The following is a 54,477-nucleotide window of genomic DNA, read 5'->3' as shown; positions in this document are numbered from 1 at the left end:
GCGCGCGATCGCCGCCCGCTGCCGCTGGCCGCCGGACAGCGAGCGCGACTTCTGCTCGGCGGTAGTGCCGGCGAGGCGAACCGAGCCCAGCAGGTCGCCGACGCGGGCTCTCACCTCGCTGCGGCGCAGGCCGGCGAGCCGGCGCAGCGGGCGGCCGAGGATGCGGCCGATCCGCTGGCGCGGGTTGAGCGTGCGATCCGGCGACTGGAAGACCATCTGCACGTCGCGGCGTTCGGCAAGGTTTCTCTTCTCGACGCGCGGCGCGACCGTCCTGCCGAACAGCTCGACCGATCCGGCATTGGGCATCTGCAGGCCGGTGACGATGCGTGCCAGGGTCGACTTGCCCGAACCGGACTCACCTATCAGCCCGAAGGTTTCGCCCTGGCCGATGTCGAGATCGATGCCGTGCAGCACTGGCTGGCTGCCGAAGACATGGCTGATGCCTTTGCAGGCGATCGCGATCCGGCGTTCTTTTGGCAAGCCGGCGTCTTCGCCTTGCGCTGTGGGGTGCGCTGGCATGCCGTCCTCCGCCAGTCTTCCGTCCCGCTTGGTGTAGTTGAGCGCCGGGATCGAGGCGATGAGCGCCTTGGTGTAGGCGTGAGAGGGGTTGTCGAAGACATCGCCCGCAACGCCGCTTTCGACCACGGTTCCCGCCTGCATCACCGCCACCCGGTCGCAGGAGCGGCGGATCATGTTGATGTCGTGGCTGATCAGCAGGATGCTGGTTTTGTGATCCTTGCGCAGGTCGGAGAGGATGGCGATGATCTCGGACTGGACGCTGGCGTCGAGCGCCGTCGTCGGCTCATCCAGCACCAGCAGCGACGGGTCGAGCGCAATCGCGATGGCGATGTTGGCGCGCTGCTGCATGCCGCCGGAGAGTTCGTGCGGATAGAGATCCAGCACACGCTCCGGATGGCTGACGCGGACCCGGCCGAGCAGTTCGGCCGCACGCTCGCGCGCCTCGTCGAGGCGAACCGGGCGGTGCCGCATGATCGTCTCGGTGATCTGCCGGCCGATCGTCATGCTTGGATTGAGCGCCGCGCCCGGATGCTGGTAGACGGCCGCGATTTGATTTCCCCTGAGCCGGCGGAGCTGCTCGGCGGAAAGGTCGCGGATTTCGCGGCCCTGGAATTCAAGCGCTGAGGCCGCGATACGGGCGTTCTTCGGCAGATAACGCAGGATGGCGAGCGCCACAGAGCTTTTGCCCGATCCTGACTCGCCGACCAGGCCGAGCGCCTCGCCTTGGCCTATGTGCAGCGACACGCCGCTGACGGCGGGATGTGATCCCTTGCGCCCGTCATAGGCGACGGACAGCTGGTCTACGTTCAGAACCGAGGAGGACATGGGGACTTGAAACCACTTTCTTCCAGCGCCGCCATCGAGGGCAATCGCTTCCGCTTTCGGAGTGCATTATCTCTATAAAATTACTCGGATTAAGCCGAAGCGCAATCTACCTTTCATGCCTCAGGAGAGATTGTCGCCGTCTGCCGAGGCAGCGCGACGGTCTCCGGAGCAGATCTGGAAGGAGGCCGTCATGGCTCGAGACCACATGATCCTCAGCGCATTCTTCTTCAACCCGCAGGGCGATCACCGGATGTCGTGGCGCCATCCCAGGGCGCCGGAACGGGAGGTGCTGGACTTCGAATTCTACCGCGATCTCGTGCAGGCGGCCGAGCGCGCCAGGATCGACACCATCTTCGTCGCCGACCACGTTTCGATTTGGGATTCGGTCAAGAGCGGCGTCGCCCACTACGCCAATGCGCGCCTCGAACCGCTGACGCTGCTCTCGGCGCTGGCGGGCGTGACCAAGCATATCGGCCTGATCACCACGGCATCGAGTTCCTACAGCGAGCCCTACAATGTGGCGCGCATGTTCGCCTCGCTCGACCACATCAGCAAGGGCAGGGCGTCGTGGAACGTCGTCACCTCGGCGATGGACGAGGAGGCGCGCAATTTCGGCCGCGACGGCAATATCGAACATGCGTTCCGCTACGAGCGTGCGGCCGAATTCCTCGATATCGTCAAAGCGCTGTGGGACAGCTGGGAAGACGAGGCGCTGCTGATCGACAAGGCGTCGGGCTATTTCGCCGACCCCGACAAGGTCCACCCCGTCGACCACAAGGGCAAGCATTTCAAGGTGCGCGGGCCGCTCAACGTCTCGCGGCCGCCGCAAGGCCATCCGCTGATCGTCCAGGCCGGATCCTCCGAAGACGGCAAGAACTTCGCCACCGCACAGGCCGATGCGCACTTCGCCATCTACAGCACCAAGGAGGATGGCATCAAATACCGTCAGGATATCAACGAGCGGCTGGCCCGCCACGGCAGGCGGCCGGAGAGCTTCAAGATCCTGCCCGGCATCCTGCCTGTTGTCGCCGCCTCCGAAGCAGAAGGCCGGGAAAAGCAGGAATACCTGCAGACCTTGCTGCCGGATCAGGTCGGCATCGACCTTCTGTCCAGCTGGAGCGGGTTGGACCTGTCGCTGTTCCCGCCGGACGGGCCATTGCCGCCGCTGCCGGACGAGAGCACGTTCAACGGCGGACGCACGTCGCTCAACCGGGTCAAGCAATGGGCGAAGCAGAATCTCAGCCTGCGCGAGATCGCCCGCAAACTCGCCAACAGCGGTTCGGTGCCGACCGTCGCCGGCACGCCGGTACAGATCGCCGACCAGTTGCAGGACTGGTTCGTTTCCGGTGCCGCCGACGGCTTCAACCTGATGTTCCCACTGCTGCCCGAGGACTGGGTGAATTTCGCCGAACAGGTGGTTCCGGAGCTGCAGCGGCGCGGCGTGTTCCCGACCGAATACGCGCCGGGAACGTTGCGCGACCGCTTCGGCCTGGCGCGACCAGCCAATCGCTTCGCCGAACAACGCGACAATGCGCGCGCGGTGTCCTGACGTCAGGCCGGGAGAACGATCATGACCGTTGCACCAAGATTGCAGCCCCGCGAAGCCACCGCGCCGCAGCTCGTCAATGTCCTGCACAGCCCCAAGCGCGTGCGCGTCAAGTTCGGCGGCCGCACCATCGCCGACAGCCGCAACGTGCTCGTGCTGCGCTCCAACCATTTCCTGCCGATCTATTTCTTCCCGCCGTCAGCGGTCGACCCGTCGGTGCTGAGACCCTCACTGCATCGCGAACCGCACCCGGTCGGTGGCGAAACCGCCTATTGGGATATCGACAGCGGTGACAGGCGCAGCGCCAACGCGGCCTGGGCGTTCGTGTCGCCACCGGATGAAAACCTGGCGCCTCTGGCCGGCCGCATCGCCTTCACCTGGAAAGCCGTCGACCAATGGTTCGAGGAGGAAGAGGAAGTCTTCGTCCACGCCCGCGATCCCTACGCACGCATCGATGTGCTGCAGAGCTCCAGCCATGTGCAGGTCTGGTTCGACGGCGAGCCGATCGCCGACAGCCACCGCCCGGTTCTGCTGTTCGAGACGCATCTGCCAACGCGTTTTTATCTGCCCGCGGAAGACATCCGGCTGGAGCGGCTGACGGCGTCCGTCACAACGACGCGATGTCCTTACAAGGGCATCGCCTCCTATTGGTCCGGCCTGCTGAGCGACGGCTCGGTGCGCCCTGACATCGCCTGGAGCTACCGGGATCCCATAGAGGAAATACCCAAGATCAAGGGCCTCATCGCCTTCTATCCGCAGGCCGTCGACCGCATCCATCTCGACGGCGAACCCGTCGCATAGGTTTTCAATCTTCATTTCAGAGCAGGGGTTTGACATGACCAAACGCAGAGATATCGACGCAGTTCGCAACCTGTCGGGGGACATCTGGAATGTCGCCGTCGATGAATATCAGGGCGGCTTTCTCAAACGCCGCGATCTCCTGAAATATGCAGCACTGCTCGGCTTGACCGGCTTTGCCGCCTCGCAGGGGCTTGGAGGTGCGCGCGCCGCGGCCGCTGCCGGCGGCACGGTTCGCGTCGGGCTCGGCCAGCCGACCAAGGCGATCGATCCGGTTTCGGTCACCGATCCGGCCAGCATCGGGGTGATCAGCCAGGTCGGCGAGTATCTGATCCTCGACGATCCGAAGGATGGTCTGCAGCCGAAGCTGGCTCTGTCCTGGGAAGCAAACGAGACGGCCAGTCGCTGGACCTTCAAATTGCGGCCAGGGGTGAAATTCCACGATGGCCGCGCGGTCACCGCTAGGGATGTTGTGGCGAGCTTCGAGCGGCTGGTCGATCCGGCCAGCGGCTCGTCGGCGCTGTCCGCCTACAAGGGCATCCTGTCCAAGGGCGGCGCCAAGCTGGTCGACGACGAAACCGTCGCCTTCGACCTCGATGGCCCAAACAGCAACTTCCCCTTCTATGTCTCCTCAGACGTCTACAACGCCGTCATCCTGCCGGCCGACTATGCCGGCGATTTCGAGAAGAATTTCAACGGCACGGGTCCGTTCAAGCTAAAATCCTTTCGTCCCAAGCAAGGCGCCAGCTTCGTTCGCAATGAAGACTACTGGGGCGACAAGGCGCTGCCCGACCGGGTCGAGATCAAGTTTTTCGACGACGAGCAGGCGCAGGTGCTGGCGCTGCAGGCCGGCCAGCTCGACGTCATCCCGAGCACGACGCGCCTGGAGCTGGCGATCGAGGGCAATCCCAATTTCAAGCTGCTGAGCGTGCAGGCAAGCTCGCATGACCAGGTGCATCTCAGAACCGACCAGGCGCCGTTCACCGACAAGCGCATCCGCCGCGCGCTGGCGCTCACCATCGACCGCGAGGCGGTGGTCAAGGGCCTGCTGAAGGGCCGCGCCATCGTCGGCAACGACACCCCGTTCGCGCCGATCTTCCCATCGGCGGATCCGTCGGTGCCGCAGCGCAAGCAGGACATTGCGGAAGCCAAGCGGCTGCTCGGCGAGGCGGGTGTGCCGAACGGCTTCGAGGTGACGCTGACCACCGAGCGCGCCTATGACATTCCCGACTATGCGGTGATCATCCAGAACTTCGCCAAAAAGGCCGGCATCGACGTCAAGCTCAATGTCCTGCCACAGGACGCCTATTACGGCTCGGCCACCTTCGGCAGCTCGCCCTGGCTGGATTCGGTGCTCGGCATCACCGACTACGGCCATCGCGGCACGCCCGACATCTTCCTCAACGCCACGCTGAAGAGTTCGGGAGCTTGGAACGCGGCGCATTTCAACAACCCGGCCTATGATGCGCTGCTGCTCGACTACTCTAAGGCGCGTGATCTGCAGGCACAGCGCCTCGTTGCCGGCAAGATCCAGACCTTGCTGCTTGACGAGACGCCGGCGATCATCAGCTACTTCTCGCAATACAGCCGGATCGTCAGCTCGAAGGTCGAGGGCGTGCGCTTCACCGCGATCTCGCATCTGCTGCTCGACCGCGTTTCCTTCGTCCAGGCATGATCGCGACATGCTGACCGGTCGCATTCTGTCAGCGCGTCTGGGCACACTTGTCCTCACGCTGTGGCTGGTCAGCATCCTGGTGTTCTTCGCCGGGCAGGTCCTGCCCGGCGATGTCGGCCGTGTGATGCTCGGGCCTTTTGCCGATGCGCAGGCGGTGGCGGAACTGAACAAGCGGCTGGGCGCCGATCAGCCGGTTCTCGTCCAGTACTGGCTCTGGTTCAGCAAGGCCGTCACCGGTGACTTCGGCACCTCGCTGTCGATGCGCGGGCCGGTGGCGCCCTTCGTGCTGGAAAGCCTCAAGCGCTCCGCCGCCCTTGCCGGCATTATTCTGATTTTTCTCATTCCGCTTGGCGTTGGTGCCGGCGTCGTTGCCGGTCTCAATGCGGGCCGCTTGATCGACCGGCTGATCGTGATGGCAGGCGTCTCCTTCGGCATTGTGCCTGATTTCGTTTCTGGCCTGATGCTGCTCATCGTTTTCGGCCTGTGGCTGAACTGGTTCCCGATCTCCGGTGTTGCGCCCGATGGCGCGGGCTTCTGGACGCATGGCTATTATCTGATCCTGCCGGCGCTGCCGCTGGTGCTGAACCTTGCCGGCTACATCGCCCGGATGACGCGGGCAGGGGTGATCGAGGCAATGGCCGCCGATTATACGCGCACCGCCGTCCTGAAAGGGCTCGAGCGGCGCGAGATCATCTTTCGGCACGTGCTGCGCAACGCGCTGACGCCGACCATCGCGGTGCTGGCGACGCAGACCGGCTACATGCTTGGCGGGCTGGTGGTGATCGAGGCGCTGTTCGGCATCCAGGGGCTTGGCAATCTGGTTCTGAATGCGGCCAAGGCACGCGATTTCCCGATGCTCGAGGCCGGGGTGCTGGTGATGGCGGCAATCTTCGTGCTGTCGGCGGCGGCCGGCGACCTCGTACTGGCGCTGCTCGATCCGCGGCAACGCCGCCGGACCTCGCCATGACAGATCTGGCGGAGTTTCCCGCACCACCGCGCTCCGTGGCCGGCTTTCCGGCAGTGCGCCGGATACGCAGTGCTTTCGCCGGATTGCCGCCGTCGGTCGTGGTCGGATCGCTGCTGCTTCTGTTCTGGGTCGTGTGCGCCATAGCAGGCAACCTCTTCGTTCCCTACGATCCCTATGCCGAGGATTTCCTGGCGATGCTGACGCCGCCCGACGCGCTGCACTGGTTCGGGACCGATCAGCTCGGCCGCGACGTGCTGTCCCGCATAGTCGTCGGATCGCGCGACATCCTGCTGGTTGCGCCGCTGGCGACGCTGGCCGGTGTCGCCGCCGGCAGCATCATCGGGTTGGTGCTCGGCTATTTCGACGGCCTGGTCGATGCCATCGGCGCGCGGCTGCTCGATACGCTGATGGCGTTTCCGTTCATCGTTCTCGTCACCATGACGCTGGTGGCCATCGGCCCGTCCAATCTAACGGTCATCCTGGTGATCGGCATCGCCTACGCGCCGCTGGTGGCGCGCACCGTCCGCGCCGCCGTGCGCGAGCAGAAGGAGCGCGACTATGTCAGCGCTGCGCGGCTTGGCGGCGAGGGCCCGCTCGCCATCATGTTTCTGGAGATACTGCCCAACATCAGGGAAACGATCTTGATCGAGCTGGTCACAAGGCTGGGCTACGCGTTCTTCTCGATCGCGACGCTGAGCTTTCTCGGCCTCGGCATTCAGCCGCCATCGGCCGATTGGGGGCTGGCCGTCGCCGACGGCTATGGTTTCCTGACCGGCGGCAAATGGTGGGTCGTCGTCTTCAATTCCGCGGCAATCGTCTCGCTGGTGATGGCAACCAATCTGATCGCACAAGGCATCGGCGCCTTCGAGAATAGCGATGCATGAGCCTTGATCGGGCGTGTCGAAAAATCTCTTTTGCATTGAAGCCTGACGCGCATCCTTATATCGCATGGCTATGAAGAAAATCGGTTTCCTGTCATTCGGGCACTGGACGCCCTCGTCGCAATCGCAAGTGCGCTCGGCTTCGGACGCGCTTTTGCAATCCATCGAGCTGGCGATCGCCGCCGAGCAACTGGGGGCGGATGGCGCCTATTTCCGCGTGCATCATTTCGCCCGCCAGCTCGCGTCGCCGTTCCCGTTGCTGGCAGCCGTCGGCGCCAAGACCAGCCGCATCGAGATCGGCACCGCCGTCATCGACATGCGCTACGAGAACCCGCTCTACATGGCCGAGGATGCGGGCGCTGCCGACATCATCGCCGGCGGCCGCCTGCAGCTTGGCATCAGCCGTGGCTCGCCCGAGCAGGTGATCGATGGCTGGCGCCATTTCGGCTACGCGCCGCCGGAAGGCCAGAGCGACGCCGACATGGCGCGGCATCACGCCGAGGTCTTCCTCGAGACGCTGCGGGGCGAGGGGTTCGCCCAACCCAATCCGCGGCCGATGTTCCCCAATCCGCCCGGCCTCTTGCGCCTCGAGCCGCATTCGGAGGGTTTGCGCGAGCGGATCTGGTGGGGTGCGGCCACCAACGCCACGTCGGAATGGGCGGCCAAGCTCGGCATGAACCTGCAGAGTTCGACGCTCAAATTCGACGAGAGCGGCAAGCCGTTCCATATCCAGCAGGCCGAGCAGATCCGCATCTATCGCGAGGCCTGGAAAGCGGCCGGTCACAGTCGCGAGCCGCGCGTCTCGGTCAGCCGCAGCATCTTTGCGCTGGTCGACGATCGCGACCGTGCCTATTTCGGCCACGGCAATGAGAGCCGCGACCAGATCGGCTTCATCGAGGAGAACACCAAGGCGATCTTCGGGCGCAGCTACGCGGCCGAGCCGGATGTGCTGATCAAGGAATTGGCGCAGGACGAGGCGATCGCCGAGGCCGACACGCTGCTGCTCACCGTTCCGAACCAACTTGGCGTCGACTACAATGCGCATGTCATCGAGGCGATCCTGACCCATGTCGCGCCGGCGCTTGGCTGGCGCTGACGCCGGATCGATCAGGGCGGAGTTCCAGGGAGGTACACAATGCCAAAGAAGGCCTTGATCGCCTGGGGCGGCTGGGAGGGCCACACGCCGGAGCAGAGCGCGAATATCGTTCGCACCTTGCTTGAGCGAAACGGCTTCGACGTCACGCTCGGCCAAGGCACCGCGATTTTCGCCGATCCGGAGCTTGCTTCCTTCGATCTCATCGTGCCCGTCATCACGATGTCGACGATCGAAAAGGCCGAGTTGCAGAACCTGACGCTTGCCGTTCGCGGGGGAAGCGGGCTCGGCGGTTTCCACGGCACTATGGGCGACAGTTTTCGCAACGAGCCCGACTATCAGTTCATGACCGGCGGCCAATGGGTGGCGCATCCCGGCAACATCATCGACTATACTGTCGCGATCACCCGGCCGGACGATCCGATCACAAAAGGCATCAGCGATTTCGCCTACCGGTCGGAGCAATATTACATGCATGTCGACCCAAGCAATGAGGTGCTGGCGACCACCACCTTTACCGACGCGCATTTCCGGGCATCGGCGGCGTTGTCATGCCGGTCGTCTGGAAACGGCGCTATGGAGCGGGGAAGGTTTTCTACAGTTCCCTTGGTCACACGGCGGATGAGTTCGCGGTGCCGGAAATGGCGCTGATGGTGGAGCGGGGTTTGCTTTGGGCGGCGCGGGGGTAGCCTCTGTCAGTCACCAATTGCGAAAGGCGAGCGGCGAACTGCGGAGGCAGCGAGGTCTGAATTCCTGCAATGGCTAGAAAGTCGGCCGCTGTCGAACTACCATCCGGTGAACAGCAAAGGGGGGTGGAATGGATCATCAGCGGACAGTATTCTTGGTCGGAGGGGGCACGGGCGGAGACGAGGAAGCCGTGTTTACGCTGCATGTAGAGGGCGCCGTCTGCAGCCTGACATGCGGCTACCGGGACAAGGTGATCAGGGCCGAAGAGGAAGATTTTTTCGAAGCTCTGTTCCAGATCCGTCAGGGGCTCGAAGCCGATGGTTTGCTGCCCTTCTGCTACGGGGCGAGTGCCAATGTTTATCCCGAAAATACCGTGATGGAGAAGAGTCGCGGATTGATGGCCTGCAAGGTGACGATGGGGCGATTTCCCCAAGAGACGGATCTGGTCGACATATTTGACGATGGCGTCGACGTGGTTCCGGTTTTCGTCCACATTCAGCAGGAATTTTGGGAAGAATGGCTGGCCTCTCTGCCCTCCTAGTGCCCAGCACTCATTTTATCCCGCCGGTGACCGCAAAGGCGCCAGCGGTGCGCCCATCCTCCAGCCGCACCACCGCCGTCACGATCGAACCGTAGGAGCCACGCCAGACGCTGTGGAAGCGCTGATGCTCGGCGGCCGGAATGAGGGCATGCCCGCTGAGGCGCGCACCGCTTCGCTGCAGCACGACGACCTCTCCGTTGACATGCACCTGGATGTTGGCCGTTTCGGCGGCCTCGCCGGGCAGTTCGAGCGTGATGACGATCTCGTCCTGATCGCCGGAAGGCCGCGTCTCGGCGGCAAGCGTGATCGCGAACGCTGGCACCTTGCTGTCGCCGGCTCGGGCAGGACGGCCTGAAAACACATCGTCGTCAAGTTCCGGCGTGCGCGGCGGGCAGGTGCGGCGCTGCGTGGAGCGTTCGAAGTCGCCGGCCATGCGCAGCAGTCTCTCATCGTCATAGGCCTTGCCGGCAAAGGTGAGGCCGACCGGCATGCCGATATCGGCCATGGTTCCCATCGGCACGGTGACGGTGGGGATGCCGAAATGGCGCCAGACCAGATTGCCGTTGGCGACCCAGGTGCCATTGCGCCAGGCAAGGTCGGCGGACATCTCATCAATATCGGCATCGGCCGGCCCGACATCGGCGGCGGCAGGCAGCACCACGGCGTCGATGCCTTGCGCGTCCAGCCAGTCCTCGAAATCGATCCGCCTTGTCGCTTCCAGTCCCTTCAGTCCCTCTTCCAGCGTTGGAATGTCCACGAAGGGCGTGACGCCGGACCATGCCCGCTCGACATATTCCCTCAGGTCGAAGCCGCCTTCATAGCGATCGGGCAGCGTGCCGGGCGGCTGCGGGAAGATCTTTGGGCCGTCGACCGAAACGAGATCGGGCAAGGCCGGGTCGACATTGGCGCGCAAAAAGTCGTCCCAGCCCCAGATGCAGAGATCCCAGAGTTCGCGCTCGGCGAACTCCTGGGGCATCAGCCCGCGCTCGACCATGGTGCGAGCACCCGGGCGGTCGCGCTCATAGTTGGAAACGACGGGAAAATCGACCTCGACCACCTCGGCGCCAAGCCGCGTGAGATCGGCCGCGGCCCGCTCCCACAGGGCAAGCACCGAGGCGCGGGTTTCGATCGGCGCATCGGCCTCGCTGTCGCGGCCGATATACATTCTGGGCACGCCCAGGCGCTTGCCTTTCAACGATCCCGCCAGTGCGAGATCGGTATAGCGGGGCGGCCGCATATCGGAGCTTTTCGGCAGCTTGACCCAGGGCTGCGCGCGCCAGAAATCGCCTCGCGTCTCGGGATCGTCGGCGACGATGATGTCAAGCAATTCGAGCATGTCGGGCATTGTCCGCGCGTGCGGCACCACGACATCCATGGTCGGCACCAGGGGCCAGTTGCCGCGCACCGAAATGACGCCGCGCGACGGCGTGTAGGCGACCAGCGCATTGTTGGTGGCCGGCGCGCGGCCGGACGACCAGGTCTCCTCGCCAAGCCCGAAGGCGCAGAAGCTGGCCGCCGTCGCCGTGCCGGAGCCATTGGACGAGCCCGACGCGAAGGCGGCGGTCAGATAGTCGCCATTGTAGGGGCTCTCGGCGCGACCGTAGACGCCGCGCTGCATGCCGCCATTGGCCATTGGCGGCATGTTGGTCAGCCCGATCAGCACGGCGCCGCCGGCGCGCAGCCGGGCAATGGTGAAGGCGTCCTCATTGGCGATGAGATGCTCGAAGGCGGGCGAACCGGCCGCCACCGTCAGGCCTGACACCTTGTAGCTGTCCTTGGCGGTGTAGGGGATGCCGTCGAGCGGTCCGAGCACGGCGCCGTTGCGGCGGCGCCGGTCGGAGGCTGCCGCCTCCTCGAACATATCAGGATTGAGCACTGGGACGGCATTGAGGCTGATGCCGTGGCGGTCGAAATGCCCGATGCGCCTGAGATAAGCCCCGACCAGTTCGACGCTGGTGACGGTGCCGTCATCAAGCGCGCGGCGCAGTTGGTCGATCGTCGCTTCGACGAGATGAAGGCTGGCATCGGTCATCACAGGTTCCACATTTCCACGCACCATGGATGAGCGAGGCAGCTGGCTTCGGCAAGAGCCTATCGCGGTCTGCTCCGGAACTTTTGTCCGGCTGGCGGTTTTGGATGTATGGTGTGATTCCGGAATGGCCAGGAGGGTATTGGCATGACCACCAAATGCGTTGCGATCCTAGCTCTCGCTGTCGCCATGGGCTCAAGCGCTTGCGCCCCGGCTTTCGCTGGCGACCGGCACCACGACCGCCGGGTCCAATCCGAACGCTACGTTCCCGCCGAAGGCGATCTCATCGACATCCTGTTCGGCGGCCCGCGCTACTACGATCAGCAGTTGGTGACGACGGCGGCCGGCGCGTGCTCCTACCATCGCGTCGGACCCGACGCGAATGCGGTGAACAAGATCAACGATCATCACTGTGGGAAGTAGGCGGCAGGCAGCGCCTCAGCGCCCGTCACTCTCCTTCATCCGCTCGATGATCTCGGCCATCAGCGCCAGGTCGCGGCGTGAATCGGCGAGGTCGGTCAGAGGCTTTGTGCCTTCGGTGATGTGGCGGTGGAAAATCTCGAGTTCATTCGAGAAAGCATCGCCGTAGAGAGGCCCGAAGGTTTTCGTCACCGGGCCGAGCGGGCCGGCATCGGTGACCTCCAGCCGCGTCGGCAGGCTTCGGATGTAGGGCGTGTCGTAGAGAATGCGCACACGCCTGGTGTTCGAGCGCACCTCGATCATGGCGTCGAACAGGCCGAGATCGTCGACCACCGCGTCGTAGAGACAAGCGAAATGGCCGTAGTCGAAGGTGACTGATGTGTTGGCGCCGCCATTGGTGCGGTGCGCGGCCAGCACGCGCGCCGGCTCGCCGATCAGCCCGCGCATCGCCGAAATGTGATGCGAGGAAAGTGCCGTCAGCCCGCGATAGGCGCGCACCAGATCGGCCGGCGCGTCGGCGCCGACCACCTCGCGGATCAGCGCGTCGCGTTCGCTTGCGCCACGCGCCAGCAGGGTAGGGTCTATGTCGTTGGGATAGAGGACGTTCTGGCTCTTCTTGAGAAAGTGCCGGCCTTCCGAGATCAGGTCGAAGATTCGGACATGGGTGATGTCGGCGTATGCCGGCAGTTCGTCCCTGGCCGCCAGATAGGCCGGCGCGTAGCGGCGCATATAGCCGACGAACAGGGTCTTGTCGTAGCCCGGCATCAGCGCCAGCAGATCGTCGATTTCGCGCACCGTCAGGCAGGCGGGCTTTTCCAGCAGGATATGCTTGTTGGCTGCAATCGCCGCCCGCACGAAGCGGCTGTGGGTGTCGTCGGACGACAGCACGAACACCGCGTCGATGTCGGGCGAACTAATCAGCGCCTCGGCCGTGTCGAAGGCCTTTGCCGTCGTAAATTCAGAGGTGACGAGTGACACCAGGCTGGGCGACACGTCGTACACGCCCGCGATCACCCAGCGGTCGCGCTGATCGCCCAGCACAGGCAGATGGATCGACTGCGCGACCTCTCCAAGACCTATCAGTCCGACACGAATTGGTGCCACAGGCGAACTCCCTTTGATTTCAAGTCTGATGCTGCAGGACTATGCCGCGCCGGTTACCAGCGCGACGAGCTCGTTTCCGGACGTTTCGGAAGCGCGCACGGTCGCCGCCATCTTTCCCGCCCGCATCACCCAGATCTGGTCGGACAGGCGGCGGACCTGATCGAAATTGTGGCTGACCAGGATGACTGAGACCGACTGCTCGCGCAGACGCCGGATCAGAGCCTCGACATTGGCGGTCTCCTGCACGCCGAGTGCTGCCGTCGGTTCGTCCATCACCACCAGCTTGGCGCCGGAGCCGACAGCGCGGCAGATCGAGATCGCCTGCCGCTGGCCGCCCGACAAGCGCCGCACACGCTGGTTGATCGACGGCACGTTGATCGACAGCCGCGACAGCATGGAACGGGCCTCGCGCTTCATCGCCTTGCGATCGAGGAAAGCGAACGGCCCGATGCGGCGCACGATCTCGCGGTTGAGGAACAGGTTCTGCGCGACCGTCAATTCGTCGATCAGCGCCAGGTTCTGGTGCACGGTCTCGATGCCGGCCTTGCGTGCCTCGTCGGGGTTGGCGAAGGGCCGCGCCCGGCCGTCGAAGAACAAATTGCCGGTGTCCGGCTGATGCACGCCGACCAGGCTGCGGATCAGCGTCGACTTGCCGGCGCCATTGTCGCCGATGACGGCGGTGACCTCGCCGCGACGGGCCTGGAAGGCGACGTCGGTGAAGGCGCGGATGCCGCCGAAATGCTTGCTCAGCCCTTCGCAGGCGATGATCGCCTCAGCGGCGGGGATGTGATGGGGCGCGCTCATTTCTGATACCGCATGATCAGGGCCGCCAGCACCACGATGGCGCCCACGGCAAGCGGTTGGTAGAAGGCCGAGACGTTGAGCAAGGTCAGGCCGTTGACGAGTGCTGTGAGCATCAGCGCGCCGATCGCCGGTCCCAGAATGCTGGCGCGGCCGCCGAACAGGCTGACGCCGCCCAGCACCACCGCCGCCACCGAGTTCAAGAGCAGGCTGGTGTTGATCTGCGGTTCGGCCGAGCCGATGCGGGCGACCAGAAGAATGGCCGCGATGCCGGCGCAGAAGCCCGAGATTGTATAGGCGGCGATCTTGACCCGGTTGGTGCGGATGCCCAGCGCGCCGGCACTTTCGGTCTGGCCGCCGGTCGCCAGCAGATGCACGCCGAAGCGTGTGTGGTAGAGTGCGATATGCGCGACGATGACGGCTGCGATTGCTACCCAGACCGGATAACCGAACGGTCCGAGCGAGCCGGAAGCGAGCCTGAGCAGGAAGGTCGAGCCGACCATGGTCGGTTCGCCGCCCGACAGGATGAGGCCAAGGCCGGTGATGCCTGACAGCGTGCCGAGCGTCACCACGAAGTCGGGGATCTTGCCTGCGGTGATGATCAGCCCGTTGAGGAAACCGACGGCGCTGGTGGCGAGAACCGCGAGCCCGCAGGCGACGAAGATGCCGTAGCCGGCGGCGTTGACGAGGCCGAGGATGATGGCGCCGAGCATGACGGCTGCCGCCAGCGACAGGTCGATGCCCGAGGTGGCGATGACGAAGGTCTGGCCGATCGACAGCACCACCAGGATCGCCGCCGCCAACAGCAGCGCCTGCAGATTGGCGACGCTGAGAAAGACCGGCTGGGCGATGCCGAAGACGATGACGAGGCCGACCAGGCCGACGACGGATGCCCAGTCGGCCCAGAAGGACGGATCGAGGAGGAGAGCCGCCAGGGAGGGACGGCTCTCCTCAGCACCCGCCGAATGGGCGGCGGGTGCGTTGTCTGCTGGTGTGCTCACTTCAGCATCTCGCGGAAGGGATCGGGATAGTCGCCGCCGGGCCGCGGGAAGTTCTTCAGCGAGGCTTCGGCATTGTCCTTGTTGATCAACAGCACCGGCGCCGGCACGTTGGCCGGCAGTTCCTTGCCCTTGGCGGCCACTGCACAGGCCTCGAGGCCCATGGCGCCGACAACATAGGGATATTGGGCGACGGTGGCGGTGAGTTCGCCTGCCGCAATCGACTTGAGCGCGTCGACGATGCCGTCGAGGCCGATCACCTTGACGTCCTTGCCCGAGGTCCGCACGGCGCGCTCGACGCCGAGCGCCATGATGTCGTTGGCGGCGAAGAAGCCGGCGAGATCCGGGTGCGCGGCGAGAATATCGGTGGCGGCGGTCAGCGCCTTTTCGCGATCCCAGTCGGCGCTGACCATCACCACGATGTCGAGTTTGCCTTCCACCGCCTGCTTGAAGCCCTTGATGCGGGCGTTGGAGCCGACATCGCCGATGATGCCGGCGACCAGCGCGACCTTGGAGCCCTTCGGCACCAGCTTCAGCATCTCTTCGCCGGCCAGCGCGCCGGCGGCGACATTGTCGGTGCCGATATAGGTCGAGACGGCAAAGCCGGCGGCCTTGGCCTGTTCGGGGTCTATGGTCGAGTCGATGTTGACGATCGGCTTCTTCTTCTGGGCGACCGGCACCAGCGCCTGGACGAGATTGGAGACGCTGATCGGGTTGACCAGGTAGCAATCGAAATCCTGCATGGCCATGGCGGTCAGGCGGTCGGCCTGGCCGGTGGCGTCACCCATATTGGCGGCGGCCTGGACGCTGACATTCACGCCGTTTGCCTTGGCCTGTTCCTCGATGCCCTTCTGCATGGTCTGGAAGAACGGATTGTCGAGGCCTTTGACGATGGCCGCGACTTTCGCCGTATCCTCGGCATGGGCGGGCGCTGCGACGATGGCTGCAAGCATGCCTGCGCCAAGCAGGTTCGTGCCAAGCTTCAGGCAATTGAACATACGCATGGTTTTTCCTCCTCCTGATTGTTTTATGGGCTGCATCAATGTCGCTGTCCGGTGACTGCAATGTTAGACGGCGCGCAAGCGACCCCGGCGCCTGGCGCGATGGTCCCGCCAACAGATTGCTGCCCGCTTTGGAATGTGCGGACTGCAGCCGAGGTTTGGGCACTTTTCGATGTCAGGCATTGCTCCTCCCAGAGCGCCGGCCGATGCCAATCCGGCGTTTGCGCATGTTTTATAAAAAATTGACACGCGTCAAGATTTAAAAGTGGTGCGTACCGATTTTGACGATGCACCCTGGGGGCATGACTGTCCTACCGGCATGCGCTACAACCAAGGCGCGAAAAAATGTGCCGGCCTAGGGAACCACTTGGGGATAGCGGCGTTAGTCGCTACTTTTGCGCAAGAGGAGGTTTCGGGTGGGGCGTTTCGAGAACCTGGAAGAACCAACGGGTACATTTCCGATTTTCGACGCAATCACGGAATTGCCGGCAAGGGTCGAAGGGGGCGTATGCACCGGGCTTTATCGGCAGGAAGTGCCGCAGGAGCTGCTTGCAGCGGTTGAAACGGTCCAACCCGGCCATTTTTCGCTGCTGCCTTCATTGGCGGCTTTGAACGACTGCCAGGTCGATAAAGACGATCTGCTGGCGTGAGCAAAGCCGCCCGCGATCGCATCAAAAAACATACCGTATGGGAAAATCACGCACGTTGTCGAAAGCGGCGGTGAGGCATGGAAAGCAAGGAGAGGTTGCAGTGCGTCGGGAGGTGAAGCATGTCTGATCAGGACGAGCTGATCCGGGCTGCCATCGGACGGCTGCTCGCCGAGAAGACAGGCGCCGCCGTCATATCGATGAGAGAGAGCATTACCGAGCTTCTGGCGCTGACCGGTGCCGCGCTGGACGACAGACTGCAGGACCTGCTGCTGGAAATGGCCGAAGTCCGCGGTATGATGGTGGCTCTCGACTTCTGAGCAAATCGGCTGGGGTCGATGGGCATCAGTCCGCTACTCCGGCAACGCCTTCACCGGCAGTTCAACACTACTGCGCCGGCTTCAATGCTGAACCAAGCACCCGGGGTTAAAGATCGAGCGAAACCGCGCCCTGAGGGTGGCTGCAGCATGCCAGGACATAGCCGGCCGACTTCTCTTCAGGGGCCAGCCCGCCGAGATCCTCCATGGCGACTTCGCCGGACAGCTTGGCGATGCGGCATGTGCCGCAAACTCCCTGCTGGCAGGCGGTTGGGACGTAGACCCCACATTGGCGCGCCGCCTCCAGCAGCGTCTCTCCGGGCAAGCAGTTATGCACGATCCCGGAGCGGACGAAACGGACCGAAGATGGTATTGCCGGGGCCGGTTCCAACTGAGGGCTGCTGCCGCCGCCGAAGCTCTCCTGGTGGTACCGCGACGGAGCCACGCCAATCGCATCCAGGCAGGAACGTGCGGCTTTCATGTACGCTTCAGGGCCACAGGCAAAGATAGTGCGGTTGTGGAGATCGGGAACGAGGGTCAGCAGCATCTGACTGTCTATTCTGCCAGTCGGCCCCCTCCAGGTGGGATCTTCCTGGCTACAAACGCACGTTACTTTTACGTTGGGAAAGCGAGAGGCAAGTGCGTCCAATTCCCGTCGAAAGATTATGTCACCAGGCGTTCTGGCACTATGAACGAATGAGATATCCTGGTCGGCCGCGCGGTCGGTAAGCGCACGCAGCATGGACATCACCGGCGTTATCCCGCTGCCGCCCGAAAGGAAGAGCGGCTTTTCATAGGGCAGGTCATCGAGATTGAATGAGCCGAGCGGCCCTTCGATCTCGATCTCGTCGCCCGCCCCCAAATTGTCGTGGAGCCAATTCGAAACCAGGCCGCCCGGTGTTCGCTTCACCGTGATCTGCAGGTCGAGCGGTCGGGTCGGTGGTGACGAAACAGAGTAGGAGCGCGTCACCGCGGCACTCTCGATCTTGAGGTGCACGAGCACATACTGGCCCGCGCTGAAGCAGAACATCCGATCCGTCGGGGATGTGAAAACGAAAGTTTTCACATCGGGCGTTTCCTCGATTACACGACGGCAGAGTACAAGCTGCGATGTGGTTTGTGCCCATTGCCGATGATGCCTCATCGGCAGGAGGTCGGGGGCCCCCAAGGAAACGTGTGCGTTCATCATTCATCTCGGTTCGAAGTCGAACCCAAGATGCCAGTTCCAGGCCCCCCGCAACAGAAGCATCCCTCCCGAGTTATGATCGATTATTTCGATTACATATCCAGTGACATCACGGCAACGTGAAGGGCGCGGATTCCCTTGCGGATGATCGGTTCGTGTTTGCGGCGCGCCAGGATGGCCGTATGGACCGGCTGATGCAGCGTCGGAGCGCCTTCGACGATGAACGATGGGCGTTCGAGGGCGAACCTGCGCGCATCGTCACTTCTCATATAGCAGGTGCCGCCCGTGCGCCGTAGCATCATCTCCGCCAAGGTTTCCGATCCCATGGAAAGGCGACAGATCGCCAACTCGCCGAGCAATTCGGCATGGGCCTTCTCCAGCAGGACCGTATAGCCCGGACGAATGTAGGTTTCGGGATCGACCTCGGAGAGGGTTCTGGCCACCGTGGAAACCATCACATATTCCTCAACCATCAAATGCTCATAGGAGATTTCGGGTAGGTATCGCGGGGCATAAAGCACTGCGATATCGAGATTTCCCATGCTCAGGTCGCTGACCATCTGGTTTGAATAATCCGACTCGACATGGATCGACGATTTGGGAAGAGCCTGACACAGCGTCTCCACCCAACCCGGCAAAACCGAGCGGGTCATCCCGACCTGCGCGGCGACGCGCAAGGTGCCTTCGAAACGATTGAACGCCCGGACATCGTGGCGAGCCTGCGACCATGTGGACAGCAAGGATCTTGCATAAGCTTCGAACCGGCGCCCTGCGGCGGTCGGCTCCGCCCCGGCGCGTCCGCGCTGGAACAGTTCGGACCCGATTGCGCTCTCGAGGTTCTTGATGCGGGTGCTGATCGTCGACTGGGTCAATCCTAGCCGATCCGCGGTGCGATTGAAGTTTCTCGATTCGATGATGTCGAGAAAGGTCTCGATGTGATCAAGTTGCATGAAATCTCCAATCGAAAAACTCGATCATATTCCACGTATCATAAGCTTGATCAAACAATACTCAAGGCGGAAGCTGCAGCAGATCAACGGCCGGCAGCGCCGCCGGGACGAGATACGGATACGGAGCGGAAGAAGTGTTCATAGTCGACTGCGACTGTCATAATTACTGGTCAAGCGCCACCGTGTTGGAGCCCTATCTCTCCGGCTTGTGGAAAGACATGTTCATCGAGGGCGAGAAAACAGGTCCCGTTGGCGCCTTTCCGCATGGCCATCGGCCCTGGTTCCACCCGCAGGACTTCTCCCGCAAGGACATCCGTCCGAAAACGGAAGCCGACAACTATCTCATCATGAAAGAGAAGCACCTCGACAAATACAAAGTCGACGTGGCGATCCTGACCGGCGATGAGCCTATCGAGGCGTCGACCCTGGCTAACCCTTACTATGCCAGCGCTCTGGTCAGCGCGTACAACGATTATCAGATCGATCAGTGGTTGCCGAAAGACGATCGTTTCATGGGCTCGATCATCATCGCGCCACAGGATCCGAAGCTCGCTGCCGCCGAGATTCGCCGTCTTGGCAGTCATCCGCGCATGGTCCAGGTTCTCGCCTCCCAGGGGTCCGTCAAGCCGTATGGCGACCCGTTTTACCACCCGATCTACGAAGCCTGCGCGGAAGTGGGGTTGCCATTCGCCATTCATCTGGGCGGGCATGGCGGCGTGAATTCAACTGCCATTGCTCCCGCCCCGACAACATTCTTCTGGGAAACGCATGCCATTCTGCACATGTCGGCGATGTCGCACGTGGCAAGCATGATCGCCCATGGCGTCTTCGAGAAATGGCCGGACCTCTACTTCGTGATCATCGAATGCGGCGTCGCCTGGGTTCCGTCGGTCCTTTGGCGCCTGGACGCCGACTACAAAGCGCTGCGCAAGGAGACGCCATGGCTGAAGATGCTGCCGTCTGAATATTGCCGGCGCAACATCCGCTTTTCCACGCAGCCGCTGGAGCAGCCTGCAAACATCCAACATCTCTGGTCCACGCTCGAAGCGATGGACGGAGAAAACACGCTGATGTTTGCATCGGACTATCCGCACTGGGATTACGACGATGCCAACACGCTGCAAATCCCTCCTGCCTGGAGGAGCAAGATCATGGGACTGAACGCGCTGGAAGTCTACAAACGCATCCCCCGCGCGCAAGCCGCGAATGCCGCCTGAGGAAGCATACGATGCCCGAGAAGACATATATCTGCCGCGTCGACGAGATCGAAACAGGGTCTCCGTTCATCGCCAAGATCCGCAGCCTTTCGGTCGGGATTTTCCGCATCGGAGATTCATTCCACGCGCTGCTGAATGTCTGTCCGCACCGTGGCGCTCCGCTTTGCGAGGGGCCGCAATGCGGCACAACCGCGCCCGTTGAACAGGCGCAATTCATCTATCATCGCGAAAACGAGATCGTTCGATGCGCCTGGCACGGCTGGGAGTTCGACATCAAGTCAGGCGCGGCCTTGGTCGATCCGTCCGTTCGCGCGCGCACATTTCCAGTCACCGTCGAAGCCGGTGGCATCTACGTGACGGCCTGATTGGCGCAAGCCGATTGGGATTGGAAAAATTCGAAGGAAAGGTGGCGGGAGCCGATAAGCAGATTTGTTCGCCGGTGCTTGACGAGAAATAACGCGGAGAACTCCGCAATGGGAGAGTCAAATGTCAGAATCTGAATACAAGCTTGGTATCGCGCAAAGCCTGATCGGAGGCGGCAAGGTTTCCCGTCGCGATTTCATTCATCTTGGGCTGGCCGCGGGCCTGACCGTTGCCGCCGCCGACCGGCTGTTCGTGAGCACGGCGCGGGCCGAACCGATGCAGGGCGGCTTCGCCAAGCTCGGCATGGCTCATGGCGCGACGACGGATTCGATCGATCCGGCCGGCTACCCCGACACGTTCACACAAACCGCATTTTCGGGCTCGCTGTCCAACAGCCTCACTGAGGTCGACGCCAAAGGCAATGTCCAACCGGACCTCGCCGAGAGCTTTGAAACTTCGGATGGGGCCAAAACCTGGGCCTTCAAGCTGCGCAAAGGCGCAACCTTTCACAACGGCAAGACCGTGACGGCGGATGACGTCGTGACCTCCTTGCAATATCACATGGGCAAGGACACCAAATCGGCGGCGAAATCGCTGTTGGACTCCGTCGCCGACATCAAGGCGGATGGCCCGGAAACGGTGGTTTTCACGCTCAAGAGCGGCAACGCCGATTTCCCTTACATTATGAGTGACTACCATCTGGTCATCATGCCGGCCAAGGATGGCAAGGCGGATTGGGCTTCAGGCGTTCGCACCGGTGCTTTCGTCGTCGAGAATTTCCAGCCCGGCGTTTCGGCCAAGCTCAAGCGCAATCCAAACTACTTCAAGAACGGCAAGCCCTATCTCGATGAGGTGGAGTTCATCGCCATCACGGATCTTGCCGCTCGCATGGCGGCGCTGTCGACGGGGGAGGTGGACTATATCGGCCGCGCCGACCTGAAGACCCTCGGCATGTTGAAACGCAATCCCAAGGTGGAGATCGTCGAAGTCACTGGTTATGGGCACTATACCTTGCCGATGAATGTCACGATGGCGCCATTTGATAATCCAGACGTGCGAATGGCATTGAAATGGGCGATCAATCGCCAAGAAATCGTCGACAAGATCTTTCTTGGCCACGCCACTGTGGCCAACGACAACCCGATCGCGCCGGCCATCAAATTCGCCAAGGATCCGCAACCGCAACACAGCTTCGATCCGGAAAAAGCCAAGCACTACCTGAAAAAGGCCGGAATGGAGAACCTGAAGGTGGACCTCTCGGTCGCCGATGCCGCTTTTGCCGGCGCCGTGGACGCGGCTTCGCTCATTCGCGAAACGGCAGCCCAATGCGGCATCGACGTCAATGTCGTGCGTGAGGCCGAGGACGCTTATTGGGACAATGTCTGGCTGAAGAAACCCTGGTGCGCTTCCTATTGGAGCGGTCGGGCGACGGCCGACTGGATGTTCACGCAAGCCTTCGCCGCCGACTCCAGTTGGAATGAATCCTTCTGGAAAAATCCCCATTTCAACGAACTACTTGTCCAGGCGCGCGCCGAGACGGACGAGGCCAAGCGAGCGGCGATGTATGCCGAGATGCAGCAGTTAACCCACGATGACGGCGGCAGCATCGTGCTGGTCTTCAACAATTTCGTCAGCGCCCAATCCAAAAAGCTCGCACACGGTGATGTGGCGCCCAACTGGGAGAACGATGGACTGAAAATGGCCGAACGCTGGTGGATCGCCACGGCATGAGATGGCGGGCCGGAGCCGCGATGGTTTTGAGGCTCCGGTCAGCTGGCTCCGAGTGCAGGGCTGCCGCCCAAAGGGAAACGCCACGCACATGAACCCCGTCGCAAGAACGGTCCTGCAGCGCCTTGGCCTCGGCCTGGTCACTTTGTTCATCGTGTCCATCATTATCTTCTCTGCGATCGCAATGCTTCCAGGCGACTTCGCCAAGGCCACGCTCGGGCAATCGGCGACGCCCGAAACGGTCGCCGCGTTCCAGCGGGAAATCGGCATCGATCGCCCGCCTGTCGAGCGCTACTTCGTTTGGGTCGCCCAGATGCTCCATGGCGATTTCGGCTCTTCGTTTGCGAGCCGCACCGGATATCGGCGTACCGTGGCCGAGATCATCGCACCACGCCTCTACAACACGATGTTCCTTGCAGCGGTGACTGCGCTGATAGCTGTTCCTCTGGCCTTGGGGCTTGGCATTCTGGCTGCGCTGTACCGCAACGGCTGGTTCGACCGGCTGGTGAATGTCGCGACACTGACAACCATTTCATTCCCGGAATTTTTCGTCGCCTATATGCTCGCCTACCTGGTGATCTCGCGCGACACGTTCATCGGATCCGATTTCGCTCAAACGCTGCCTCATTGGCTCACTGTCTTGCTGAACTGGATGCTCAATGCGGTTCCCAAATTTCCGACATTGTCGAATGTGAACGGTCAGACGCCATTTTGGGAGCATCTCTGGAAAGTCGCCCTGCCGGCAATCACGCTTACGCTCGTAATCGTGGCCCACATGATGCGCATGACCCGAGCGGCCATCATCAACATGCTGGCAAGCCCCTACATCGATATGGCGCGCCTCAAGGGAATGTCCCCGATGGTGATCGTGCTGAGGCATGCCCTGCCCAATGCCTGGGCTCCGATCGTCACTGTGGTGGCGTTCAACCTGGCGTATCTCATCGTCGGAGTGGTCGTGGTCGAGGTCGTTTTCGTCTACCCCGGCATCGGCCAGCTGATGGTTGACGCGGTGAAATCCAGGGATGTTCCGGTTGTCCAGGCCTGCGCCCTGATTTTCGCCGCGACTTACATCCTTCTCAACCTGCTAGCCGACATTATTTCCATCGCCACCAATCCCAGGCTCTTGCACCCGCGATGACCAGATCCGAATCTGTCGCGGCGGTTCAAAGGCTGAGGCGCTCGCGTGCCACCCGGGCGAAAACTGCGCTGAAGAAGGCACCGTTCAGCGCATGGTTCGGCATCGTCGTGATCCTCGGCTACGTCTTTGTTGCGGTCTTCGCGCACTGGATAGCCCCATATGGCGAGACGCAGGTTTTCAGCGAAGCCTTCGCGCCGTGGAGCCAGGAGTTCAAATTGGGAACCGATCAGCTCGGCCGCGACATGCTCACCCGCTTGATCTACGGTGCGCGCAACACCATCGCTATCGCGGTCGCGACCACGTTGCTGTCCTTCGCGGTCGGCGTCTCGCTCGGCCTTCTTGCCGCATTGTACAGGGGGTGGCTCGACCAGATCTTGTCGCGTGCGGTGGACGTGCTGATGTCAATCCCGAGTCTGATCTTCGCGCTGGTGCTGCTGACGATCTTCGGCTCGTCGATCACGAGCCTGATTGTCATCATTGCGCTTCTGGATTCCACCCGGGTCTTTCGGCTTTCTCGCGCCGTCGGGCTTAACGTGGCGGTGATGGAATATGTCGAGGTGGCACGATTACGCGGCGAGGGACCGAAATGGATCATCGCCAGGGAAATCCTTCCCAATGTCATGCCGCCACTGGTCGCCGAGTTCGGCTTGCGATTCTGCTTCGTGTTCCTGACAGTCGCGGCGCTGTCGTTTCTCGGCGTCGGTATTCAGCCGCCGACGGCCGATTGGGGATCAATGGTGCGCGAGAACGCGACCCTAATCACCTACGGCGATGTCACCCCGCTACTTCCGGCCGGCGCGATTGCTCTCCTTACCGTGTCCGTGAATTTCGTGGTGGACTGGTTCCTGCAAGCAACAAGCGGGTTGCGGGATGAAAAGTAGCGGCCCAGGCCCACGCGAAAAAGGAAAGGATCTGCTTCAAATCCGCAATCTGCATGTGGAGGGGTTCTCGGATGAGCGGTGGCATCCCATTGTCCACGGGGTCGATCTGACGCTGAAGCGGGGCCAGGTTCTTGGGCTGATCGGAGAGTCAGGCGCCGGCAAGTCCACCATTGGCCTTGCCGCAATGGGTTATGCCAAGCCGGGCTGCCGGATCATGCAAGGCTCGGTCCTGTTCGACGGGATTGATCTTCTGGCAGTCAATGAAAAAGGGCGCCGTCGCCTCAGGGGCTCCCGCATTGCCTATGTCGCGCAAAGCGCGGCTGCCTCTTTCAATCCGGCACATCGGCTCTTGGAACAAACCGTCGAAACCGCGGTGGCGCATGGAATTGCCGGCCGGGAAGAGGCGAACCGGAGCGCCGTCGATCTTTATCGACGCCTTCAGCTCCCAGAACCGGAGACCATAGGCTTTCGTTATCCTCATCAGGTCTCCGGCGGGCAGTTGCAACGGGCAATGACAGCGATGGCAATGGCTTGTCGTCCGGACCTCATAATATTCGACGAGCCAACAACGGCGCTCGACGTGACCACGCAGGTTGAAGTTCTAGCTTCCATTCGCAACATCGTGGAGGAATTCAGCACCGCTGCAATCTACGTGACGCATGACCTGGCGGTGGTGGCGCAAATGGCGGATCGTATCATGGTTCTGCGCCACGGACGTACCGTGGAGGAGGCTGATACACGCCAGATGCTGGCCTCGCCCAGCCAGGAATATACAAAAACGCTCTGGGCCGTACGCAAGCTCGCCAAGCCCGAAGTTCCAGCCGATGACTATCTGCTGACGATAGACAACGTTACCGCGGCCTATGCAGGAAAGGTCAAGGTGCTCCAGGATGTCTCCATCAAGGTTCCGCGCGGAAGAACCGTGGCTGTGGTCGGCGAATCCGGTTCGGGGAAATCGACGCTCGCTCGAGTCGTCACCGGCCTTTTGCCGCCAATTTCAGGTTCGATTTCTTTTGCCGGCCAGCTTCTTTCCACGGGCCTGAAGACGCGGCCGAAGGAGGTCCTGCGCCGCATCCAGATGATTTATCAAATGCCCGACAACGCCCTGAATCCGCGCCAAACGGTCGAAGAAGTCATAGCTCGGCCGCTCGAATTCTACCTCGGCCTTAAGGGCGCGCGGAGGGATCGCCGGATCGGCGAACTTATGCACATGGTCGAGATGAGCGAGGATTTTCTGGAACGCCTGCCTGGCGAGCTGTCGGGTGGCCAAAAACAGCGCGTCTGCATTGCCCGGGCGTTGGCTGCCGATCCGGAGCTTATCATCTGCGACGAGATCACGTCCGCGCTCGACCAGATCGTCCAAGAGGAAATTCTCAAGCTTCTCATACGTCTCCAACGTGAACTCGGAATGAGCTACATCTTCATTACCCATGACATTGCTACCGTGCGCGCGATAGCCGACGAAATCGTCGTCATGCACCGCGGCAAAGTCGTCGAGCAGGGATTGAAGAGCGAAGTTCTCACGCCACCGCACGCGGCCTATACCGAACGGCTTTTGTCCTCTGTTCCGGAAATGAATCCGGACTGGCTGACAAGGCTGCTGGCCAGCCGGAAGATCTGACGGATCGGCTATCGTCAGCGCCCGGCATGTTCCTCACTGTCAGCTTCCTGGAGCGCTAACGCTGCTCGATCAGCGTCTTCGCCGCATCTTTCCCCACCGAGAGGATGCGATCGGACAATTCCGTTCCGCCCACGGCGCGGGCCATTTGCAGCGTGCCGAGGAGCGTTGCGAAGACAGCCAGCGCCACGCCCTCCGGATCCTTGGCCTGCGGTAGCGCTTGCGCCAACTGGCGCACCAAAGCCAGCAGGTGGTTTGTATAGGCTTCACGCGTCTCAGGCGGCTGACGGGCGAGCTCCGGCAGCAGCGCGGCTGACGCGCAGCCCTTTCCGGGATTGTCCCGGTGCTCGGCCGACAGATACGTGCCGATGGCCATCTCCACGCCCGAAGCCAATGCTTCCGCCAGTTGCTGCGCCTGAAGCTCCATCGCCGCCGCCACGCTTTCGCGGACAAGCTGCGCCTTGGATTGAAAGTGCGGATAGAAGGCGCCGTTCGTCAGCCCGGCGTCGCTCATGATGGTCGCCAGTCCGGACGCGGCGATGCCGTCGCCGCGAAAGCGTTCCGCAGCGACCTCCAGGATCCGTCCGCGCGAGGCGTCCTTCCGGCCCTTTTCGTAGCGCATGGCTGCTATTCCTTTCTGCTATTGCATTATGAGTGTAATCTGATATTACGACTGTAATTCAACGGGCGCAAAAAAGCTAGCCCTCATGATTTTGGAGCACGAAATGAATGCGAATTCCGAAAAAACCGCTGTTGTGACGGGAGCCTCTTCGGGCATTGGCCGCGCCAGTGCCGAGGCTCTGGCAAAGGCGGGGTTCACAGTCTTCGGAACCAGCCGGCGCAAGGCCGACAACGGCCCGGACGGGGTGACCATGCTGGTTTGCGACGTGACCGACGGTGAGGCCGTTGCCGCACTCGTTTCGACGGTGCTGTCGCAGACCGGCCGGATCGACCTCTTGGTCAACAATGCCGGCGTCGGCCAGCTTGGAGGCGCCGAGGAATTCTCGATTGCACAGGTGCAGGCCTTGTTCGACGTCAATCTGTTCGGCGTCATCCGCATGACCAATGCGGTGCTGCCGTCGATGCGGCGGCGTGGCGAGGGGCGCATCGTCAATATCGGCTCTGTGCTGGGACTGGTGCCGGCGCCGTATTCAGCGCATTATTCGGCGGTCAAGCACGCGCTCGAGGGCTATTCGGAATCGCTCGACCACGAGGTTCGTGCCTTCAATATCCGCGTCTCGGTCATCGAGCCGGCATTCGTTCGCACTGTCTTCGACCAGAACGGGATCCAACCGGATTCGTCGTTGCAGGAATACGATCAGGCTCGAGCTACGCTGGAAGCGCTGCTTCGCGATGTGATGCCCGTAGCCGATCGGCCGGAGGTGGTGGCGCAGGTGGTCGTCAAAGCAGCGACCGATGCCCGTCCGCAACGGCGCTACACCGCCGGCAGGGCAGCGCACCAAGTCAGCCTGCTGCGTCGCTTTGCTCCTGCGGGGATATTCGACAAGAGCCTGCGCAAACAGTTCCGCCTGCCGGTTTGAACAACAGCGAGCAGAGGATTTTACGCACATGCGACTGGCAACGACAACACGATTGGCCAGCCCCCGCAAGGCGGAGGTGCCAAGCATGACACATGGGTTCAAGCGGTCGCCCCACTTACGGGCATCGTTCCAGGACACGCCAACGCACTCCGCCGATGTCGGCGGCACGGCATTCGTCTATCGGCAGCTCGGACCAAGGACGGGCGTGCCGGTAATCCTGCTGAACCATCTCGGCGCTCAACTGGACAATTTCGATCCACGCATCGTCGATGGCCTCGCCGCGACCCGGTGGGTGATTGCCTTCGACAACAGGGGCGTTGGTGCTTCAGGCGGCAAAACGCCGTCACGCATCGCCGAGATGGCACGGGATGCGGTCGCCTTTGTCCGGGCGCTGGGGTTCGATCAAGTCGATCTCTTCGGTTTCTCACTCGGCGGCTTCGTGGCGCAGGAGATCGTGCTGACCGAGCCCAGGCTTGTGCGCAAGCTCATCCTGGCCGGCACCGGGCCGGCCGGCGGCCAAGGCATCGACAAGATGACGCCACTGACGATCGTGGACATGATCAAGGGTGCGCTGACTTTTCGGGATCCGAAATACTATCTGTTTTTCACCAGAACGGTGAACGGGCGCCGCGCCGCGAAGGCGTTCCTGCAGCGGCTGACAGAGCGCAAGGCCGACCGCGACAGGCCGATATCGCTTAGCGCGTTCGGCGCGCAACTCCGGGCGGTGAAGGCTTATGGACTACAGGCGCCGCAAGATTTGAGCGCCATCCGCGTCCCTGCGCTGATCGCAAATGGCGATCACGACAGGATGGTGCCGAGCGTCAATACCCACGATCTCGCCCGCCGCATTCCGGGGGCGCAATTGGTGATCTATGCGGATGCCGGCCATGGCGGGGTGTTCCAGAACCACGCGAATTTCGTTCCGAAAGCATTGGCCTTTCTCGAGGCCTGACACCTCTCACCGGGCGGCTTTCGTCCCGAACATCAACAATCTCTCAGAAAGTCACTGCCATGAAGGCATTCGTCGTCGACAAATACAGCAAGAACGGCACGCTGCGGCTGGCCGAAATGCCGGAGCCGAAACTCGGGGACAGTGATGTGCTGGTCGAGGTCCACGCCGCGGCGGTGAACCTGCTCGATTCCAAGGTCAAAACCGGAGAGTTCAAGCTGATCCTGCCCTATCGCCGGCCGTTCATCCTGGGTCACGACGTGGCCGGGAGGGTTGTCCGCGTGGGATCGAAAGTCCGCAAGTTCAAACTCGGCGACGACGTCTATGCGCGGCCGCGCGATGGCCGGATCGGGACGTTCGCCGAGTTCATAGCCATGGATGAAGCCGACGTGGCCCTGAAGCCCGGGAACCTCAGCATGGAGGAGGCGGCCTCGATCCCGCTGGTCGGCCTGACCGCCTGGCAGGCGCTCATCGAAAGGGCCAACCTGAAGAGGGGACAGAAGGTCTTCATTCAAGCCGGATCCGGCGGCGTGGGGACATTCGCCATCCAACTGGCAAAGCATCTCGGCGCGACCGTTGCGACCACCGCCAGCGCGGCGAGTGCCGGCCTGGTCAAGGGGCTCGGCGCCGATGTCGTCGTCGACTACAGGAAAGACGATTTCGAAAAAGTGCTGTCGGGCTACGACGTCGTCTTGAACAGCCAGGACACAAAGACACTTGGAAAGTCACTGAATGTTTTGAAACCGGGGGGCAAGCTCATCTCCATCTCCGGCCCACCGGATCCCGACTTCGCCAGGGAAAAAGGACTGAACATGGTGCTGAAGCTGGTGCTTCGCCTGCTGAGCCGCGGTATTCGAGCGAGAGCCAAGCGCCGTGGCGTGACGTTCTCGTTTCTCTTCATGTGGGCGCAGGGCGAGCAGTTGAGCAAGATCGCATCGCTCATCGAAGCCGGCGCGATCCGCCCGGTCGTCGATCGGGTCTTTCCCTTCGAGGCGACCAACGAGGCGCTGGCCTATGTCGAAACAGGACGCGCCAAGGGCAAGGTCGTCATCAAGGTCCGATAGCAACTCAGCTGCGATCGAGGTCAGCCGCGCCGGGCTGCATCGATCGCCGCGACGTCGATCTTCGTCATCTCCATCATTGCATCAAAGGCGCGTTTGGCTTCCTCGCCGCCGGCCGCCATGGCCTCGGTCAACGTGCGCGGCGTGATTTGCCAGGACACGCCCCATTTGTCCTTGCACCAGCCGCACGCGCTCTCCTGGCCGCCATTGCCGACGATGGCATTCCAGTAGCGGTCGGTTTCCTGCTGATCGTCGGTGGCGATCTGGAACGAGAAGGCCTCGCTCTGCTTGAATGTGGAGCCGCCGTTCAATCCGATGCAGGGAATGCCGGCAACGGTAAATTCGACCGTCAACACGTCGCCTTTCTTGCCGGACGGAAAGTCGCTCGGCGCACGGTGAACGGCGCCCACCATGGTGTCGGGAAAGGTCTCCGCGTAGAAGCGCGCCGCAGCCTCGGCGTCCTTGTCGAACCAGAGGCAAATCGTGTTCTTTGGCATCTTTGGCATTGCGTGTTCCTTTCGGCGTTGGAATTGGCGGAGGTCAACCCAGGAGATTGCGTGCCGTGCGCATGAAGATCCTCGACCCGATCGGGATCAGGTCGTCGGGAAAGTCATAGTCGGGATTGTGCAAGGCAGGATGCCGCTCGCCTGCACCGAGGAAGAACATCGCCGATTTGGCACTACGGCCGAACAGGCCGAAATCTTCCGAGGCGCGCATCGGCAGGGCTTCTTCGCCGTGCGCGACGCCCTCTTCATCGAGCGCGCGCCGCAGATGCTCCACCGCGTCCGGCGCGTTGACGCTGGCGACGAAGATCTCGTGATAGTCCCAGCGGGCGGAAAGGCGATGCTCGCCCGCGATCCTGGCGACCAGTGCTTCGGCAGCAGCGCAAAGGTTCGCCATGCGCTCGTCACGCCGGGTGCGCAGCGTGGCCCACACCTCGGCGTGAGCCGGCGAGATGCCGAACACGGCTTCGCCCATCGCGGCATGGGTGACCGTCAGCATGGAGAAGTCGTCATCGGCGAAGGTCCCGCGCCCGAGCGCCGGCAGCGCCGGCATCAGCTCACTGACCGCCAGCATCGGCGAAATGCCGGTCTCCGGCATGGACGAATGGGCGGTCTTGCCCTCCAGCACGATGCGCATGCCGCGTGAAGCACAGTTGACCACGCCGGCTTTGAGCCGCACCTCGCCAAATGGCACGCCGGGCAGGTTGTGCAATGAGAAAGCGAAATCCGGAGCGATCTCGCCGAAGCGCGGATCGGCGACGACGCCTGCCGCGCCATTGCCGGTTTCCTCCGCCGGCTGGAACATCAGCACGACGCGGCCGCTTGCAGGCCTTTCGCGCCCCAACTGACGGCCGAGGGATGCCAGGATCGCGGTGTGTCCGTCATGGCCGCACATATGCGACTTGCCCGGCACGCGCGACGAATGCGGTACGCCTGAAAGTTCTTCGATAGGCAAGGCATCGAGTTCCGAACGGAACAGCACCGTCGGCCCCGCTTTGCCGCTGTCATATATGGCCGCGACGCCGTGCCCGCCGAGTTGTGTCAGCACCTTGTCCGGCCCCGTATCGGCGAGGAAGGCGACAACCTCCTTTGCCGTCTTTTCCTCTTCATTCGAGATTTCCGGGGCCTGGTGCAGCTGGCGTCGCCACGCGGTCAACTCGATGATGTCTCGGTTGGTCAGAGTCATGCTTTTTCAGCCTCCGCTGCATTCTTCATTGACACGTCCAGTCACAGGGGATGTCGATGATGAATTGCTAGCGACAAAGGGCAGTTCCCGCCACAGTCCAAGTCTCACGCTTCGGCAGGCCAGAAACGACCCGTTCTTCCGGCCCCAGCCTATTGATTGATTTCGGGTTCGACGAGCTTTGCCAGGTTTCTGAGCGACTCCTGCCAGCCGAGATAGCAGGCCTCGACCGGAATGACGTCCGGAATGCCGGCTTGGGTGATATCGATTTCGGTGCCGACCGACACTTTTTTCAAGGTCACGGTGACCCGTATCTCGCCGGGCAGGTTGGGATCGTCGAACCTGTCGGTGTAGAGCAGGCGCTCGCCCGGGACGAGTTCGAGGTACTCGCCGCCGAAGGAATGGCTGTCGCCGGTGGTGAAATTGCGGAACGACATCTTGAACGTGCCGCCGACCTTTGCCTCGAAACTATGGACCGTGCAGGTGAAGCCGTTTGGCGGAAGCCACTTGGCCAGCGCGTCCGCTTCAACGAAGGCGCGATAGACCTTTTCCGGGCTGGTCGTCAGGACGCGGTGCAAACGTACGGTGCCGGGCATAGCTGGATCCTTTCATGAATGCCTGTTCGATACCCCAAGGACGGACGAAGCCTGGCCAGTCCGACATTGGTTTGCGAATTTTTTGACAGCGTGCGGCCTGTGTACGCCGCGGGCCTGCCGTTCGACCAGCGCTTATCAACACCAGGCTCGGGCGAGGCGGCTCTGGAGCTGGCGTCATCTGCTAAATTGAGCTCCTGAGCCATCTTGTTGTTCAGGCGCGGTTTTCCCGATTGGCGCGAACAGGCAGCGCGTCCCGGCCAATGCTTCGAACGCCGCTAAATAGGGCAGCGCGTCTTTGCCGTCCATGTGCCGATCATTCGAATTTGCATCTGATCAGAGTTGATTTCCTATCAGGCCGTTAACGCGGCCATGCTGTTAATCAGCATTTGCTAATGAGTCTTTCGAACCCGAGGCAAGCAATGACCAAGAATCTCGGCAATGCACGTCATACGCCGGCGAAGGACCTGCAGGTCTCCCTTCTAGGCAAAGCCGCGCCGGCACTGTTTCCGCTGGTCGTAGCGGCGCTGGGCTACATGGTTGGCAAGCAGTTCTTCGGCATCTAGGCGCGCAGTTCCGTTCTCCCAAACGTTTCGGCGGACCGACCATGTCAACGCGCGGACCGCCGTTTGCATTGCAGCGGCGTGTCGCCGGACATCAACGTCAAACATGCACGTCGCCAAAGGACAGTTCGCCGTCGTCATCGGCCGTGAAAAAGACGATGGCAAGCAACCCGACATAGAATGCGGCCACAACAACCACGATCGCCACACCGGGAACGGGGCCAAGGGCGGCGCTGTCCACGGCTTGGCGAAGCGAGCCGGCAAAGCCGGTCCTGACGCCCACGGTTTGAAGGCTGGGTGTGGATATCTTGAGCACCCAGGCCAGCCAGAGGATCAAGAACAGGTAGATGTAATTCCGCCGCAGCCGACGGGCTAGCGCGACGCGCTGCGACAGCAGGAATTTCGGCGCGCGCAGGCCTTCGCCGACGATGAGCAGCCAGTCCGAGGCGAAGTCGGGCTGTGGGGAAAAGATCTGCGCGAAATAGTGGCGTTCGAACTGGCGTACGCGCGCCCGATAGAAATCGAAGAACCGATAGCGGCGCGCCTCGATCCACAGCAGCAGCAGGATCAGCAGCATGGCGAACAGCAGCACGCCGTGATGCGCACTGGCCGTCGAGAGTGATACCGAAAGCAGCGCCGCCACCACCGTGATTGCCCAATTGGTCGTCAGGTCGAGCCGGTCGCGCCATCCCGCCATGCGAGCGATCTCGGCGCGGTGGAAATGGGACAGCGTGTTGACGCGCTCCGCCGATGAAAGGACGGGGCCAGCGGGCTGTGCCGACGCGTCGTTCATGGCATCCTCCGGCAAGGAACAGAACAGTTTGCCGGCAACATCGTTCCAAGACGCATCACGCAAGAGCGGCATCGGCCACTCGTGATCTATCTCGGCTGCACGGCCCTTGAGAATCCTTCAGCCTTCGGCAACATGGCGGTAGGGCTGGGAGTGCGAAGATGAGCAAGGCCATTTCCACCGCATCGTCGAGGGTCCCGCGCAACACGCCGATGGCGCTGACCGAGGCGTTGGTCGCGCGCACCATGCGTGCTGTCGAGGATGCCGGGCCGACGCCGGGCATGGTTCACATGACCGATGCCGACTATGCGCGCATCCGCGACGAGGTGCTGGCCGGCGCTCCGGCCGGGCCGCTGAAATTATTTGCCTATGGCTCGCTGTTGTGGAAGCCCGCCGGCGAGGTGAGGGGCGGAGAACGCGCGGTGGCCAGCGGCTGGCATCGTTCGTTCTGCTTCACGGTGCAGCGTTTTCGCGGCACGGTCGAGCAGCCCGGCCTGATGATGGCGCTCGATCGCGGCGGCCAGTGCCAGGGCATGGTGTTCGAGATCGCGGAACCGGTGGCGGCTAACCTCGAAGCGCTCCTGCGCCGCGAAATGACCATCCTGCCCGCCGTCAACGTGCCGCGCTGGCTGCAGGTCAGGACCGAAGGCGGCCCATGTCGCGCGCTTGGCTTCGTCGTCGATCCCGCCAATCCGCGTTATGCCGGCAACCTCGACAAGCAGGCGATCGCGGCGACGCTGGTGACAGCCGTTGGTCATTGGGGCTCGGGCGCGCAATATCTTTTCGAGACGATCCGCCACCTCGAAGCCTGCGGCATCCGCGACCGCAATTTGTGGCGGCTGCAGGAACTGGTGGCCGAAGAGATCGGGCTAACATCACAACTCACCCGTCCCTGAGCCATACCAGCATCTCGCCGGGCTCGCGGTTGTCCCAGGCGAAATAGGGAATGGCGGTCAGGCGCGTCTCGGCGGTGGCCGGCGGCTCGGGCCTGTAGAGCCCGTCCTGCCACCCGTCGGCGGCATCGGCAAGTGCGGCGGTCGACAGCGTCACCACACCTCCGAGAAGTTCCGGCCGGTGCTGCGCTTCGATAGTGGCCGTCCGCGGCAGCGTCAGGCGATGCGGCTGGCTGTCATTGTCTGATGCCTCGACGCAATAGATCAGCGGGCCGCGCGACAGCGCGACGCGGCCGGCATCCTGGCGCACCTGCGGGTTGGCATAGAGCCGCTCGATCGGCATTTCGAGATCGAGCCGGATATTGTCGGCCTTCTTCCATGTCCGCTTGATCGCGGCGTAGCCGTTGCTGGTGATCTCAGCCAGCTTGATGGCTTCGCCGTTCACCTTCAACTGGGCACTGGCGCTCCAGGCGGGAATGCGCAGGTGCAAGGTCAATTCGACCGGCGCCTGCGGTTCAAGCGTGATCTCGACGGCGCCGTCCCATGGATACCTGCTCGCCTGTGTCAGGCTGACCGGGACGCCCGATATGTCGAAACGGGCGGTCGAGTCGCCATAGAGGTGGATGGCCAACGCATCGTCGGCCAGGCTGTAGAAATAGCTGCCGATCGAGGCGACCATGCGACCGATATTGGGTGGGCAGCACGGGCAGCGGTGCCATTTCCACCTGTTGTGCTTGCCCCGGCTTTCCAATGGATTCTCGTAGAAAAACAGCGAGCCGTCGAGCGACAGGCCCGAGATCGAACCGTTGTAGAGGGCGCGTTCCATCATGTCGGCGTAGCGGGCGTTCGGCCCCATGCCGAGCATGCGGCTGGCCCAGAACACCAGGCCCACCGCTGCACAGGTCTCGGCATAGGCGCTCTCGTTGGGCAGGTCATAGTCGCTGGTGAACCCCTCATTGTGCGCCGATGGCCCGAGCCCGCCGGTGATATAGAGGCTCTTGGTGGTGAGATCGTCCCACAGAAGGTCGAGCGCCGACCGCAGCGTATCATCGCCATATTCGGTCGCGATGTCGGCCATGCCGGAATAGAGGTACATCGCTCTGACCGCGTGGCCGACGACCTTGTGCTGTTCTCGCACCGGGATGTGCGATTGGCTGTATTCATAGGTCTTGAAATGATAGGCCTTCGGGTCGGCGCCGCGGGCGCGGGCCTCCTCGTCGAAATAATGCGGCTGCTGCCCGCGCTGGTCGATGAAGTATCTGGCCAGCTCCATGTATTTCCGCTCGCCGGTCACCCGCGCCAGCTTGACCAGCGCCAGCTCGATCTCCTCATGTCCGCAATAGCCCTTCTTCTTGCCGGGCTCGGGGCCGAGCACCGACGCGATATGGTCGGCATAGCGGCACATGATGTCGAGCAGCTTGCGTTTTCCCGTCGCCTGGTAATAGGCGACCGCGCCCTCGATCAGGTGGCCGGCGCAATAGAGCTCGTGGCAGTCGCGCAGATTGGTCCAGCGCTTGCCGGGCTGGATGCGCTGATACCAGCTCGAGAGATAGCCGTCCTCCTGCTGCAGCTTGCCATACATGTCGATGACGGCATCGATCTTCTTCTCCAGTTCGGGGTTCTTGCGCCGGTAAAGCGAGTAGGCCGCGGTCTCGATCGTCTTGCCGAGATCGGAATCCCAGAACATCTGCGTGGTCACCGTCGATCCAGTGAATTCCGCGTCCTGGCGGTCGGCTTCGTCGGGGGAGGGCGAGTGGAAGGGGATGACTATGCCGGGCGAGGGGCGGTCCGGATCGATCTGCTCCAGCATGCGGGCCTCGACGCAGCGCTCGTAGAGGATGTCGGCGGTGCGTGTGGCGACAGCGTCGGCGCGGTCGCCCCAGAAGCCGTGCACGTCGACCTGCGGCACCGGCAGCGGGCGGAAGGCGAGCTTCGGTTTTCCGGTCTTTGCGGATGGTGATGCGGTCATGAACTTACTCCATTCTATTTGACGGCCCCGGCCATCAGGCCGCGGATGTAGAAGCGCTGCAGCGCCAGGAAGAGGATGAGGCACGGCACCATCATCACGGTGACGCCCGCCTGCACCGCGCCCCAGTCGATGGCGCCGAAGCGGCCCGACTGCAGTGCGGTCATCATCACCGGCAGCGTGAACTTGGATTGGTCGGTCATCAGCACGAGGGCGGCGAGGAATTCGTTCCAGGCGCCGAGGAAGGCAAACAGGGCGATGGTGACGACGCCCGGCCAGACCAGCGGCAGCATCACCTTCAAAAGCATGGTGAGATTGCTGGCACCGTCCATGCGGGCGGCCTCCTCGATTTCGCGCGGCACGGCGTCGAAGGCGTTGCGCATCATGAAGATCGAGAACGGCAGTTGCAGCGTCACATAGACGCCGACCAGGCCGGTCAGGGTGTTGTGCAGGCCAAGCTTGGTCAGCACCAGGAAGATCGGCGTCAGGATCGACTGGAACGGGATCATGATCGTCGACAGGATGAGGATGAAGAACAGGTCCTTGAACGGAAACCGGAACCGCGAAAAGCCGTAGCCGGCCAGCACGCTGACGGCGACCGACAGCACCACCGTCATCACCGAGACATAGATGCTGTTTTGCGCCGAGACCCACAGCCCGTCGCCGAAGCTGTTGAGCGTGGCATAGTTCTCCAGCGAGAACCCCGACGTCGGCCACGGCGGCAGCGGCGGCAGGCGTGCTTCGGCCGCCGGCTTGAACGCCGACAGCACCGCCCAAACAATCGGCGCGGCGAACAGCACCGAGGCGACGATGCCGGTAGAATGCTCTGCGACGCCGCTCAGGAGCCGGCGGCTACGGGAGGCGGCCTGCGCCATCAGTCGAGACCCTCCGGCTTGCGCAACAACCATAGCTGGACGAGGCTGAGCGCCACCAGGATGACCAGCAGCACCATGGAAAGTGCCGCGCCATAGCCGAGCTTGAACGACACGAAGGACTGGTTGAAGATCCAGTAGACCGCCGTCAGCGTATGGTTGCGCGGGCCGCCGCGCAGGATGATGTAGAACTGGTCGAAGGCGAGGATCGAGCCGGCGACCGACAGGATCAGCGCCAGCGCCAGCGTGCGGCGCATCAGCGGCAAGGTGATCGCCCTGAACCTGGCGAAAGGCCCGGCACCGTCGATGACGGCCGCCTCCTGCAGGTCCTGCGGGATCGATTGCAGGCCGGCCATCAGGATGATCATGGTGAAGCCGGCGACCTTCCAGACGACCATGGCGATGATCGACCAGAAGGCCGGCTGGAAGGTGGCCAGAAGGTTGAACTTCCTGTCGATCAGTCCGAGGTCGTAGGCAGCCGGGCTGAACAGGCCGGAATCGACATTCAGCAACCACGACCAGAGCAGGCTGGCCGAGGCGAAACCGACAACCGCCGGCATGAAGAACATGGTGCGGTAGAGATTGGTCAGCGGCCGCGGCCGTTCGACGAACAGCGCCAGCGGAAAGGCCACCACGAAGATCGCGATGGTGACGATCACCGTGTAGAAGGCGGTGAAGCGCAGCGCGTTCCAGAACCTGGTGTCGCGCAGGATGGCGACGTAATTGCCGAGGCCGATATAACTGTGCTCGCCCATCAGCGGCCAATTGTGCAGCGACATCCACGCCGTCATGCCGAGCGGGATCAGGAAAAAGACGACGACCAGCGCGACAGCCGGCGCGACATAGAGCAGGCCGATCCATTGTTGGCGGCTAGCGACCTTGCGGGCGCGGGGTGGGGCAGGGGTTGCTGCGGTGATGACGGTCATGGCTGTTCCCTTGGCGCTGCGTCCCCCTCCCCCTTGAGGGGAGGGTCCGGCCGTAGGCCGGGGGTGGGGTCCTCTGCGGAGCGCGCCGACATCAAGAAACGTCGAGCACTGCGGTGGCGACCCCACCCGGACCTGCGGTCCGACCTCCCCTCAAGGGGGAGGTGAGGTTGGGCTATTTCTGCGGCGCCTGGTCGATGATCGATTGCATCGTCTCTTGTGCGTTGGCTATGGCGCCGTCGACATCGTCGCCGAAGAAGACCTCGTTGATCATCTGCGTCCACGGCCCGTTGGCGGAGTTGATCAGGTCGTTGAACACCACCGAATAGGGTGTCTTGCCCTTGGTCATGGCCTCGGCGGCGACCTGGTAGCGCGGATCGAGATCCTTCAGCGCCTCCTTGGCGATGTCGCCGCGCACCGGCAGGCTGCCGTATTTGGCAAGGATGGTCTGGCCTTCAAGCGAATAGGCGAAGTCGAGGAACTCCTTCACCACGGGCAGTTTCGTGGTGCCCTTGGTGACGACGAAATTGTCGCCGCCGGCAAAGGACGACCAGCCGCTGTCCTTGCCCGGCAGGAAGGTGACGCCGTAGTCGATATCGGGATACTGGGTGTTGAGCGCGCCGATGGCGAAGGCGCCGGACGGCGAGATGCCGATATTGCCGGCGGCAAATGCCGCAAAGAAGTTCGCGCCGGTATCGGTCTGCGCGCCCGCCGGCACCAGGTCCTTCTTGACCATCGAGCGGTAGAGATCGATGGCGCCGCGCAGTTGCGGGCTGTCCAGCGTCGCCTTCGAGCCGTCTTCGCTCAGGATGTCGCCGCCCGACGCCCAGATCAGGGGTGTGAAGGTGAAGATGTTGCAGCCGCCGCAATTGCCGGAGAAGTAGAAGCCCTTGATGTTGCCGCCGAGCGCGTTGACCTTCTCGGCATCGGCCGCGATCTCGGCCCAGTTGGCTGGTCCTTTTTCGGGGTCGAGGCCGGCCTGCTTGAACAGCTTCTTGTTCCAGATCAGCACCGAGGCGTCGGCGGAGAAGGGCAGGCCATAGATGTGATCCTTGTAGGTGCCGGTCTTCACATGCGCCGGCGACAGGCTGGCAAAATAGGGCAGGGACTTTGCCCAGTCGGTAATGTCCTCCAATTGGCCGGCTGCGGCGAAGGAGGGCGTGTAGATCAAGTCGAGCGACAGCGCGTCGGGCGCCGTGCCGCCGGCGGCCGCGGCGCCGTATTTTGGGATGATCTCGGCATTGGGAATGATGTCGAGTTTGACCTGGTTGGTGTGCGCCTTGTTGTAGGCATCGACGATCCTCGGCATGAAATTCGAGCCGTCGGCGCGCACCCAGATGTTGGCCGTCTCGGCGGCGGCAGTGCCGAGACCGCCACCCAGAACGGCAGCGGCCAGGGTCAGTTTGGCAATCAGGTTCCTCATGTTCTCCTCCTCCAAGGTTGGCCGCGGTCCGCGGCTTGGCGCCGATTGCGCGGCGCTTCGTTTTCAGCCACCCGGCGGATGGCCGCATGACTGCCGCACCACCAGCCGGCACGGCAGTTTTCGAATGCCCGGCGCGGCGGGCTTGCCGCCGACCAGCGAAAGCAGGGTCAACCCGGCCTCGCGCCCGAGCGCGACAAGGTTCATGTCGACAGAGGTCAGCGGCGGGCGCGTCGCCTCGGCCACGATCTCCCAATTGTCGAAACCGATGACGCCGACATCACTGGGGACGTCGAGGCCGCGTTCGCGCAGCGCATCGATGACGCCGCGCGCGATCTGGTCGTTGCCGCAGAAGACCGCGTCCGGCCTTTCGCTTTTACCGTCGAACAGTTGCGCAACCGCCTGGTGACCCCAGGCTTCCGACCAGGAGCCGAGCAGCGGCTCGCTGACCGTCAGGCCGTTTTCGACGAGCACGTCGCGGTAAGCCTGGACGCGCGCGTGCACCACGGCAAAGCTCGCCGGCCCGGTGACGTGGGCGATGCGCTTGCGGCCCAGCCGGCAGAAATGCTCGACGGCCAGCCGGGCGCCGCCAACATCGTCCGAGACGAAGGCGACGGCGTCGGGATCTGGCTGCGTGAAGGCATAGATCACCGGGACGCGCAGATTGGAGAGGTCGACGGGCAGATGGCGATCGATGCGCTTGCCGGTGGCGATGATGCCATCAACGCGCTTGTCGAGCATGGCGTCGACATGCATCTGGCCCAGCCGCGGATCCTCCTCGACATTGCACAGGAACACCGAGACGCCATTGTCGACCAGCGCGTCCGAAATGCCCGACATCAGCGGCAGCGAGAAGCGGCCATAGGTATCGTTGGTGAGTAGGCCGACGGTGAAGCTGCGCCGCCGGAGCAGGCTTTGCGCCAGGCTGTTGGGCCGGAAGCCAAGCCGCCGGGCGGTCTCGCGAATGCGCTCGCGCGTCTCGGCTGTCATCCGGCCCTGGCCATTGAGTGCCTTGGATGCGGTGGCGACACTGACTCCGGCCTGGGCGGCCACGTCACGCAAGGTGACTGGCTTGGAAAAGACCGGAACAGGCAGATCGTCCGATGGCATCGCGCCGAGATCCTTGGTTGGGAAAAGGTTTTCTCTTACCGAGCCGGATGAGGCCCGGCTGGTGGCCGAGCCCAACGACAATTGCTTGGGAAAACCTTTTCTCAGATGAAGCTAAGCCAGATCGAATCGCTGTTCAAGGGGAAAGTTGGTTGGCCTCCGCTCCTCTCCTCCGAAATGCAACCCGGGGTATAAAGCAGCCTCGGAAGCGCGTAGCTCAGGGGAAGAACGTCAGTCGCAGTGCTGGACGCCCTCGGTCGAGACGGGGCGGGCTGCCGCTTGGGCGTGAGGGATCGCAACTCTGTGCCGGAAGCTAGGCCCGGCAAGGTTGGCTGGCGAACACTCTGAAACTCGATCCCGAAAATTCTGAACAATCCCCTCGGGATTAACCTTTCCGTAAATATTTGGCCGCTACTTCGACAGCCATGGCCTCGTGGCGGAGCGGCTACGCTGGAGACGGCAAATCTCTGAAGCCTCGGTTCGATCCCGAGGCGAGGCCTCCAGAATTTGGCGTCCCAATCTGCCCCGAGCGCAGTCAGGTCCCACGAATAGATTGTGTGTTGCGAAGGCAGTACGGACCGGCCGTCAAAGCAGTCCTGTCTTGAATTTGGCATGCAGGCGCTCGCGAAAAGAGTGCTATGGAAGGGAGGCGAGCGTTGTTGCTTCGCTTTTTCCTTACATTCGAGGCCTTTCGTGCGTGAACCGTCGCTGCTGCCCGTTTTTGGAAAACTTGGCCTCAAGACCCCTGTCGCCTTGGCGGCGGCACCAATCTCGCCGGCAGGTGTGCCGCACCTGCGGAAGCTTCTGGCTGCGCATGGCGGCATGGTGCTGAAACTGTCGGTCGTCGCCTGGACGGTGCTGATCCTGGGCGCCGTGTTTTTCAGGATGCAAGGCTGACCGGCATGGCCAACCGCTACACGGTGCGCATGGAGCTTCCCCAGAGTTGGAGCATCATCGATGTCTTCACCGGCCAGCCTGCGGTTGTCCGGCAAAAGGTGATGGTCGGGATGGGGCCGCGCGAGGCCGAGGACATGGTCGTGCAGATGAATGTCCGCGACGTCAAACGCCGCGAAAGGGCCGAGCGCAAGACCTGATCGCGGTCAGCGCCAACTCGCCGGCATTTCAGCCGAAATCGGCCGCCGTCAGCACATACATGCTCTTGCGGGTGCGGTCGTAGGCCTTCGACGCCACCTCGCGGATGGCGCTGCTCTCGGTGTCGAATGTCTGGAGATAACCGGCTTCATCGGCAGCAGTGCCCGGCCGCATCTTGGCCATGGCGTCGGCAGCGACGGAAAATGAGATCTGGAACATGCCGTCATGGCCGACGAAACGAATGCGCTGGCCCGCTTCGTCATAGCTGCGGCTGGGGTTGGGGAAGGTGAGGCTCATGTCTTGGCCTCCGTGGCTTTCTTGGTCGCCCGCTTCTTCTTCGGCGTAGGATTGAGGGCCTCGGCGACACGATCGGCCTCTTCCTTGGCCAGCCGAAGCTCCCTCAGCCTTGCCGTCTTGATCTCCCTGGCTCTTGCCTCGGACATATATTCGGCGGTCGCCTTGTTTTTCTCCGCTGTCTTCTTCTGCTTGTCGACAAAGCGGGCTTCAGCTTTTTCCATGATCGTCTGATTGCCTTCGGCCATCGAAGAAATCTCCCTTGTGCCTGAAATCGTGAAAGTGAACTTGTCCGATAAATAGGCACTCGATCGGCAAAATTCAATCTTTTGAATTATTTGACATTCTGCGGATATCACGAAACGGCCAGCTGAAATAATACTTTTGAATATTTAATTTGGCCCGCGAATAATTTTTGGCACTCCTATCTATCGAGTGCCAACGCGTCTATAGAGGAGGGGCGTGGCCGCCTGTGCCGGCCCCAGAAAGAAAGTTCCCATGAAATTTCGGCCACTCCACGACCGCGTCGTCATTCGTCGCGCCGAAGGCGATATCAAATCCAAGGGCGGGATCATCATCCCCGACACTGCCAAGGAAAAGCCGCAGGAGGGCGAAGTCATCGCCGTCGGCCCTGGCGCACGCGACGAAAACGGCACGCTTGTTCCGCTCGACGTCAAGGCCGGCGACTTCATCCTGTTCGGCAAATGGTCGGGCACCGAGGTCAAGATCGACGGCGAGGACCTTCTGATCATGAAGGAAGCCGACATCATGGGCGTTATCGACAAGAGCGAGACGGCCGCAACCGACAAGACCGTGGCCGCCAAGAAAGCTGCCTGACCTCATTTTCTCCGAACGAACTGGATAAAAATCATGTCTGCCAAGGAAATCAAATTCTCCACCGACGCGCGCGACCGCATGCTGCGCGGCGTCGAGATCCTCACCAATGCGGTGAAGGTCACGCTCGGCCCCAAGGGCCGCAACGTCATCATCGACAAGGCCTATGGCGCGCCGCGCATCACCAAGGACGGCGTCACCGTCGCCAAGGAAATCGAGCTTGCCGACAAGTTCGAGAACATGGGCGCCCAGATGGTGCGCGAAGTGGCCTCGAAGACCAACGACCTCGCCGGTGACGGCACCACCACCGCCACGGTGCTGGCCGCCTCGATCCTGCGCGAAGGCGCCAAGCTGGTCGCCGCCGGCATGAACCCCATGGATTTGAAGCGCGGCATCGACCAGGCGGTTTCCGCCGTGGTCAAGGAAATCCAGGCGCGCGCCAAGAAGGTCAAGTCGTCGGCCGAGATCGCACAGGTCGGCACCATCGCCGCCAATGGCGATGCCAGCGTCGGCGAGATGATCGCCAAAGCGATGGACAAGGTCGGCAATGACGGCGTCATCACCGTCGAGGAAGCCAAGACCGCCGAGACCGAACTCGACGTCGTCGAAGGCATGCAGTTCGACCGCGGCTATCTCTCGCCCTATTTCGTCACCAATGCCGACAAGATGCGCGTCGAGCTGGAAGAGCCCTACATCCTCATCCACGAGAAGAAGCTCGGCAATCTGCAGGCGATGCTGCCGATCCTCGAAGCGGTGGTGCAGAGCGGCAGGCCGCTGCTGATCATCTCCGAGGACGTCGAGGGCGAGGCTCTGGCGACGCTGGTCGTCAACAAGCTGCGCGGCGGCCTCAAGGTCGCGGCCGTCAAGGCGCCGGGCTTCGGCGATCGCCGCAAGGCAATGCTGGAAGACATCGCCGTGCTGACATCAGGCCAGATGATCTCGGAAGACCTCGGCATCAAGCTCGAAAACGTCACCATCGAGATGCTCGGCCGCGCCAAGCGTGTGCTGATCGAGAAGGACACCACCACGATCATCGACGGGGCCGGCACCAAGGCGACCATCCAGGCGCGCGTCGCCCAGATCAAGGGCCAGATCGAGGAGACGACCTCCGACTACGACAAGGAAAAGCTGCAGGAGCGGCTGGCCAAGCTCTCCGGCGGCGTTGCCGTCATCCGCGTCGGCGGCGTCACCGAGTCGGAAGTCAAGGAAAAGAAGGACCGCATCGACGATGCGCTGAACGCCACCCGCGCGGCGGTTGAAGAAGGCATCGTGCCCGGCGGCGGCGTGGCTCTGCTGCGTGCCCGCTCGGTGCTTGGCGGCCTGACCGGCGCCAATGCCGATGTCACGGCCGGCATTACGATCGTGCTGCGGGCGCTTGAAGCGCCGATCCGCCAGATCGCCGAGAATTCCGGCGTCGAGGGCTCCATCGTCGTCGGCAAGCTCACCGACAGCAAGGACCACAATCAGGGTTTTGACGCCCAGAACGAGGTCTATGTTGACATGATCAAGGCAGGCATCGTCGATCCGGCGAAAGTGGTGCGTACCGCACTGCAGGATGCCGGTTCGATCGCAGCCCTCCTGATCACCGCCGAAGCGATGATCACCGACATCCCGGCCAAGGATGCCGCGCCTGCGGGTGGCGGCGGTGGCGGCATGGGCGGCTACTAAAACCCAGGACTTGTTCGACCTGTTTGAGATGTGAATGGCGGCCCCCGATCGGGGCCGTCATGATTCTCAAGATGATCCATCGCAAAGTTTACGCATAGCTGCCTTGCCGACCGGCTCAGCGCCGGGAGGCAATCCTTATCTTGCGGCTTTCGGAGGGGACGCAATCCACGCTAGACTGTCCAGGCGGCCGTCTGGTTGCGGAGCTCGCCGGACTTTGGCAAGCGATCGGACGAACCGCCACCCCCTATACGGAGACACGTTCATGTTTGCGGCCAAGGCCATCGACACCTCAGACAAGGCCGCGTTCTACCGCGACCTCGCCACTCAGCTTAAGGCGCTGCTCGACGGCGAGCGCGATTCGATCGCCAACGCCGCCAACACCGCAGCACTCATCTTCCAGATGGTGCCGGACCTCAACTGGGCCGGGTTCTATTTCCTGCAATCGGACGAGGAAATGGTGCTCGGGCCGTTCCAGGGCAAGCCGGCCTGCGTGCGCATCGCCGTCGGCAAGGGCGTGTGCGGAACGGCGGTCGAACTCGGCACCTCGATGCTGATCAAGGACGTGCATGATTTTCCCGGCCACATCGCCTGCGATGCGGACTCGCGCTCGGAACTGGTGGTGCTGCTCGAGGACGATGAAGGCGTCTTCGGCGTGCTCGATCTCGACAGCCCGCTGCCCGGCCGCTTCGACAAGGCCGACCAGGCCGGCATCGAGACGCTGGCGGCGATCTATGCCGCGTCGAGTTCGTTCGAGGACTGAGGCCCGGTTTAGACTAGGTGAATTTCACCAGCATCAGGCTGAAGCAGCCGATGAACAGGAAGGCCGAGAAGGCGAGCGCCAGCGGGCGCAGGCCGCGCGAGCGCAGCTGCGAGATGTCGGCCTGCAGGCCCATGGCGGCCAGCCCCATGGTCAGCATGATGGTGGTGGCGAGCGCCATTGCCGACTTCACCTCGGCTGGCACCGTGACGAGGCTGTTCAGCGCCGCGATGGCGACAAAGGCGGCGACGAACCACGGCATGGGCGGCCGCGCCGCTACCTCACTGCTGCTCCTGCGGCGCGCCATCAGGCCGAGCGCGACGACCATCGGCGCCAGCATGGCGACGCGGGTCAGCTTGGCGACGGTAGCGATCTCGCCGGACTGGGTGCCGTTCTGGAAGCCAGCGCCGATGACTTGCGCCACTTCATGGATCGAGGCGCCGGCCCACAGGCCGAAAGCGTGCTGGTCGAGGCCGAGCAGGGGCGCCATGAGCGGGAAGCCGAGCATGGCGACGGTGCCGAACAAGGTGATCGAGGCGACGGCGTAGGTTACGTCCTCGTCGCGCGCATCGGTGACGATGTTGGTGGCGACGATGGCCGAGGCGCCGCAGATCGAGGTGCCGGCGGCGATCAGCTGCGCCAGCTTGGCGTCGACGCCGATCAGCCGACCGAGCGTGGTGGTGAAAACGAAGGTGGCGCCAAGCGTGGCGGCGACAATGCCGACGCCGCCGGCGCCGATCGAGACGACTTGGCCGAGCGTCAGCTGGAAGCCGAGCAGAACGATGGCGAAGCGCAGCAGGCGCTTTTGCGAGAATGCGATCCCGGCTTTGGCGTGCACCGGTGTGCCCAGCACGTTGGAGTAGATCATGCCGGCAACGACGGCGAGGATCATCGGGCTGAACAAAGCGAAGCCGGAGACGTTGCGGGCCGAGAAGGCGACCGCAGTGATCATCGTGACCAAGACGATGCCGGGGATGATGCCGTTCCAATTGAGGGATTTTCGCCCTTGGGTCAGATCGGCAGGAAACGCGCTTTTCGGAATATCGTTCGCGAAGTGGGAAACGGAAGACAATGCAATGCTCCAGGGGGGGTACCTGGGGAGAATGTCATTCCTCAACCGATCTTTCCAACGAATTATTTTCGTTAGAACGATCGATTTCTACGAACGATTGTCATGGAGCAACATGCATTGGCTCCCCTTGGGGCCGTCCAGCGAGCACCTTCAGAGAATCGTCCGGCTAGAGCAATTCTTGCCACTGCCGTGCGCCATGGATAACGCGCACGATCTCCGCGCCGTCCTCGATCTGGCGATAGAGGACCAGGTAATTTCCTGCGGGGAAGGTGCGCAAGCCCGCTCGCACTTCCGGTCGAGCAACACCCATTCCCGGCATCTCGGCGATTCGCTGGCATTGAGCATGGATTTCATCATACCACCGCAATGCTATCCTCGGCGATATAGAGCGCGATGGCCTCAATGTCCGCTTCGGCTTCGGGCCGTAAGCGCAGCGTCATCGCAACTCGCGCTCGGCGATCCTCGCATCGAGCTTGCTTTTGATCCGGGCGAAGGCTTCGCGTCCGTCGACAGCGTTGCCGCTTGCGATGCCTTCGTCCCAAAGCCGGCCCAACTCGTCGACAGCCTGTTCGCGTTGAGTGCGGCGAAACTTCCACTCGCGCAACGCCTCACGCATGACTTCGCTTGCCGAGGCGTATTCGCCCGCCGCGACGACCTCGCGCATCATGGTTGCCATTTCAGGGGTGAGGGCAACGCTGACCTTCTCGACATTCGACATCCGCATAGTCTCCTACGCATGCAAGGTAGGCAAGTTACCACCAGCTGCAAGGGCGATGGACAGCTCGCATGCTTGACGATGCTTCCAACCGGAGGATGCGGTGCCGCACGCAGCCGTCAAAGCTGCGCTTCGATGGCCGCCTTGTCGATCACCGACCAAACGTTCCTGATCCTGTCGTCGAGGAATTCATAGAAGACGTTCTCGCTGAAGGAGATCTTGCGGCCGTTGATGGGCAGGCCGAAGAAGGTTCCCTTCGGCGTGCAGTTGAACTGGAGCCGGCTGGCTATGAACGGCGGTTCGGCGATCAGCAGCTGGATGTCGAAATAGAGGTCCGGGATTTCCCGAAAATCGCGCTCCAGCATTTCTTGATATCCCGACAGCCCGACGCGGTCGCCATTGTAGTGCACCTCGTCATGAACGAAGCGATTCAGCTTCTGCCAGTCCTGATTGTTGAGGCAGGCGATGTAGCCTCGATAAAGGTCGGTCACGGTCACGGCGATAGCTCCGGATTTCGTCAGATCTGCTCGATCCGGAAGATAGAACGACGGCGGGCACAGTCCAGATGGAGAGCCTGTTCCCGAATCGGGATGGGGCTCTATCTGCTCGTTTTGAGCATGATCTTTTTCGGAAACCCGGTTTCCTGTTCTAGCCTCGGTAGCGTAGCGCGTCGACCAGCAGCGAGAAGGCCGGCGTCGCTTGCCGGCGGCTGGGGTAATAGAGGTGGTAGCCGGGGAAAGGCGCGCACCAGTCGGCGAGCACCCGCACCAGCCGGCCGTCGGCCAGATGGGCCGTTACCTGTTCCTCCGGCAGATAGGCAAGGCCGAGGCCGGCGAGCACCGCGTTCATGCGCAGCGCGGCCGTATTGAACACCAACTGGCCTTCGACCCGCACCTTCAGCTCGCGCCCGGCCTTCTCGAACTCCCAGGCGTAGAGCCCGCCATAGGTGGGCAGCCGCAGATTGATGCAATTGTGGGTGGTCAGGTCCTGTGGCGTGCGCGGTTTCGGCCATTTGGCGAAATAGGCCGGCGATCCGACCACCGCCATGCGCATGTCGGGGCCGATGCGCACCGCGATCATGTCGCGCGCCACCTGTTCGCCCAGCCGCACGCCGGCGTCGAAGCGCTCGGCAACGATGTCGGTCAGGCTGTAGTCGACGATGATCTCGACTTTGATGTCAGGATAGTCGGGCAGGAATTTCGCCAGGGCAGGCCACAGGATCGCATCGGCGGCATGCTCACCGGCGGTGATGCGGATGGTGCCGGCGGGTTTTTCGCGCAAGGCGCTGAGTGCCGCGATCTCGGCTTCGATCTCATCGAGCCGCGGCCCCACGGTGCGAGCCAGCCGCTCGCCGGCCTCGGTGGGCGACACGCTGCGCGTGGTGCGGGTCAGGAGCCGCACGCCCAGCCGCTCCTCCAGCGCCCGCACCGTATGGCTGAGCGCCGATTGGGAAACCCCGAGCTTGGCCGCCGCCCTGGTGAAGCTTTCCTCGCGCGCGACGGCGAGGAATGCGGTTAGCTCATTCAGATTGTCTCGCGGCATTCATGAGCCCCTTTCATAAGATCATGCTGGATATAGCACCTAATCGGCACCAATCGCAGACCCTAGATAGGCGTCATCACACCGGGCGCCTCTACCGGCAGCCTCTGAAGACCGGCGGTCGTGTCACGCCTGTTGCCAGGAAGGGACAAAACCATGGACATCACGCGAAACGGCTCTCAAGCCTCGGCCAGGGGATCGGCCGATTATTTCACCGGCGCGGTGCGCATCGACGCGCCGTTCAAGGGCAGCGAGCCCGCCCGCGTCGGCGGCGCCACCGTGACTTTCGAGCCCGGTGCGCGCACCGCCTGGCACACGCATCCGCTTGGCCAGACGCTGATCGTCCTATCGGGCGCAGGCCTGGTGCAGCGCGAGGGCGGCTCAATCGAACCGATCCTTCCTGGCGACATCGTCTGGTTCGCGCCTGGAGAGAAGCATTGGCATGGCGCCGCGCCGACCACGGCGATGAGCCACATCGCTATCGCCGAAGCGCTCGATGGCAAGGTCGTCGACTGGTTGGAGCATGTCAGCGACGAACAATACGGGATTTGACAGGTATCGGCGCGTGGCGCCGAGTTCAACGCCCGAACTCTACGAAGGAGACCACCATGACCGATGTTCCAAGGCTGAAAAGCCCATTCTCCGATATCGCTCCCGCGCTTGGCAGATACACCGACGAGGTGCTGTTCGGCGACGTTTGGGAACGCCCCGGCCTGTCGCCGCGCGACCGCAGCCTCGTCACCGTCACCAGCCTGATTTCGGGCTACCGGATCAATGAAATGCCTTTCCACATGAAGCGTGCGCTCGACAATGGCGTCACCCGCGACGAACTCATCGAAACCATTACGCATCTCGCCTTCTACGCCGGATGGCCCGTTGCAAGCACTGCGATCGGCATTGCCCGCAAGGTCTTCGAACAAGCCGACGCCGAGAAGAAGGGATAACGACAATGCAGAAGCGCACACTTGGAAACAGCGGTCTCGAAGTTTCGGCCATCGGACTGGGCTGCATGGGAATGAGCCAGTCGTACGGACAGCCGATGGAGACGGCGGATGCGGTCCACCTGATCAGGGCGGCGTTCGAACGTGGCATCACCTTCTTCGACACCGCGGAGGTCTATGGACCGTTCACGAACGAGGAGGTCGTCGGCGAGGCGCTGCAGCCGATCCGCGACCAGGTGGTGATCGCCACCAAGTTCGGCATCGACATCGCCGGGACAGCCGGACACGATGGCATGGACAGCCGGCCGCAGCATATTCGTGACGTCGTCGAGGCCTCGCTCAGACGGCTCAGGACCGACCGCATCGACCTCCTCTACCAGCACCGCGTCGATCCGGTCGTGCCGATCGAAGAGGTGGCGGGCGCTGTGAAGGACTTGATCAGCCAAGGCAAGGTGAAGCATTTCGGTCTCTCCGAGGCGGGCGTGCGCACGATCCGGCGTGCGCATGCGGTACAGCCGGTCGCCGCGGTCCAGAGCGAATATTCGCTCTGGTGGCGTGAACCGGAAGAGGCGATCCTGCCGGTGCTTGAAGAACTGGGGATCGGCTTCGTGCCCTTCAGCCCGCTGGGCAAGGGGTTCCTCACCGGCGCCATCGATGCCAGCACGACGTTCGACAGCAGCGACTTCCGCAACACCGTGCCGCGTTTTGCGGAAAACGCCCGCAAGGCGAACCAGGCGCTGGTCGACGCGATCGGCGTGATCGCAGTCCAGAAGAAGGCGACCTCAGCACAGGTCGCTCTCGCCTGGCTGCTGGCGCAGAAGACGTGGATCGTTCCGATCCCCGGCACCACCAAGCTCAATCGCCTCGAAGAGAACATCGCGTCGGCCACCATCGCGCTGACGGCGAACGATCTTGCCGACATCGAGAACGCGGTCTCGGCGATTGCCGTACAGGGAGCGCGCTATTCTCCGCAACAGGAAGCAAGGATCGATCGCTAGAGCCATGCGCAGGAGAGCCATATGCGTCAACCGGTCTCAAGACGAGGTGCACTGATGACCATGCTTGCACTGCCTCTGGGCGCCGGATTGAGTCCCGGATCGAGCCGGCCCGCCAGTGCGTCGAGCGCGCGGCGAACGGGCGGCGCCAAAGTGCTGGTGGCCTACTACACCCGCACCGGCAACACGCGGGTTATCGCGCGCCAGATCAGCAGGACTCTGCGAGCGGATATTTTCGAGATCGCGACCGTCGATCCCTACCCGGAAGACTACAAGCAGCAGGTTGCGGTGGCGGAGCAGCAGCGGGAGTCCGGTTTCGAACCGGCGCTGGCCGCCACGGTGCCTGATATCGGAACCTACGAGACGGTGTTCCTCGGATTTCCGATCTGGGGCATGACCGCGCCTTCGGTGATCCGCTCCTTCCTGTCGAAACACGATCTGTCCGGCAAGACCTTGGTGCCGTTCATCACCCATGGCGGCTACGGAACAGGGCAGAGCCTGAAAGTCCTCGCAGATCATGCACCAGGGGCTCGGCTCATCGAGGGTTTTTCCAAGCAGTGCGACCAGGAACGCCAGACGCTTGAAGAGGTCACCGGCTGGCTCGGTCGGGTCGAATTGCCCGGCTGAGCCGCCAACGCGACCGCCCAGGCTGCCGGGGGCAGCGAAGCCAAAGATCAGAAGGAAAAGAATCATGGCCGAGAACATCAGGGACAAAGTCGTCGTCATCACTGGCGCCAGCAGCGGGCTGGGCGAAGCCGCCGCACGGCTTCTGGCCAGGGAGGGCGCGAAACTGGTGCTGGGCGCACGCCGCCTCGACCGGTTGCAGGCGCTGGCCGGCGCGCTTTCACTTGGCGAGGGCGCCATCCTTCAGACCGACGTCACCGATGTCGGCCAGGTCCGGCGTCTGGTCGACCATGCGGTCAAGACGCACGGCCGCGTCGACGTCGTCATCAACAATGCCGGCCTGATGCCGCACTCGCCACTGGAGCGCGGCAAGGTCGAGGACTGGGACCGGATGATCGACGTCAATATCAAGGGCGTGCTCTATGGCATTGCCGCCGCGCTGCCGCACATGAAGACGCAGAAAAGCGGCCACATCATCAACGTCTCGTCGGTCGCCGGCCACAAGGTCGGGCCGGGCGGAGCGGTCTATGCCGCGACCAAGCACGCGGTGCGCATCATCTCGGAAGGTCTGCGCCAGGAAGTGAAACCCTACAACGTCCGCACCACCATCATCTCGCCCGGTGCCGTGGCGACCGAGCTGCCGGACAGCGTCACCGAGGCCGATGTCGCCGAAGGCGTGCGCGCGCTCTACGATCGGGTGGCTATCCCCGCCGATTCCTTCGCCAGGACGGTGGTGTTCGCCATGAGCCAGCCTGACGAGGTTGACATCAACGAAATCCTGTTCAGGCCGACGGCGCAGGAATACTGAAGCCGTTGTAGGTGTCTTGACGCGCCGCGCTTCCTGTTCCAGCTTGGCGCCATGTTCGTCCTCGCGCCCACCAAGCGACGCCGCCCCTGCACAGTGCGGAGCGGCAGACGATTGCGCGACGACAAAGACCGGCAGGATAGACCCGGTTCGTTCGTTTCCAGCCCCGCCCGCGACACCGCCGGCGGGGTTTTTCATATCTGGAGCACTTTGATGACCAACAATTCTTCCATCCGGCTTCGGCCGGCCGTGCCTGCTGACGCCGCCGCGATCCGGGATATCGTTCGTGCCGCCTATGCCAAATGGGTGCCGGTGATCGGCCGCGAGCCGCTGCCTATGCGCGCCGACTATGACAAGGCCGTTGCCGAGCATCCGTTCGATCTCGCCGTGGAGGATGATCGGATCGTCGGGCTGATCGAAACCGTGCTGGCCGAGGATCACCTGTGGATCGAGAATGTCTGCGTCGCACCGCAGGCGCAGGGCAGGGGGATCGGCCGGCTGCTGCTGGAGCTGGCCGAGCGCAAGGCGATCGAAGCAGGACGTGCCGAGCTTCGCCTGCTGACCAATGGCGCCTTCGAGGCGAATGTGTCGCTCTACAAGAGGCAGGGCTATGTCATCGATAGGGAAGAGCCGTTCATGAACGGTATGACGGTCCACATGAGCAAGAAGCTGGCGGGATCACCGGCGATCTGAGGGAGGGGTTCGACAATGGCCATCTGCGTCAGGCTCAAACAACTCTCAGGGTTTTACGCGGTTGCCCGGCTGGCGGCGGGCGAGACCATCCCCGGTTGGGCGGACGGGCCAGGCTTCGTCAGCATCACAAGGACTGACGACGAGCTTTCGATCGTTTGCCTGCAGGATCGTGTGCCGGATAGTGTCAGGCAGGACGGTGACTGGGTGGCCTTCAAGCTTCAGGGGCCGTTTGCCTTCGACGAAACCGGTATCGTGCTCTCGGTCATCAGGCCGTTGTCGGAAAACGGGTTGGGCATCTTCCTGGTGTCCACTTTCGATGGCGACCATCTGTTGGTGAAAGCGACGGATCAGGCCGCGGCGAGGCGGTTTCTGGTCGAGGCCGGGCATATCCTGCTGTAGTCCATCGTCACCAAGCCGGTTGCTGGCCCAACCGCTCTGGCTCAATCACTGCCGCACTGGCTCAACCACTTCGGGGGTTGCGTTTGACAGCGGCGTTTGTGCATCGTTATCTCCAGCCAGATATGACGGCCCGGCGCGACGATGCGGCCAAGGAGAAAACCATGTCACACAATCTGCAGTTCTATATCGATGGCGCGTGGGTCGATCCTGTTGTGCCCAACGCTTTCGATGTCATCGATCCCTCGAATGAGGACGCCTTTGCGCAGATTTCGCTCGGCTCCAAGGCCGATGTCGACAAAGCGGTGGCTGCCGCCAAGCGCGCCTTCAACAGGTTTGGTTTCACCGAGGTTGGCGAGCGGCTCGACCTGTTGAACCGCATCATCGCGGTCTACAAGAAGCGCAGTGGCGATCTTGCCGTCGCTGTGTCACGCGAGATGGGCGCGCCGCGCCAGATGGCGTTGGACAGTCAGGTCGGCATCGGTCTTGCGCATCTGCAGAAGATGGCCGACGTGCTGAAGAGTTTCGAATTCCGCCACGTCAAGGGCAACCATCTCGTGGTCAAGGAGCCGATCGGCGTCGTCGGGCTGATCACGCCGTGGAACTGGCCGCTCAACCAGATCACCTGCAAGGTCGGCCCGGCGCTTGCTGCCGGCTGCACCATGGTGCTGAAGCCCTCCGAGATCGCGCCGCTCGACGCCATCATCTTCGCCGAAATCCTCGACGAGGCCGGCGTGCCGAAGGGCGTCTTCAACCTCGTCAATGGCGACGGACCGGGCGTCGGCCAGGCGCTGTCCAGCCATCCTGACATCGACATGATGTCGTTCACCGGTTCAACCCGTGCCGGCATCCTGGTGGCCAAGGCCGCCGCCGACACGGTCAAGCGCGTGCATCAGGAGCTTGGCGGCAAGTCGGCCAACATCCTGTTCGGGGATGTCGACCTCGCAAGCGCCGTCAGCAAGGGCGTCGCCGGCTGCTTCAGCAACAGCGGCCAGTCCTGCAACGCGCCGACGCGCATGTTCGTGCCGCGCGACCGCCATGACGAGGCAGCCGGCTATGCCAAGGCCGCGGCGGAAAAGTTCACCGTCGGCCCCGCCGACGCCGCCGGCACCAAGCTTGGCCCGGTCGTCAGCCAGATCCAGTTCGACAAGATCCAGGACCTGATCCAGGCCGGCATCGATGAAGGTGCGACGCTGGTCGCCGGCGGCCCCGGCCGTCCGGCCGAACTCAACCGCGGCTATTACGTCAGGCCGACGGTGTTCGCCGACGTCACCCACGACATGCGCATCGCGCGCGAGGAGATCTTTGGGCCGGTGCTGGCGATCATGCCCTACGACAGCGTCGACGAGGTGGTCGAGACTGCCAACGACACCGTCTATGGTCTCGCCTCCTACATCCAGGCCAAGGACATGAAGAAGGCGCGCGAAGTCGCGGCGCGCATGCGAACCGGCAATGTCTACATCAACTATCCCCAGTGGGACGCCGGCCTGCCGTTCGGCGGCTACAAGCAGTCCGGCAATGGCCGCGAATATGCCGAATACGGGCTCGAGGATTTCCTCGAGATCAAGGGCATCGCGGGGTATGAGGCGGCGGAGTAAAATTGGTCAGGGCGCGCCACGATATGAGGCGCGCTGTCCGTCCGGTATCGCCGAGGTCAGCGCCGCCCCTCATTGCCCTGGCCGTGTCCAGCCGATAGATGGGTAACAGTTTGAACCGGATAGATAGGTAACAGTTTTCCCCCTTATGATGGGTTCGCGG

At 62.7% G+C, this 54,477-nt stretch carries 60 protein-coding genes, 1 tRNA gene and 1 pseudogene (1 of these 62 only partly in view); 36 read left to right on the top strand and 26 right to left on the bottom strand.

The window, feature by feature from the left end; translation table 11 throughout:
• Positions 1–1,344 carry the 5' portion of a dipeptide ABC transporter ATP-binding protein gene (locus AC0L24_RS20595; protein ID WP_473564112.1) on the bottom strand. Its footprint begins 462 nt before the window's first position, so only the first 1,344 of its 1,806 coding nucleotides appear in the window; the start codon lies at positions 1,342–1,344; its stop codon lies beyond the left edge, outside the window.
• A 190-nt stretch (positions 1,345–1,534) separates the two neighbouring features.
• Between AC0L24_RS20595 and AC0L24_RS20590 the strand changes: the two genes are divergently transcribed.
• From AC0L24_RS20590 to AC0L24_RS20555, 8 genes and pseudogenes are all read left to right on the top strand, one after another.
• Positions 1,535–2,893 carry an LLM class flavin-dependent oxidoreductase gene (locus AC0L24_RS20590; RefSeq protein WP_127809708.1) on the top strand — a complete coding sequence of 453 codons (1,359 nt, stop codon included), beginning with the start codon at positions 1,535–1,537 and terminating at the stop codon, positions 2,891–2,893.
• A gap of 21 nt (positions 2,894–2,914) precedes the next feature.
• The gene (locus AC0L24_RS20585) at positions 2,915–3,691 is read left to right on the top strand and encodes a DUF427 domain-containing protein (RefSeq protein ID WP_127809709.1); all 777 of its coding nucleotides are present in this window, start codon (positions 2,915–2,917) and stop codon (positions 3,689–3,691) included.
• Positions 3,692–3,725: 34 nt separating this feature from the next.
• On the top strand, positions 3,726–5,363 hold the full coding sequence (locus tag AC0L24_RS20580) for an ABC transporter substrate-binding protein (protein ID WP_127809710.1): 1,638 nt from the start codon (positions 3,726–3,728) through the stop codon (positions 5,361–5,363).
• A gap of 7 nt (positions 5,364–5,370) precedes the next feature.
• Positions 5,371–6,330 (top strand): ABC transporter permease, encoded by a 960-nt coding sequence (locus tag AC0L24_RS20575; protein ID WP_127269148.1) that lies wholly within the window; start codon positions 5,371–5,373, stop codon positions 6,328–6,330.
• Entirely contained in the window at positions 6,327–7,214 is an 888-nt protein-coding gene (locus AC0L24_RS20570) for an ABC transporter permease (RefSeq protein ID WP_127326506.1), read from the top strand. The genes AC0L24_RS20575 and AC0L24_RS20570 overlap by 4 nt, the downstream gene beginning before the upstream one ends.
• A 70-nt stretch (positions 7,215–7,284) precedes the next feature.
• A complete protein-coding gene (locus AC0L24_RS20565) occupies positions 7,285–8,307 on the top strand; it encodes an LLM class flavin-dependent oxidoreductase (RefSeq protein ID WP_164873964.1) in 1,023 nt (340 codons plus the stop codon).
• Between the two features lie 39 nt (positions 8,308–8,346).
• Positions 8,347–8,993, top strand: a pseudogene (locus tag AC0L24_RS20560) (ThuA domain-containing protein).
• 128 nt (positions 8,994–9,121) lie between these two features.
• Positions 9,122–9,532 (top strand): hypothetical protein, encoded by a 411-nt coding sequence (locus AC0L24_RS20555; protein WP_127396571.1) that lies wholly within the window; start codon positions 9,122–9,124, stop codon positions 9,530–9,532.
• A 10-nt stretch (positions 9,533–9,542) separates the two neighbouring features.
• Here the strand turns inward: AC0L24_RS20555 and AC0L24_RS20550 are convergent, their stop codons facing one another.
• Positions 9,543–11,564, bottom strand: a complete 2,022-nt coding sequence (locus AC0L24_RS20550; protein WP_292679726.1) for an amidase — start codon at positions 11,562–11,564, stop codon at positions 9,543–9,545.
• A 144-nt stretch (positions 11,565–11,708) separates the two neighbouring features.
• On the opposite strand from AC0L24_RS20550, the gene AC0L24_RS20545 reads away from it, so the two are divergent.
• A complete protein-coding gene (locus AC0L24_RS20545; RefSeq protein WP_127269574.1) occupies positions 11,709–11,984 on the top strand; it encodes a hypothetical protein in 276 nt (91 codons plus the stop codon).
• Positions 11,985–11,999: 15 nt separating this feature from the next.
• Here AC0L24_RS20545 and AC0L24_RS20540 read toward each other — a convergent pair whose 3' ends face one another.
• The 4 genes from AC0L24_RS20540 to AC0L24_RS20525 are packed head-to-tail and all read right to left on the bottom strand — an operon-like array spanning position 12,000 to position 15,888.
• Positions 12,000–13,085, bottom strand: coding sequence for a Gfo/Idh/MocA family protein (locus tag AC0L24_RS20540; protein ID WP_127809713.1), 1,086 nt, complete (start codon positions 13,083–13,085; stop codon positions 12,000–12,002).
• Between the two features lie 39 nt (positions 13,086–13,124).
• Positions 13,125–13,889: an ATP-binding cassette domain-containing protein gene (locus tag AC0L24_RS20535; protein WP_127396575.1), complete on the bottom strand. Its 765-nt coding sequence runs from the start codon at positions 13,887–13,889 to the stop codon at positions 13,125–13,127.
• Complete coding sequence (locus tag AC0L24_RS20530) at positions 13,886–14,887, bottom strand: ABC transporter permease (protein ID WP_127809714.1); 1,002 nt, start codon at positions 14,885–14,887, stop codon at positions 13,886–13,888. Before AC0L24_RS20530 ends, AC0L24_RS20535 begins: the two co-directional genes overlap by 4 nt.
• Positions 14,884–15,888 carry a sugar ABC transporter substrate-binding protein gene (locus AC0L24_RS20525; RefSeq protein ID WP_127381869.1) on the bottom strand — a complete coding sequence of 335 codons (1,005 nt, stop codon included), beginning with the start codon at positions 15,886–15,888 and terminating at the stop codon, positions 14,884–14,886. Before AC0L24_RS20525 ends, AC0L24_RS20530 begins: the two co-directional genes overlap by 4 nt.
• Before the next feature lie 413 nt (positions 15,889–16,301).
• On the opposite strand from AC0L24_RS20525, the gene AC0L24_RS20520 reads away from it, so the two are divergent.
• Positions 16,302–16,535 carry a hypothetical protein gene (locus AC0L24_RS20520; RefSeq protein WP_127395712.1) on the top strand — a complete coding sequence of 78 codons (234 nt, stop codon included), beginning with the start codon at positions 16,302–16,304 and terminating at the stop codon, positions 16,533–16,535.
• Between the two features lie 119 nt (positions 16,536–16,654).
• Positions 16,655–16,852: a hypothetical protein gene (locus AC0L24_RS20515; protein WP_127270219.1), complete on the top strand. Its 198-nt coding sequence runs from the start codon at positions 16,655–16,657 to the stop codon at positions 16,850–16,852.
• A 106-nt stretch (positions 16,853–16,958) separates the two neighbouring features.
• Here AC0L24_RS20515 and AC0L24_RS20510 read toward each other — a convergent pair whose 3' ends face one another.
• A complete protein-coding gene (locus AC0L24_RS20510) occupies positions 16,959–17,915 on the bottom strand; it encodes an FAD-binding oxidoreductase (protein WP_473564111.1) in 957 nt (318 codons plus the stop codon).
• Positions 17,916–18,127: 212 nt separating this feature from the next.
• The gene (locus tag AC0L24_RS20505; protein WP_023809366.1) at positions 18,128–18,985 is read right to left on the bottom strand and encodes a LysR family transcriptional regulator; all 858 of its coding nucleotides are present in this window, start codon (positions 18,983–18,985) and stop codon (positions 18,128–18,130) included.
• Positions 18,986–19,119: 134 nt separating this feature from the next.
• Here AC0L24_RS20505 and AC0L24_RS20500 point away from each other — a divergent pair, with 134 nt between their 5' ends.
• The 6 genes from AC0L24_RS20500 to AC0L24_RS20475 all read left to right on the top strand — a co-directional run bounded on the left by AC0L24_RS20500 (position 19,120) and on the right by AC0L24_RS20475 (position 25,933).
• Positions 19,120–20,202 (top strand): amidohydrolase family protein, encoded by a 1,083-nt coding sequence (locus AC0L24_RS20500; protein ID WP_127381872.1) that lies wholly within the window; start codon positions 19,120–19,122, stop codon positions 20,200–20,202.
• A gap of 11 nt (positions 20,203–20,213) precedes the next feature.
• On the top strand, positions 20,214–20,567 hold the full coding sequence (locus AC0L24_RS20495) for a Rieske (2Fe-2S) protein (RefSeq protein WP_023809364.1): 354 nt from the start codon (positions 20,214–20,216) through the stop codon (positions 20,565–20,567).
• Positions 20,568–20,688: 121 nt separating this feature from the next.
• Positions 20,689–22,296: an ABC transporter substrate-binding protein gene (locus AC0L24_RS20490; RefSeq protein WP_127809716.1), complete on the top strand. Its 1,608-nt coding sequence runs from the start codon at positions 20,689–20,691 to the stop codon at positions 22,294–22,296.
• A gap of 88 nt (positions 22,297–22,384) precedes the next feature.
• Entirely contained in the window at positions 22,385–23,431 is a 1,047-nt protein-coding gene (locus AC0L24_RS20485) for an ABC transporter permease (protein WP_128288609.1), read from the top strand.
• Positions 23,428–24,312: an ABC transporter permease gene (locus tag AC0L24_RS20480; protein WP_127326516.1), complete on the top strand. Its 885-nt coding sequence runs from the start codon at positions 23,428–23,430 to the stop codon at positions 24,310–24,312. The genes AC0L24_RS20485 and AC0L24_RS20480 overlap by 4 nt, the downstream gene beginning before the upstream one ends.
• On the top strand, positions 24,302–25,933 hold the full coding sequence (locus AC0L24_RS20475) for an ABC transporter ATP-binding protein (protein ID WP_128288608.1): 1,632 nt from the start codon (positions 24,302–24,304) through the stop codon (positions 25,931–25,933). The genes AC0L24_RS20480 and AC0L24_RS20475 overlap by 11 nt, the downstream gene beginning before the upstream one ends.
• A gap of 55 nt (positions 25,934–25,988) precedes the next feature.
• Here AC0L24_RS20475 and AC0L24_RS20470 read toward each other — a convergent pair whose 3' ends face one another.
• Positions 25,989–26,552: a TetR/AcrR family transcriptional regulator gene (locus AC0L24_RS20470; RefSeq protein WP_128288607.1), complete on the bottom strand. Its 564-nt coding sequence runs from the start codon at positions 26,550–26,552 to the stop codon at positions 25,989–25,991.
• 103 nt (positions 26,553–26,655) lie between these two features.
• Here AC0L24_RS20470 and AC0L24_RS20465 point away from each other — a divergent pair, with 103 nt between their 5' ends.
• The 3 genes from AC0L24_RS20465 to AC0L24_RS20455 all read left to right on the top strand — a co-directional run bounded on the left by AC0L24_RS20465 (position 26,656) and on the right by AC0L24_RS20455 (position 29,484).
• The gene (locus tag AC0L24_RS20465) at positions 26,656–27,471 is read left to right on the top strand and encodes an oxidoreductase (protein ID WP_128288606.1); all 816 of its coding nucleotides are present in this window, start codon (positions 26,656–26,658) and stop codon (positions 27,469–27,471) included.
• An 85-nt stretch (positions 27,472–27,556) separates the two neighbouring features.
• Positions 27,557–28,423: an alpha/beta fold hydrolase gene (locus AC0L24_RS20460; RefSeq protein WP_128288605.1), complete on the top strand. Its 867-nt coding sequence runs from the start codon at positions 27,557–27,559 to the stop codon at positions 28,421–28,423.
• A 59-nt stretch (positions 28,424–28,482) separates the two neighbouring features.
• Entirely contained in the window at positions 28,483–29,484 is a 1,002-nt protein-coding gene (locus tag AC0L24_RS20455; protein ID WP_128288604.1) for an NADP-dependent oxidoreductase, read from the top strand.
• A 20-nt stretch (positions 29,485–29,504) separates the two neighbouring features.
• On the opposite strand, the gene AC0L24_RS20450 is transcribed toward AC0L24_RS20455, so the two are convergent.
• The 4 genes from AC0L24_RS20450 to AC0L24_RS20435 all read right to left on the bottom strand — a co-directional run bounded on the left by AC0L24_RS20450 (position 29,505) and on the right by AC0L24_RS20435 (position 32,069).
• Entirely contained in the window at positions 29,505–29,978 is a 474-nt protein-coding gene (locus AC0L24_RS20450) for a VOC family protein (RefSeq protein ID WP_164895650.1), read from the bottom strand.
• 43 nt (positions 29,979–30,021) lie between these two features.
• Entirely contained in the window at positions 30,022–31,170 is a 1,149-nt protein-coding gene (locus tag AC0L24_RS20445; protein WP_128288602.1) for an amidohydrolase, read from the bottom strand.
• Positions 31,171–31,319: 149 nt separating this feature from the next.
• Positions 31,320–31,763 carry an SRPBCC family protein gene (locus AC0L24_RS20440; RefSeq protein WP_128288601.1) on the bottom strand — a complete coding sequence of 148 codons (444 nt, stop codon included), beginning with the start codon at positions 31,761–31,763 and terminating at the stop codon, positions 31,320–31,322.
• A 174-nt stretch (positions 31,764–31,937) separates the two neighbouring features.
• Positions 31,938–32,069 (bottom strand): hypothetical protein, encoded by a 132-nt coding sequence (locus AC0L24_RS20435; protein ID WP_281061880.1) that lies wholly within the window; start codon positions 32,067–32,069, stop codon positions 31,938–31,940.
• A 113-nt stretch (positions 32,070–32,182) separates the two neighbouring features.
• Here AC0L24_RS20435 and AC0L24_RS20430 point away from each other — a divergent pair, with 113 nt between their 5' ends.
• Positions 32,183–32,326 carry a hypothetical protein gene (locus AC0L24_RS20430; protein WP_127271038.1) on the top strand — a complete coding sequence of 48 codons (144 nt, stop codon included), beginning with the start codon at positions 32,183–32,185 and terminating at the stop codon, positions 32,324–32,326.
• Positions 32,327–32,423: 97 nt separating this feature from the next.
• On the opposite strand, the gene AC0L24_RS20425 is transcribed toward AC0L24_RS20430, so the two are convergent.
• Positions 32,424–33,116, bottom strand: a complete 693-nt coding sequence (locus AC0L24_RS20425) for a DUF2270 domain-containing protein (RefSeq protein WP_127271036.1) — start codon at positions 33,114–33,116, stop codon at positions 32,424–32,426.
• A 158-nt stretch (positions 33,117–33,274) separates the two neighbouring features.
• Between AC0L24_RS20425 and AC0L24_RS20420 the strand changes: the two genes are divergently transcribed.
• A complete protein-coding gene (locus AC0L24_RS20420) occupies positions 33,275–34,009 on the top strand; it encodes a gamma-glutamylcyclotransferase (protein ID WP_127322398.1) in 735 nt (244 codons plus the stop codon).
• Here AC0L24_RS20420 and AC0L24_RS20415 read toward each other — a convergent pair.
• The 5 genes from AC0L24_RS20415 to AC0L24_RS20395 form a co-directional block, all read right to left on the bottom strand.
• Positions 33,996–35,975: a glycoside hydrolase family 127 protein gene (locus AC0L24_RS20415; protein WP_473564110.1), complete on the bottom strand. Its 1,980-nt coding sequence runs from the start codon at positions 35,973–35,975 to the stop codon at positions 33,996–33,998. The two genes, AC0L24_RS20420 and AC0L24_RS20415, sit on opposite strands and share 14 nt — an antisense overlap.
• 14 nt (positions 35,976–35,989) lie before the next feature.
• A complete protein-coding gene (locus AC0L24_RS20410; protein WP_473564109.1) occupies positions 35,990–36,847 on the bottom strand; it encodes a carbohydrate ABC transporter permease in 858 nt (285 codons plus the stop codon).
• Positions 36,847–37,770, bottom strand: a complete 924-nt coding sequence (locus AC0L24_RS20405) for a carbohydrate ABC transporter permease (RefSeq protein ID WP_292662346.1) — start codon at positions 37,768–37,770, stop codon at positions 36,847–36,849. Before AC0L24_RS20405 ends, AC0L24_RS20410 begins: the two co-directional genes overlap by 1 nt.
• Before the next feature lie 172 nt (positions 37,771–37,942).
• A complete protein-coding gene (locus tag AC0L24_RS20400; protein ID WP_127326526.1) occupies positions 37,943–39,190 on the bottom strand; it encodes an ABC transporter substrate-binding protein in 1,248 nt (415 codons plus the stop codon).
• 63 nt (positions 39,191–39,253) lie between these two features.
• Entirely contained in the window at positions 39,254–40,297 is a 1,044-nt protein-coding gene (locus AC0L24_RS20395) for a LacI family DNA-binding transcriptional regulator (protein WP_127272522.1), read from the bottom strand.
• Positions 40,298–40,721: 424 nt separating this feature from the next.
• Between AC0L24_RS20395 and AC0L24_RS20390 the strand changes: the two genes are divergently transcribed.
• From AC0L24_RS20390 to AC0L24_RS20380, 3 genes are all read left to right on the top strand, one after another.
• Positions 40,722–40,797 (top strand) — tRNA-Cys (locus AC0L24_RS20390).
• 190 nt (positions 40,798–40,987) lie between these two features.
• Positions 40,988–41,191, top strand: a complete 204-nt coding sequence (locus tag AC0L24_RS20385; protein ID WP_127399473.1) for a hypothetical protein — start codon at positions 40,988–40,990, stop codon at positions 41,189–41,191.
• A gap of 5 nt (positions 41,192–41,196) precedes the next feature.
• A complete protein-coding gene (locus tag AC0L24_RS20380) occupies positions 41,197–41,388 on the top strand; it encodes a hypothetical protein (RefSeq protein ID WP_127269694.1) in 192 nt (63 codons plus the stop codon).
• 28 nt (positions 41,389–41,416) lie between these two features.
• Here AC0L24_RS20380 and AC0L24_RS20375 read toward each other — a convergent pair whose 3' ends face one another.
• Both AC0L24_RS20375 and AC0L24_RS20370 read right to left on the bottom strand, forming a co-directional pair.
• Positions 41,417–41,683 (bottom strand): DUF1488 family protein, encoded by a 267-nt coding sequence (locus AC0L24_RS20375; protein ID WP_127269692.1) that lies wholly within the window; start codon positions 41,681–41,683, stop codon positions 41,417–41,419.
• Positions 41,680–41,928 (bottom strand): hypothetical protein, encoded by a 249-nt coding sequence (locus AC0L24_RS20370; protein ID WP_127269690.1) that lies wholly within the window; start codon positions 41,926–41,928, stop codon positions 41,680–41,682. Before AC0L24_RS20370 ends, AC0L24_RS20375 begins: the two co-directional genes overlap by 4 nt.
• A 250-nt stretch (positions 41,929–42,178) precedes the next feature.
• Between AC0L24_RS20370 and AC0L24_RS20365 the strand changes: the two genes are divergently transcribed.
• The 3 genes from AC0L24_RS20365 (at position 42,179) to AC0L24_RS20355 (ending at position 44,942) form a co-directional block, all read left to right on the top strand.
• Positions 42,179–42,517, top strand: a complete 339-nt coding sequence (locus AC0L24_RS20365; RefSeq protein ID WP_127269688.1) for a co-chaperone GroES — start codon at positions 42,179–42,181, stop codon at positions 42,515–42,517.
• 33 nt (positions 42,518–42,550) lie between these two features.
• On the top strand, positions 42,551–44,182 hold the full coding sequence (groL, locus tag AC0L24_RS20360; protein ID WP_127255944.1) for a chaperonin GroEL: 1,632 nt from the start codon (positions 42,551–42,553) through the stop codon (positions 44,180–44,182).
• Positions 44,183–44,444: 262 nt separating this feature from the next.
• Positions 44,445–44,942 carry a GAF domain-containing protein gene (locus tag AC0L24_RS20355; protein ID WP_127271638.1) on the top strand — a complete coding sequence of 166 codons (498 nt, stop codon included), beginning with the start codon at positions 44,445–44,447 and terminating at the stop codon, positions 44,940–44,942.
• A 13-nt stretch (positions 44,943–44,955) separates the two neighbouring features.
• Here the strand turns inward: AC0L24_RS20355 and AC0L24_RS20350 are convergent, their stop codons facing one another.
• The 5 genes from AC0L24_RS20350 to AC0L24_RS20330 all read right to left on the bottom strand — a co-directional run bounded on the left by AC0L24_RS20350 (position 44,956) and on the right by AC0L24_RS20330 (position 48,268).
• Positions 44,956–46,011 carry a YeiH family protein gene (locus AC0L24_RS20350; RefSeq protein WP_292696151.1) on the bottom strand — a complete coding sequence of 352 codons (1,056 nt, stop codon included), beginning with the start codon at positions 46,009–46,011 and terminating at the stop codon, positions 44,956–44,958.
• A gap of 166 nt (positions 46,012–46,177) precedes the next feature.
• A complete protein-coding gene (locus AC0L24_RS20345) occupies positions 46,178–46,330 on the bottom strand; it encodes a type II toxin-antitoxin system RelE/ParE family toxin (RefSeq protein WP_245491313.1) in 153 nt (50 codons plus the stop codon).
• 117 nt (positions 46,331–46,447) lie between these two features.
• Positions 46,448–46,729 (bottom strand): type II toxin-antitoxin system ParD family antitoxin, encoded by a 282-nt coding sequence (locus AC0L24_RS20340; RefSeq protein WP_292335374.1) that lies wholly within the window; start codon positions 46,727–46,729, stop codon positions 46,448–46,450.
• A 116-nt stretch (positions 46,730–46,845) separates the two neighbouring features.
• A complete protein-coding gene (locus tag AC0L24_RS20335) occupies positions 46,846–47,223 on the bottom strand; it encodes an ester cyclase (protein WP_292696155.1) in 378 nt (125 codons plus the stop codon).
• Between the two features lie 151 nt (positions 47,224–47,374).
• Positions 47,375–48,268: a LysR family transcriptional regulator gene (locus tag AC0L24_RS20330; protein ID WP_292135332.1), complete on the bottom strand. Its 894-nt coding sequence runs from the start codon at positions 48,266–48,268 to the stop codon at positions 47,375–47,377.
• Positions 48,269–48,421: 153 nt separating this feature from the next.
• Here AC0L24_RS20330 and AC0L24_RS20325 point away from each other — a divergent pair, with 153 nt between their 5' ends.
• From AC0L24_RS20325 to AC0L24_RS20290, 8 genes are all read left to right on the top strand, one after another.
• Entirely contained in the window at positions 48,422–48,817 is a 396-nt protein-coding gene (locus AC0L24_RS20325; protein WP_473564108.1) for a (R)-mandelonitrile lyase, read from the top strand.
• A gap of 56 nt (positions 48,818–48,873) precedes the next feature.
• A complete protein-coding gene (locus tag AC0L24_RS20320) occupies positions 48,874–49,209 on the top strand; it encodes a carboxymuconolactone decarboxylase family protein (protein WP_127294898.1) in 336 nt (111 codons plus the stop codon).
• Between the two features lie 5 nt (positions 49,210–49,214).
• On the top strand, positions 49,215–50,204 hold the full coding sequence (locus AC0L24_RS20315; protein WP_473564107.1) for an aldo/keto reductase: 990 nt from the start codon (positions 49,215–49,217) through the stop codon (positions 50,202–50,204).
• A gap of 54 nt (positions 50,205–50,258) precedes the next feature.
• Positions 50,259–50,828 (top strand): flavodoxin, encoded by a 570-nt coding sequence (locus tag AC0L24_RS20310; protein ID WP_210214711.1) that lies wholly within the window; start codon positions 50,259–50,261, stop codon positions 50,826–50,828.
• Positions 50,829–50,892: 64 nt separating this feature from the next.
• Entirely contained in the window at positions 50,893–51,633 is a 741-nt protein-coding gene (locus AC0L24_RS20305; RefSeq protein ID WP_473564106.1) for an SDR family oxidoreductase, read from the top strand.
• Between the two features lie 210 nt (positions 51,634–51,843).
• Complete coding sequence (locus AC0L24_RS20300) at positions 51,844–52,323, top strand: GNAT family N-acetyltransferase (protein ID WP_127809735.1); 480 nt, start codon at positions 51,844–51,846, stop codon at positions 52,321–52,323.
• A 15-nt stretch (positions 52,324–52,338) separates the two neighbouring features.
• The gene (locus AC0L24_RS20295) at positions 52,339–52,722 is read left to right on the top strand and encodes an ACT domain-containing protein (RefSeq protein ID WP_292335382.1); all 384 of its coding nucleotides are present in this window, start codon (positions 52,339–52,341) and stop codon (positions 52,720–52,722) included.
• A 161-nt stretch (positions 52,723–52,883) separates the two neighbouring features.
• The gene (locus AC0L24_RS20290) at positions 52,884–54,317 is read left to right on the top strand and encodes an aldehyde dehydrogenase family protein (protein WP_473564105.1); all 1,434 of its coding nucleotides are present in this window, start codon (positions 52,884–52,886) and stop codon (positions 54,315–54,317) included.
• Positions 54,318–54,477: the final 160 nt, after the last annotated feature.

The organism is Mesorhizobium sp. WSM4809 (genome assembly GCF_055811655.1).
The sequence above is the reverse complement of the archived record's forward strand: the minus strand, read 5'-3'. Positions and strand labels throughout refer to the sequence as shown.

What these genes read in the sequence shown, in the direction of transcription:
- AC0L24_RS20575 (WP_127269148.1), top strand. Translation starts at nt 5,371, where the DNA reads ATGCTGACCGGTCGCATTCTGTCAGCGCGTCTGGGCACACTTGTCCTC.
- AC0L24_RS20295 (WP_292335382.1), top strand. Translation starts at nt 52,339, where the DNA reads ATGGCCATCTGCGTCAGGCTCAAACAACTCTCAGGGTTTTACGCGGTT.
- AC0L24_RS20535 (WP_127396575.1), bottom strand. Translation starts at nt 13,889, where the DNA reads ATGAGCGCGCCCCATCACATCCCCGCCGCTGAGGCGATCATCGCCTGC.
- AC0L24_RS20420 (WP_127322398.1), top strand. Translation starts at nt 33,275, where the DNA reads ATGAGCAAGGCCATTTCCACCGCATCGTCGAGGGTCCCGCGCAACACG.
- AC0L24_RS20480 (WP_127326516.1), top strand. Translation starts at nt 23,428, where the DNA reads ATGACCAGATCCGAATCTGTCGCGGCGGTTCAAAGGCTGAGGCGCTCG.
- AC0L24_RS20550 (WP_292679726.1), bottom strand. Translation starts at nt 11,564, where the DNA reads ATGACCGATGCCAGCCTTCATCTCGTCGAAGCGACGATCGACCAACTG.
- AC0L24_RS20495 (WP_023809364.1), top strand. Translation starts at nt 20,214, where the DNA reads ATGCCCGAGAAGACATATATCTGCCGCGTCGACGAGATCGAAACAGGG.
- AC0L24_RS20375 (WP_127269692.1), bottom strand. Translation starts at nt 41,683, where the DNA reads ATGAGCCTCACCTTCCCCAACCCCAGCCGCAGCTATGACGAAGCGGGC.
- AC0L24_RS20310 (WP_210214711.1), top strand. Translation starts at nt 50,259, where the DNA reads ATGACCATGCTTGCACTGCCTCTGGGCGCCGGATTGAGTCCCGGATCG.
- AC0L24_RS20485 (WP_128288609.1), top strand. Translation starts at nt 22,385, where the DNA reads ATGAACCCCGTCGCAAGAACGGTCCTGCAGCGCCTTGGCCTCGGCCTG.
- AC0L24_RS20440 (WP_128288601.1), bottom strand. Translation starts at nt 31,763, where the DNA reads ATGCCCGGCACCGTACGTTTGCACCGCGTCCTGACGACCAGCCCGGAA.
- AC0L24_RS20545 (WP_127269574.1), top strand. Translation starts at nt 11,709, where the DNA reads ATGACCACCAAATGCGTTGCGATCCTAGCTCTCGCTGTCGCCATGGGC.
- AC0L24_RS20515 (WP_127270219.1), top strand. Translation starts at nt 16,655, where the DNA reads ATGTCTGATCAGGACGAGCTGATCCGGGCTGCCATCGGACGGCTGCTC.
- AC0L24_RS20290 (WP_473564105.1), top strand. Translation starts at nt 52,884, where the DNA reads ATGTCACACAATCTGCAGTTCTATATCGATGGCGCGTGGGTCGATCCT.
- AC0L24_RS20570 (WP_127326506.1), top strand. Translation starts at nt 6,327, where the DNA reads ATGACAGATCTGGCGGAGTTTCCCGCACCACCGCGCTCCGTGGCCGGC.
- AC0L24_RS20345 (WP_245491313.1), bottom strand. Translation starts at nt 46,330, where the DNA reads ATGCCGGGAATGGGTGTTGCTCGACCGGAAGTGCGAGCGGGCTTGCGC.
- AC0L24_RS20430 (WP_127271038.1), top strand. Translation starts at nt 32,183, where the DNA reads ATGACCAAGAATCTCGGCAATGCACGTCATACGCCGGCGAAGGACCTG.
- AC0L24_RS20405 (WP_292662346.1), bottom strand. Translation starts at nt 37,770, where the DNA reads ATGACCGTCATCACCGCAGCAACCCCTGCCCCACCCCGCGCCCGCAAG.
- AC0L24_RS20465 (WP_128288606.1), top strand. Translation starts at nt 26,656, where the DNA reads ATGAATGCGAATTCCGAAAAAACCGCTGTTGTGACGGGAGCCTCTTCG.
- AC0L24_RS20490 (WP_127809716.1), top strand. Translation starts at nt 20,689, where the DNA reads ATGTCAGAATCTGAATACAAGCTTGGTATCGCGCAAAGCCTGATCGGA.
- AC0L24_RS20305 (WP_473564106.1), top strand. Translation starts at nt 50,893, where the DNA reads ATGGCCGAGAACATCAGGGACAAAGTCGTCGTCATCACTGGCGCCAGC.
- AC0L24_RS20330 (WP_292135332.1), bottom strand. Translation starts at nt 48,268, where the DNA reads ATGCCGCGAGACAATCTGAATGAGCTAACCGCATTCCTCGCCGTCGCG.
- groL (WP_127255944.1), top strand. Translation starts at nt 42,551, where the DNA reads ATGTCTGCCAAGGAAATCAAATTCTCCACCGACGCGCGCGACCGCATG.
- AC0L24_RS20315 (WP_473564107.1), top strand. Translation starts at nt 49,215, where the DNA reads ATGCAGAAGCGCACACTTGGAAACAGCGGTCTCGAAGTTTCGGCCATC.
- AC0L24_RS20355 (WP_127271638.1), top strand. Translation starts at nt 44,445, where the DNA reads ATGTTTGCGGCCAAGGCCATCGACACCTCAGACAAGGCCGCGTTCTAC.
- AC0L24_RS20565 (WP_164873964.1), top strand. Translation starts at nt 7,285, where the DNA reads ATGAAGAAAATCGGTTTCCTGTCATTCGGGCACTGGACGCCCTCGTCG.
- AC0L24_RS20460 (WP_128288605.1), top strand. Translation starts at nt 27,557, where the DNA reads ATGACACATGGGTTCAAGCGGTCGCCCCACTTACGGGCATCGTTCCAG.
- AC0L24_RS20340 (WP_292335374.1), bottom strand. Translation starts at nt 46,729, where the DNA reads ATGTCGAATGTCGAGAAGGTCAGCGTTGCCCTCACCCCTGAAATGGCA.
- AC0L24_RS20435 (WP_281061880.1), bottom strand. Translation starts at nt 32,069, where the DNA reads ATGGACGGCAAAGACGCGCTGCCCTATTTAGCGGCGTTCGAAGCATTG.
- AC0L24_RS20445 (WP_128288602.1), bottom strand. Translation starts at nt 31,170, where the DNA reads ATGACTCTGACCAACCGAGACATCATCGAGTTGACCGCGTGGCGACGC.
- AC0L24_RS20320 (WP_127294898.1), top strand. Translation starts at nt 48,874, where the DNA reads ATGACCGATGTTCCAAGGCTGAAAAGCCCATTCTCCGATATCGCTCCC.
- AC0L24_RS20395 (WP_127272522.1), bottom strand. Translation starts at nt 40,297, where the DNA reads ATGCCATCGGACGATCTGCCTGTTCCGGTCTTTTCCAAGCCAGTCACC.
- AC0L24_RS20415 (WP_473564110.1), bottom strand. Translation starts at nt 35,975, where the DNA reads ATGACCGCATCACCATCCGCAAAGACCGGAAAACCGAAGCTCGCCTTC.
- AC0L24_RS20555 (WP_127396571.1), top strand. Translation starts at nt 9,122, where the DNA reads ATGGATCATCAGCGGACAGTATTCTTGGTCGGAGGGGGCACGGGCGGA.
- AC0L24_RS20370 (WP_127269690.1), bottom strand. Translation starts at nt 41,928, where the DNA reads ATGGCCGAAGGCAATCAGACGATCATGGAAAAAGCTGAAGCCCGCTTT.
- AC0L24_RS20380 (WP_127269694.1), top strand. Translation starts at nt 41,197, where the DNA reads ATGGCCAACCGCTACACGGTGCGCATGGAGCTTCCCCAGAGTTGGAGC.
- AC0L24_RS20475 (WP_128288608.1), top strand. Translation starts at nt 24,302, where the DNA reads ATGAAAAGTAGCGGCCCAGGCCCACGCGAAAAAGGAAAGGATCTGCTT.
- AC0L24_RS20590 (WP_127809708.1), top strand. Translation starts at nt 1,535, where the DNA reads ATGGCTCGAGACCACATGATCCTCAGCGCATTCTTCTTCAACCCGCAG.
- AC0L24_RS20410 (WP_473564109.1), bottom strand. Translation starts at nt 36,847, where the DNA reads ATGGCGCAGGCCGCCTCCCGTAGCCGCCGGCTCCTGAGCGGCGTCGCA.
- AC0L24_RS20425 (WP_127271036.1), bottom strand. Translation starts at nt 33,116, where the DNA reads ATGAACGACGCGTCGGCACAGCCCGCTGGCCCCGTCCTTTCATCGGCG.
- AC0L24_RS20585 (WP_127809709.1), top strand. Translation starts at nt 2,915, where the DNA reads ATGACCGTTGCACCAAGATTGCAGCCCCGCGAAGCCACCGCGCCGCAG.
- AC0L24_RS20525 (WP_127381869.1), bottom strand. Translation starts at nt 15,888, where the DNA reads ATGCGTATGTTCAATTGCCTGAAGCTTGGCACGAACCTGCTTGGCGCA.
- AC0L24_RS20400 (WP_127326526.1), bottom strand. Translation starts at nt 39,190, where the DNA reads ATGAGGAACCTGATTGCCAAACTGACCCTGGCCGCTGCCGTTCTGGGT.
- AC0L24_RS20365 (WP_127269688.1), top strand. Translation starts at nt 42,179, where the DNA reads ATGAAATTTCGGCCACTCCACGACCGCGTCGTCATTCGTCGCGCCGAA.
- AC0L24_RS20325 (WP_473564108.1), top strand. Translation starts at nt 48,422, where the DNA reads ATGGACATCACGCGAAACGGCTCTCAAGCCTCGGCCAGGGGATCGGCC.
- AC0L24_RS20450 (WP_164895650.1), bottom strand. Translation starts at nt 29,978, where the DNA reads ATGCCAAAGAACACGATTTGCCTCTGGTTCGACAAGGACGCCGAGGCT.
- AC0L24_RS20455 (WP_128288604.1), top strand. Translation starts at nt 28,483, where the DNA reads ATGAAGGCATTCGTCGTCGACAAATACAGCAAGAACGGCACGCTGCGG.
- AC0L24_RS20580 (WP_127809710.1), top strand. Translation starts at nt 3,726, where the DNA reads ATGACCAAACGCAGAGATATCGACGCAGTTCGCAACCTGTCGGGGGAC.
- AC0L24_RS20470 (WP_128288607.1), bottom strand. Translation starts at nt 26,552, where the DNA reads ATGCGCTACGAAAAGGGCCGGAAGGACGCCTCGCGCGGACGGATCCTG.
- AC0L24_RS20300 (WP_127809735.1), top strand. Translation starts at nt 51,844, where the DNA reads ATGACCAACAATTCTTCCATCCGGCTTCGGCCGGCCGTGCCTGCTGAC.
- AC0L24_RS20505 (WP_023809366.1), bottom strand. Translation starts at nt 18,985, where the DNA reads ATGCAACTTGATCACATCGAGACCTTTCTCGACATCATCGAATCGAGA.